This window comes from Serratia sp. HRI, from assembly GCF_010119335.3.
GTDB classification, from domain to species: Bacteria; Pseudomonadota; Gammaproteobacteria; order Enterobacterales; family Enterobacteriaceae; genus Serratia; species Serratia nevei.
On record NZ_CP083690.1, the window covers coordinates 399405 to 454815 of the forward strand.

At 59.5% G+C, this 55411-nt stretch carries 58 protein-coding genes and 2 pseudogenes (1 of these 60 running past the window's edge); 30 read left to right on the top strand and 30 right to left on the bottom strand.

Annotated features, from left to right (window positions below):
* Window positions 1-46 precede the first annotated feature (46 nt).
* The 3 genes from yddG to GF111_RS01995 form a co-directional block, all read right to left on the bottom strand.
* Window positions 47-940, bottom strand: coding sequence for an aromatic amino acid DMT transporter YddG (gene yddG / locus GF111_RS01985; protein WP_038877724.1), 894 nt, complete (start codon window positions 938-940; stop codon window positions 47-49).
* Between the two features lie 91 nt (window positions 941-1031).
* The gene (locus tag GF111_RS01990; RefSeq protein WP_025302554.1) at window positions 1032-2402 is read right to left on the bottom strand and encodes an APC family permease; all 1371 of its coding nucleotides are present in this window, start codon (window positions 2400-2402) and stop codon (window positions 1032-1034) included.
* A gap of 308 nt (window positions 2403-2710) precedes the next feature.
* The gene (locus GF111_RS01995) at window positions 2711-4129 is read right to left on the bottom strand and encodes a glutamine synthetase family protein (RefSeq protein ID WP_038882148.1); all 1419 of its coding nucleotides are present in this window, start codon (window positions 4127-4129) and stop codon (window positions 2711-2713) included.
* 219 nt (window positions 4130-4348) lie between these two features.
* On the opposite strand from GF111_RS01995, the gene puuD reads away from it, so the two are divergent.
* Genes puuD through GF111_RS02015 form a run of 4 tightly spaced genes read left to right on the top strand, consistent with a single transcriptional unit; the run spans window position 4349 to window position 8468 of the window.
* Window positions 4349-5110 (top strand): gamma-glutamyl-gamma-aminobutyrate hydrolase, encoded by a 762-nt coding sequence (puuD, locus tag GF111_RS02000; RefSeq protein WP_038877729.1) that lies wholly within the window; start codon window positions 4349-4351, stop codon window positions 5108-5110.
* Window positions 5107-5664: an HTH-type transcriptional regulator PuuR gene (gene puuR, locus GF111_RS02005; RefSeq protein WP_038877732.1), complete on the top strand. Its 558-nt coding sequence runs from the start codon at window positions 5107-5109 to the stop codon at window positions 5662-5664. Before puuD ends, puuR begins: the two co-directional genes overlap by 4 nt.
* 15 nt (window positions 5665-5679) lie before the next feature.
* Window positions 5680-7176, top strand: coding sequence for an aldehyde dehydrogenase PuuC (gene puuC / locus GF111_RS02010; protein WP_038877735.1), 1497 nt, complete (start codon window positions 5680-5682; stop codon window positions 7174-7176).
* A gap of 11 nt (window positions 7177-7187) precedes the next feature.
* A complete protein-coding gene (locus tag GF111_RS02015) occupies window positions 7188-8468 on the top strand; it encodes an FAD-binding oxidoreductase (RefSeq protein ID WP_025302550.1) in 1281 nt (426 codons plus the stop codon).
* 43 nt (window positions 8469-8511) lie between these two features.
* Here the strand turns inward: GF111_RS02015 and GF111_RS02020 are convergent, their stop codons facing one another.
* Window positions 8512-9267: an SDR family NAD(P)-dependent oxidoreductase gene (locus GF111_RS02020; protein WP_025302549.1), complete on the bottom strand. Its 756-nt coding sequence runs from the start codon at window positions 9265-9267 to the stop codon at window positions 8512-8514.
* Window positions 9268-9582: 315 nt separating this feature from the next.
* Window positions 9583-10011: a universal stress protein gene (locus GF111_RS02025; RefSeq protein WP_055312288.1), complete on the bottom strand. Its 429-nt coding sequence runs from the start codon at window positions 10009-10011 to the stop codon at window positions 9583-9585.
* A 253-nt stretch (window positions 10012-10264) separates the two neighbouring features.
* Here GF111_RS02025 and GF111_RS02030 point away from each other — a divergent pair, with 253 nt between their 5' ends.
* The gene (locus tag GF111_RS02030; protein ID WP_038877740.1) at window positions 10265-10942 is read left to right on the top strand and encodes an isochorismatase family protein; all 678 of its coding nucleotides are present in this window, start codon (window positions 10265-10267) and stop codon (window positions 10940-10942) included.
* 213 nt (window positions 10943-11155) lie between these two features.
* Here the strand turns inward: GF111_RS02030 and GF111_RS02035 are convergent.
* Window positions 11156-11234, bottom strand: a pseudogene (locus tag GF111_RS02035).
* A gap of 114 nt (window positions 11235-11348) precedes the next feature.
* Window positions 11349-11561: an RNA chaperone/antiterminator CspA gene (gene cspA, locus GF111_RS02040; protein WP_033638238.1), complete on the bottom strand. Its 213-nt coding sequence runs from the start codon at window positions 11559-11561 to the stop codon at window positions 11349-11351.
* 374 nt (window positions 11562-11935) lie between these two features.
* Here cspA and GF111_RS02045 point away from each other — a divergent pair, with 374 nt between their 5' ends.
* On the top strand, window positions 11936-12553 hold the full coding sequence (locus GF111_RS02045) for a LysE family translocator (protein WP_038877742.1): 618 nt from the start codon (window positions 11936-11938) through the stop codon (window positions 12551-12553).
* Here the strand turns inward: GF111_RS02045 and GF111_RS02050 are convergent.
* From GF111_RS02050 to GF111_RS02060, 3 genes are all read right to left on the bottom strand, one after another.
* On the bottom strand, window positions 12543-13187 hold the full coding sequence (locus tag GF111_RS02050; protein ID WP_038877745.1) for a Qnr family pentapeptide repeat protein: 645 nt from the start codon (window positions 13185-13187) through the stop codon (window positions 12543-12545). The two genes, GF111_RS02045 and GF111_RS02050, sit on opposite strands and share 11 nt — an antisense overlap.
* Before the next feature lie 44 nt (window positions 13188-13231).
* Window positions 13232-14137 carry a gluconolaconase gene (locus GF111_RS02055; protein ID WP_255606609.1) on the bottom strand — a complete coding sequence of 302 codons (906 nt, stop codon included), beginning with the start codon at window positions 14135-14137 and terminating at the stop codon, window positions 13232-13234.
* Window positions 14138-14384: 247 nt separating this feature from the next.
* A complete protein-coding gene (locus tag GF111_RS02060; RefSeq protein WP_004941260.1) occupies window positions 14385-14594 on the bottom strand; it encodes a hypothetical protein in 210 nt (69 codons plus the stop codon).
* A gap of 141 nt (window positions 14595-14735) precedes the next feature.
* Here GF111_RS02060 and GF111_RS02065 point away from each other — a divergent pair, with 141 nt between their 5' ends.
* On the top strand, window positions 14736-15086 hold the full coding sequence (locus GF111_RS02065; RefSeq protein WP_038877747.1) for a GFA family protein: 351 nt from the start codon (window positions 14736-14738) through the stop codon (window positions 15084-15086).
* A 12-nt stretch (window positions 15087-15098) separates the two neighbouring features.
* On the opposite strand, the gene GF111_RS02070 is transcribed toward GF111_RS02065, so the two are convergent.
* The gene (locus GF111_RS02070; RefSeq protein ID WP_038877749.1) at window positions 15099-15515 is read right to left on the bottom strand and encodes a DUF2000 domain-containing protein; all 417 of its coding nucleotides are present in this window, start codon (window positions 15513-15515) and stop codon (window positions 15099-15101) included.
* Window positions 15516-15613: 98 nt separating this feature from the next.
* Window positions 15614-16072: a hypothetical protein gene (locus GF111_RS02075; RefSeq protein WP_038877751.1), complete on the bottom strand. Its 459-nt coding sequence runs from the start codon at window positions 16070-16072 to the stop codon at window positions 15614-15616.
* Between the two features lie 235 nt (window positions 16073-16307).
* On the opposite strand from GF111_RS02075, the gene GF111_RS02080 reads away from it, so the two are divergent.
* Window positions 16308-17519 carry a CynX/NimT family MFS transporter gene (locus GF111_RS02080; RefSeq protein WP_038877754.1) on the top strand — a complete coding sequence of 404 codons (1212 nt, stop codon included), beginning with the start codon at window positions 16308-16310 and terminating at the stop codon, window positions 17517-17519.
* A 64-nt stretch (window positions 17520-17583) separates the two neighbouring features.
* On the opposite strand, the gene GF111_RS02085 is transcribed toward GF111_RS02080, so the two are convergent.
* On the bottom strand, window positions 17584-17721 hold the full coding sequence (locus GF111_RS02085; RefSeq protein WP_164491941.1) for a hypothetical protein: 138 nt from the start codon (window positions 17719-17721) through the stop codon (window positions 17584-17586).
* Window positions 17722-18015: 294 nt separating this feature from the next.
* Here GF111_RS02085 and GF111_RS02090 point away from each other — a divergent pair, with 294 nt between their 5' ends.
* On the top strand, window positions 18016-19131 hold the full coding sequence (locus GF111_RS02090) for an AI-2E family transporter (RefSeq protein ID WP_038877756.1): 1116 nt from the start codon (window positions 18016-18018) through the stop codon (window positions 19129-19131).
* 93 nt (window positions 19132-19224) lie between these two features.
* Window positions 19225-19437, top strand: a complete 213-nt coding sequence (locus GF111_RS02095; RefSeq protein WP_038877757.1) for a hypothetical protein — start codon at window positions 19225-19227, stop codon at window positions 19435-19437.
* Here the strand turns inward: GF111_RS02095 and GF111_RS02100 are convergent.
* A pseudogene (locus tag GF111_RS02100) lies at window positions 19434-19852 on the bottom strand (N-acetyltransferase family protein). The gene GF111_RS02095 and the pseudogene GF111_RS02100 sit on opposite strands and share 4 nt — an antisense overlap.
* Before the next feature lie 146 nt (window positions 19853-19998).
* Here GF111_RS02100 and GF111_RS02105 point away from each other — a divergent pair.
* Window positions 19999-20289, top strand: a complete 291-nt coding sequence (locus tag GF111_RS02105; RefSeq protein WP_038877762.1) for a hypothetical protein — start codon at window positions 19999-20001, stop codon at window positions 20287-20289.
* A 29-nt stretch (window positions 20290-20318) separates the two neighbouring features.
* Here the strand turns inward: GF111_RS02105 and GF111_RS02110 are convergent, their stop codons facing one another.
* Both GF111_RS02110 and tolA read right to left on the bottom strand, forming a co-directional pair.
* Entirely contained in the window at window positions 20319-21221 is a 903-nt protein-coding gene (locus GF111_RS02110; RefSeq protein ID WP_038877763.1) for an HNH endonuclease, read from the bottom strand.
* Between the two features lie 132 nt (window positions 21222-21353).
* A complete protein-coding gene (gene tolA / locus GF111_RS02115; protein ID WP_223294949.1) occupies window positions 21354-21920 on the bottom strand; it encodes a cell envelope integrity protein TolA in 567 nt (188 codons plus the stop codon).
* A 236-nt stretch (window positions 21921-22156) separates the two neighbouring features.
* Between tolA and GF111_RS02120 the strand changes: the two genes are divergently transcribed.
* The 3 genes from GF111_RS02120 (at window position 22157) to uspF (ending at window position 23302) form a co-directional block, all read left to right on the top strand.
* Window positions 22157-22390: a YgdI/YgdR family lipoprotein gene (locus GF111_RS02120; protein ID WP_038877765.1), complete on the top strand. Its 234-nt coding sequence runs from the start codon at window positions 22157-22159 to the stop codon at window positions 22388-22390.
* 12 nt (window positions 22391-22402) lie between these two features.
* Window positions 22403-22630 (top strand): YgdI/YgdR family lipoprotein, encoded by a 228-nt coding sequence (locus GF111_RS02125; RefSeq protein ID WP_047727713.1) that lies wholly within the window; start codon window positions 22403-22405, stop codon window positions 22628-22630.
* 216 nt (window positions 22631-22846) lie between these two features.
* Window positions 22847-23302 (top strand): universal stress protein UspF, encoded by a 456-nt coding sequence (uspF, locus tag GF111_RS02130; protein WP_038877769.1) that lies wholly within the window; start codon window positions 22847-22849, stop codon window positions 23300-23302.
* Window positions 23303-23385: 83 nt separating this feature from the next.
* Here uspF and icd read toward each other — a convergent pair whose 3' ends face one another.
* Entirely contained in the window at window positions 23386-24639 is a 1254-nt protein-coding gene (gene icd, locus GF111_RS02135; RefSeq protein ID WP_015377612.1) for an NADP-dependent isocitrate dehydrogenase, read from the bottom strand.
* Window positions 24640-24770: 131 nt separating this feature from the next.
* Here icd and rluE point away from each other — a divergent pair, with 131 nt between their 5' ends.
* The 4 genes from rluE (at window position 24771) to mnmA (ending at window position 27421) form a co-directional block, all read left to right on the top strand.
* The gene (gene rluE / locus GF111_RS02140) at window positions 24771-25397 is read left to right on the top strand and encodes a 23S rRNA pseudouridine(2457) synthase RluE (RefSeq protein WP_047727714.1); all 627 of its coding nucleotides are present in this window, start codon (window positions 24771-24773) and stop codon (window positions 25395-25397) included.
* Window positions 25398-25419: 22 nt separating this feature from the next.
* A complete protein-coding gene (locus tag GF111_RS02145; protein WP_038877774.1) occupies window positions 25420-25758 on the top strand; it encodes a lysozyme inhibitor LprI family protein in 339 nt (112 codons plus the stop codon).
* Window positions 25759-25767: 9 nt separating this feature from the next.
* A complete protein-coding gene (locus tag GF111_RS02150; protein WP_025302526.1) occupies window positions 25768-26214 on the top strand; it encodes an NUDIX hydrolase in 447 nt (148 codons plus the stop codon).
* A gap of 106 nt (window positions 26215-26320) precedes the next feature.
* Window positions 26321-27421 carry a tRNA 2-thiouridine(34) synthase MnmA gene (gene mnmA / locus GF111_RS02155; protein WP_060435405.1) on the top strand — a complete coding sequence of 367 codons (1101 nt, stop codon included), beginning with the start codon at window positions 26321-26323 and terminating at the stop codon, window positions 27419-27421.
* A gap of 48 nt (window positions 27422-27469) precedes the next feature.
* On the opposite strand, the gene kup is transcribed toward mnmA, so the two are convergent.
* A complete protein-coding gene (gene kup / locus GF111_RS02160; RefSeq protein WP_047727716.1) occupies window positions 27470-29338 on the bottom strand; it encodes a low affinity potassium transporter Kup in 1869 nt (622 codons plus the stop codon).
* Window positions 29339-29669: 331 nt separating this feature from the next.
* Here kup and hflD point away from each other — a divergent pair, with 331 nt between their 5' ends.
* Both hflD and purB read left to right on the top strand, forming a co-directional pair.
* Window positions 29670-30296, top strand: coding sequence for a high frequency lysogenization protein HflD (gene hflD, locus GF111_RS02165; protein ID WP_038877781.1), 627 nt, complete (start codon window positions 29670-29672; stop codon window positions 30294-30296).
* A 22-nt stretch (window positions 30297-30318) separates the two neighbouring features.
* On the top strand, window positions 30319-31689 hold the full coding sequence (gene purB, locus GF111_RS02170) for an adenylosuccinate lyase (protein WP_033638215.1): 1371 nt from the start codon (window positions 30319-30321) through the stop codon (window positions 31687-31689).
* Window positions 31690-31737: 48 nt separating this feature from the next.
* On the opposite strand, the gene GF111_RS02175 is transcribed toward purB, so the two are convergent.
* From GF111_RS02175 to GF111_RS02185, 3 genes are all read right to left on the bottom strand, one after another.
* The gene (locus GF111_RS02175; protein WP_049273793.1) at window positions 31738-32442 is read right to left on the bottom strand and encodes a GNAT family N-acetyltransferase; all 705 of its coding nucleotides are present in this window, start codon (window positions 32440-32442) and stop codon (window positions 31738-31740) included.
* Window positions 32443-32457: 15 nt separating this feature from the next.
* Window positions 32458-32910: a GNAT family N-acetyltransferase gene (locus GF111_RS02180; protein WP_147190727.1), complete on the bottom strand. Its 453-nt coding sequence runs from the start codon at window positions 32908-32910 to the stop codon at window positions 32458-32460.
* A 115-nt stretch (window positions 32911-33025) separates the two neighbouring features.
* Window positions 33026-34540, bottom strand: a complete 1515-nt coding sequence (locus GF111_RS02185; protein WP_147190729.1) for a PLP-dependent aminotransferase family protein — start codon at window positions 34538-34540, stop codon at window positions 33026-33028.
* A 132-nt stretch (window positions 34541-34672) separates the two neighbouring features.
* On the opposite strand from GF111_RS02185, the gene GF111_RS02190 reads away from it, so the two are divergent.
* Entirely contained in the window at window positions 34673-35437 is a 765-nt protein-coding gene (locus GF111_RS02190) for a GntR family transcriptional regulator (protein ID WP_047727719.1), read from the top strand.
* Between the two features lie 21 nt (window positions 35438-35458).
* Here GF111_RS02190 and GF111_RS02195 read toward each other — a convergent pair whose 3' ends face one another.
* Entirely contained in the window at window positions 35459-36478 is a 1020-nt protein-coding gene (locus GF111_RS02195; RefSeq protein ID WP_147190731.1) for an ADP-ribosylglycohydrolase family protein, read from the bottom strand.
* A gap of 377 nt (window positions 36479-36855) precedes the next feature.
* Here GF111_RS02195 and phoP point away from each other — a divergent pair, with 377 nt between their 5' ends.
* The 3 genes from phoP (at window position 36856) to GF111_RS02210 (ending at window position 40196) form a co-directional block, all read left to right on the top strand.
* Window positions 36856-37527, top strand: a complete 672-nt coding sequence (gene phoP, locus GF111_RS02200; RefSeq protein WP_025302513.1) for a two-component system response regulator PhoP — start codon at window positions 36856-36858, stop codon at window positions 37525-37527.
* A 5-nt stretch (window positions 37528-37532) separates the two neighbouring features.
* Window positions 37533-38990, top strand: a complete 1458-nt coding sequence (gene phoQ / locus GF111_RS02205) for a two-component system sensor histidine kinase PhoQ (protein ID WP_060446746.1) — start codon at window positions 37533-37535, stop codon at window positions 38988-38990.
* Window positions 38991-39074: 84 nt separating this feature from the next.
* Window positions 39075-40196: a cupin domain-containing protein gene (locus GF111_RS02210; RefSeq protein WP_055312281.1), complete on the top strand. Its 1122-nt coding sequence runs from the start codon at window positions 39075-39077 to the stop codon at window positions 40194-40196.
* A 40-nt stretch (window positions 40197-40236) separates the two neighbouring features.
* On the opposite strand, the gene GF111_RS02215 is transcribed toward GF111_RS02210, so the two are convergent.
* The 5 genes from GF111_RS02215 to pepT form a co-directional block, all read right to left on the bottom strand.
* Window positions 40237-41325, bottom strand: coding sequence for a malate/lactate/ureidoglycolate dehydrogenase (locus GF111_RS02215; protein WP_224217843.1), 1089 nt, complete (start codon window positions 41323-41325; stop codon window positions 40237-40239).
* Between the two features lie 261 nt (window positions 41326-41586).
* Window positions 41587-41859 (bottom strand): hypothetical protein, encoded by a 273-nt coding sequence (locus tag GF111_RS02220; protein ID WP_015377598.1) that lies wholly within the window; start codon window positions 41857-41859, stop codon window positions 41587-41589.
* Window positions 41856-43487, bottom strand: coding sequence for an S-type pyocin domain-containing protein (locus GF111_RS02225; RefSeq protein ID WP_223294947.1), 1632 nt, complete (start codon window positions 43485-43487; stop codon window positions 41856-41858). The genes GF111_RS02220 and GF111_RS02225 overlap by 4 nt, the downstream gene beginning before the upstream one ends.
* A gap of 407 nt (window positions 43488-43894) precedes the next feature.
* The gene (locus GF111_RS02230) at window positions 43895-45034 is read right to left on the bottom strand and encodes a tail fiber domain-containing protein (RefSeq protein WP_038877840.1); all 1140 of its coding nucleotides are present in this window, start codon (window positions 45032-45034) and stop codon (window positions 43895-43897) included.
* Window positions 45035-45360: 326 nt separating this feature from the next.
* Window positions 45361-46590, bottom strand: a complete 1230-nt coding sequence (pepT, locus tag GF111_RS02235) for a peptidase T (RefSeq protein WP_004941154.1) — start codon at window positions 46588-46590, stop codon at window positions 45361-45363.
* A gap of 57 nt (window positions 46591-46647) precedes the next feature.
* Between pepT and GF111_RS02240 the strand changes: the two genes are divergently transcribed.
* The 6 genes from GF111_RS02240 to GF111_RS02265 all read left to right on the top strand — a co-directional run bounded on the left by GF111_RS02240 (window position 46648) and on the right by GF111_RS02265 (window position 52342).
* A complete protein-coding gene (locus GF111_RS02240) occupies window positions 46648-46920 on the top strand; it encodes a hypothetical protein (protein ID WP_055312280.1) in 273 nt (90 codons plus the stop codon).
* Window positions 46921-46945: 25 nt separating this feature from the next.
* A complete protein-coding gene (potA, locus tag GF111_RS02245) occupies window positions 46946-48061 on the top strand; it encodes a spermidine/putrescine ABC transporter ATP-binding protein PotA (protein ID WP_110612503.1) in 1116 nt (371 codons plus the stop codon).
* Entirely contained in the window at window positions 48045-48905 is an 861-nt protein-coding gene (gene potB, locus GF111_RS02250; RefSeq protein WP_038877805.1) for a spermidine/putrescine ABC transporter permease PotB, read from the top strand. Before potA ends, potB begins: the two co-directional genes overlap by 17 nt.
* On the top strand, window positions 48902-49684 hold the full coding sequence (gene potC, locus GF111_RS02255; RefSeq protein ID WP_047727722.1) for a spermidine/putrescine ABC transporter permease PotC: 783 nt from the start codon (window positions 48902-48904) through the stop codon (window positions 49682-49684). The genes potB and potC overlap by 4 nt, the downstream gene beginning before the upstream one ends.
* A gap of 228 nt (window positions 49685-49912) precedes the next feature.
* Window positions 49913-50956 carry a spermidine/putrescine ABC transporter substrate-binding protein PotD gene (gene potD, locus GF111_RS02260; RefSeq protein ID WP_038877809.1) on the top strand — a complete coding sequence of 348 codons (1044 nt, stop codon included), beginning with the start codon at window positions 49913-49915 and terminating at the stop codon, window positions 50954-50956.
* Window positions 50957-51163: 207 nt separating this feature from the next.
* Window positions 51164-52342 (top strand): glycosyltransferase, encoded by a 1179-nt coding sequence (locus GF111_RS02265; protein WP_148940335.1) that lies wholly within the window; start codon window positions 51164-51166, stop codon window positions 52340-52342.
* Window positions 52343-52447: 105 nt separating this feature from the next.
* Here the strand turns inward: GF111_RS02265 and cobB are convergent, their stop codons facing one another.
* The 3 genes in view from cobB to lolE are tightly spaced (at most 53 nt apart) and all read right to left on the bottom strand, a layout consistent with a single transcriptional unit that may run on beyond the window.
* On the bottom strand, window positions 52448-53284 hold the full coding sequence (gene cobB / locus GF111_RS02270) for a Sir2 family NAD+-dependent deacetylase (RefSeq protein WP_015377583.1): 837 nt from the start codon (window positions 53282-53284) through the stop codon (window positions 52448-52450).
* 11 nt (window positions 53285-53295) lie between these two features.
* The gene (nagK, locus tag GF111_RS02275; RefSeq protein WP_038877813.1) at window positions 53296-54216 is read right to left on the bottom strand and encodes an N-acetylglucosamine kinase; all 921 of its coding nucleotides are present in this window, start codon (window positions 54214-54216) and stop codon (window positions 53296-53298) included.
* Between the two features lie 53 nt (window positions 54217-54269).
* A protein-coding gene (lolE, locus tag GF111_RS02280) for a lipoprotein-releasing ABC transporter permease subunit LolE (RefSeq protein WP_147191299.1) crosses the window boundary here: on the bottom strand, window positions 54270-55411 show its 3' portion. 106 nt of this gene lie beyond the right edge of the window; only the last 1142 of its 1248 coding nucleotides appear in the window; the start codon falls outside the window, past its right edge; its stop codon occupies window positions 54270-54272.

Genomic DNA, 55411 nt, shown 5'->3' on the forward strand with positions numbered 1-55411 from the left:
TAGTTAAATTCTAGTTCAACATTGCGCCGACGGCGGATAATTTCCGTTAATTTCCGCGAGTTGCCCGCCAGCAGATCAACGAGCCGAGGGTAACCATCGCCACGCCCTGCCAAAAATTGGCGGTCAGCGAGGTGTGCAATACCAGCGCGGCGAACACCGCCGACAGCACCGGGGTAAAATAAGAGACGGTGGCCAGCAGCGTCATGTTGCCGTGCAGAATGCCGACGTTCCAGGCGGCATACCCCGCTCCCATCGCCACCCCGGCGCACAGCAGCGTCACGGTCACGCCGAGGCTGAACTGCATGCCGCTTTCCGCGCTGAAGGCATACTTCAGCCACAGCGCGAGCGCGGTCAGCACGATAAACAGCACCACGCCGTTGCTGCCCTGGGCGATCTTCTTGGTCAGGTTGCAGTACAGCGCCCAGATCACCGCACCGCTGAACGCCAGCCCGTAGCTGAGCGGATTGCTGCGCACGTTGGCCAGCATTTGCGCCGGCGACCAGCCGCCCTCGCCGCTCATGATCCAGCCGATGCCGAACAGCGACAGCAGCAGCCCCGGCAGCAGCCACCATTTGGCCTTTTGCCCGTTGAGCGCCAACGCCATCAGCACGGTGAAACAGGGCCACAGGTAGTTGATCATGCCCACTTCTATCGCCTGCAGGCGGGTATTGGCGTAGCCGAGCGACAGCGACAGGCAGATCTCGTAGCTGACGAACAGCAGGCTGCCGACGATGAGATAAGGCCGCGGAAAGCTGCGCCATTTCGGCACGCCGAGCGCCACCAGCAAGAACGCCGCGCTGACGCTGTAGATCATCGCCGCGCCGCCGACAGGCCCCAGCCCTTCGCTGACGCTTCTGATCAGGCCGACGACGCTGCTCCACAGCACAATGGCCAATAAACCGAACAGCGTGGCGCGGGTACGCGAGGGCAAAGCGGGCATAAGGTAGGTCCAATAGGTTATTTTTTATCAGGTTTTTCACTCTACTGCTGCACGCGCCAAAAAGAAAGGCGGGAAACTCCCGCCTGTGAATTTATTGCTGCGGTTGCCGCTCCAGCTGCGGCGGCGGTTGGCGAAAACGCCGGGTCAGCCAGGCTAAATAGCCGAAGCCCAGCGTCGCCCAGATCAATCCCATGGTCAGCGAGCTCTTCTCCAGGTTCAGCCACAGCACGCCCACCGTCAGCGCCCCCACCAGCGGCAGGAACAGGAAGTTGAAACGATCCTTCCAGCTTTTGTTGCGCCCTTCGCGAATGAAGAAGTGGCTGATCACCGACAGGTTAACGAAGGTAAAGGCCACCAGCGCGCCAAAGTTGATCAGCGCCGTGGCAGTCACCAGATCGAATGACAACGCAGATAGCGCCACCAGCCCGACCATCAGCACGTTGAGCGCCGGCGTGCGCCATTTAGGGTGGATGTAACCGAAGAATTTCTCCGGGAACACGTTATCGCGCCCCATCACGTACAGCAGGCGCGACACGCTGGCGTGCGACGCCAGGCCGGAGGCCAGCGTGTTGATGAAGGTCACGCACAGGAAGATCGACTGGAACAGCTTGCCGCCTACGTACAGCGCGATCTCCGGCAGCGCGGCATCGGGCTGGTGGAAGCGTTGAATGGACGGGAAAAACAGCTGAATAAAGAACGACACGCTGATAAAGATCACCCCGCCGTACAGCGCGGTCAGGAAGATGGCGCGCGGGATCACCTTGGCGGCGTCGGGCGTCTCTTCGCACAGCGTGGTGACCGCATCGAAGCCGAGGAACGAGAAGCACAGGATAGTGGCGCCGGTAATGATCGGCAGCAGGTGCGCATTCTCGCTGAGGAACGGCCGCAGGCTCCACACCGTGCCCATCCCCTCGCCGTTGTGCAGGCCGCGCACCACCAGGTAGATGAACACCAGAATGATCGCGACCTGCGCCAGTACGAACAGGGTATTGAAGTTGGCCACCAGATTGACGCTTTTCAGGTTGATGGCGGTAATCAAGATAACGAAGCCCACCACCCACACCCAGGGCGGCACTTCCGGGAACAGCGCGGTCAGGTAAATCTTCGCCAGCAGCGTGTTGATCATCGGCAGGAACAGATAATCGAGCAGCGATGACCACCCCACCAGAAAACCGACGTGCGGGTTGATCGCCTTCTGCGCATAGGTGTAGGCGGAGCCGGCGGTAGGAAACTGGCGCACCAGTTTACCGTAGCTGATGGCGGTAAACAGCACGCCGGCCAGCGCCAGCAGATAGGAGGTCGGCACATGGCCGTCGGTGAGGCCGGAGACGATGCCGAAGGTATCGAACACCGTCATCGGCGTCAGATAGGCCAGGCCCATCATCACCACCTGCCACAGCTTGAGGGATTTGCGCAGCTGCGGTTTGCCCGCCGGGCCGCCGTCGATGGCTTTAATCGTCATGGCATTTCCCCTCTTGGTCCTCTGCTGTCAACCGTGCAACGTCATTCAGAGAGGCCGCGGGGAAACTGCTGCTCAGGCGGCGGGAAAAACGGGTTGGGGTCACTGTCGGGCGGCCGGCGACCGGCCCGTAGGTACTGCGGCACAGGCAAACGTCTGCGCAGGGGGATGACTGAGTCATGGTTATTTCCTCGTCGGCGTCCTGTACGCCGTGATAGAAGAAATTCTGTACCGCAGCGCGCAGCCTCACCGGCCACAGGAGAGCCGATGAAATGCGCCGGACGCGCGCGGTCGTCGCAGAGTGAGCGGGATCAGGCGTTTTTCAGCATCCACTCGATTTCGGTTTCGGTGATCAGGCGCTCGAACTGCACCAGCTCATCGGTTTTGCAGGCCAGGTAGACATGGCTGAAGCGTTCGCCCAGCAGTGCATTGAGCACCGGCTGATGTTCGAACTCGTACAGTGCGTCACTCTGGCGAATCGGGAACGGCAGCCCGTCCTGCTCCAGCCCGTTGCCGGTCACCGGCTCAGGCAGCGGCAACGCGCTTTCCAGGCCGTAGACGATGCCGGCCAGAATGGTCGCCATCACCAGATAAGGGTTGGCGTCGGCACCCGCCACGCGGTACTCCACGCGGTGGTTATCGCGATCGCCGCAGGGAATGCGCAGCGCCACGGTGCGGTTGTTATGCCCCCAGGAGGCCTGGGTCGGCACATACATGCCGGGTTGGAAGCGGCGGTAGGCGTTGACGTTCGGCGCCAGCAGCGCCATCGAAGACGGCATCAGGGCGATCATGCCCGCCAGCGCCTGTTTCAGCAGCACCGAGTCTTCGCCATCGTCGTCGGCGAACACGTTGTTGCCCTGCGCGTTCAGCATGCTGATGTGCACGTGCATGCCGCTGCCGGCGTGCTCCTCATACGGCTTGGCCATAAAGGTCGCCTGCATGTTGTGGTTCTCGGCCACCATGCGCACCAGCCGCTTCAGCGCCAGCGCGTGATCGCAGGCCTGCAGCACGTCGTCGGTATGGTGCAGGTTGACTTCGAACTGCCCTGGCGACGCCTCCGCCACCGCGCCGTCCGCCGGAATGCCCTGCAAACGCGCCAGTTCGTCGATCTCGCTCAGCACGTCGGCGAAATGGTTCAGGTTATCGACGGAATACACCTGGCTTTGAGTGTTGCGCTCTTGCGTGCCCGGCGCGCACGGCGGCTGCAGATAGCCCTCCGCGTCGCGTTGACGATCGATGAGATAGAACTCCAACTCTACCGCTACCACGGGGGAAAGCCCGCGCTGACGCAAACGCTGCCACACTCGGTTCAGCACATTGCGCGGTTCAACGTCAAAGGGAGTGCCATCTTCATCCAGCATGGTGAGCAGCACCTGCGCAATATATTGCGGATCCGCCGCCGACGGCGTCAGCGTGCCCGGCACCGGCACGCACACGTGATCCGGCTCGCCCAGCTCCTGCCCCAGCCCGGCCTCTTCGACGACGTTGCCGAGAATATCCATCGCAAATACCGACGCCGGGAAGTAACAGCCCTTCTCCAGCTTGCTCAGGCCGCCGACCGGGATACGCTTGCCGCGGAAGCTGCCGTTCAGATCGGTCAACAGTACGTCGACATGTTGGGTTAACGGATAACGTTCCAGGTACTTCTTCACTTCGCGCTGGAACGCGCTACTTCGTCTCTCTTCACTGTGCTGAACAAAGTTTTCCACTTCTACGATGTTGGTCTGCATGGTTCACCCGCCGTTTGTGTTTTGCTGTCGTCGATGTTTATTGACCGTCTTGTTCAATATAATGCCCACAAATGAAACGTAGATGAAACAAATTTGTTTTGCAAGTGTTACTTTTGGTTTGAATATTGCCCAATCGACTGCTAGATTTATAGAATATTGAACGAAATCGGTGGTAGAGAAGCTTATCGTTCATAATTTCGAACGTACCAAGGGGATAGCATGGACAATATATTTAACAGACCAGTCATCGGCGTCGTCATGTGCAGGTATAGGTTAAACGGGCACCTCACACAGACCTTGCAAGAAAAGTACCTGAATGCCGTTATCACCGCCGGCGGCTTGCCGATCGCCCTGCCGCACGCGCTGGCAGAGCCGGAAATGCTGGCGGAACTGCTGCCGCGCCTCGACGGCATTTTGCTGCCGGGCAGCCCCAGTAATGTGCAGCCGCACCTTTATGGTGAAAACGGCGATGAGCCTGACGCCGATCCTGGCCGAGACGCGTTGAGCCTGGCGCTGATCCGCCAGGCGTTCGACAGGCGCATTCCCCTTTTCGCCATTTGCCGCGGCATGCAGGAGATGGTGGTCGCCACCCAAGGCACCCTGCATCGCCGCCTGTACGAACTGCCCGAGCTGCAGGAACACCGTGAAGATCACGACCTGCCGCTGGAACAGCAATACGCCCCCGCCCACGAAGTCATCGTTCAGGAAGGAGGGCTGCTTTCGCAACTGATACCGGATTGCAACAGATTCTGGGTGAACTCGCTGCACGGCCAGGGTGCCAAAACCCTGGGCGCGAGCGTTCGCATCGAGGCGCACGCCGCCGACGGGCTGGTGGAGGCGATCAGCGTGCGCGATCAGCCTTTCGCGCTCGGCGTGCAGTGGCACCCGGAGTGGAACAGCGACGAGTACGCCCTGTCGCGCCTGTTGTTTGATGGTTTCATCACCGCCTGTCGGAACTATCAAAAGGAAAAACGCCCATGAGCGACGTCAGCTTGGCACCGGGAAAACGTCTGTCGCAGATCCGTCAACAATTAGGGTTGTCGCAGCGCCGGGTCGCCGAACTGTCTGGGTTAACCCACAGCGCCATCAGCACTATCGAGCAGGACAAGGTCAGCCCGGCCATCAGCACGCTGCAAAAGCTGCTGAGGGTATACGGTCTGTCGCTGTCGGCGTTTTTCGCCGAACCGGAAAAACCGACGGAGCCGCAGATCGTGATTGGCAGTGACGATCTGATCGAAATCGGCAGCCAGGGCGTTTCGATGAAGCTTATCCACAACGGCGACCCGAACCGCACGCTGGCGATGATGATCGAGACCTACGAACCGGGCACCACCACCGGCGAGCGCATCAAACACCAAGGGGAAGAGATCGGCACGCTGCTGGAAGGCGAAGTGGTGCTGCAGGTCAACGGCCAGAGCTATCACCTGTTGGCCGGGCAAAGCTACGCCATCAATACCGGCATCCCCCACAGTTTCAGCAACACGTCGGCGCGCATTTGCCGGATTATCAGCGCCCATACGCCGACGACATTCTGATCAACGGAGCCAGGCATGAACTTTCACCATTTGCAGTATTGGCAACAACGGGCGCAGGCCCTGAAGATTGAGCACCAGCTGTTTATCGACGGCCGCTACCAGCCGGCCGCCGCGGGGAAAAGTTTCGCCGTGGAAGATCCCGCCGGGCGCCGTGAGCTGGCGCAGATCGCGCGGGGTGAAGCCGCCGACATCGATCGGGCGGTCAGCGCGGCGCGCGCCGCCTTTGAGCGTGGCGACTGGGCGCAGGCCGCCCCGGCGCAGCGTAAGGCCACGCTGCTGCGCTTCGCCGAGCTGATGGAGCAGCATCACGAAGAGCTGGCGCTGCTGGAAACGCTGGACACCGGCAAACCGATTCGCCACAGCCTGCGCGACGACGTGCCGGGCGCCATTCGCTGCATCCGCTGGTACGCCGAAGCGATCGATAAGGTGTACGGCGAAATCGCCCCCACCGGTCGCGATGCACTGGCGCTGATCGAGCGCGAGCCGATCGGCGTGGTCGGCGCCATCGTGCCCTGGAACTTCCCGCTGCTGCTGGCCTGCTGGAAACTCGGTCCGGCGCTGGCCGCCGGCAACAGCGTGGTGCTCAAACCCTCCGAAAAATCGCCGCTGAGCGCCATCCTGCTCGGCAAACTGGCGCAGCAGGCCGGGCTGCCGGACGGCGTGCTGAACGTGGTGCCCGGCTATGGCCACGATGCCGGCAAGGCGCTGGCGCTGCACCGCGACGTCGATGCCCTCACCTTCACCGGATCCACGCTGGTGGCGAAGCAGCTGATGATTTACGCCGGCGAATCGAACATGAAACGCGTCTGGCTGGAGGCCGGCGGCAAGAGCGCCAATATCGTCTTCGCCGATTGCCCGGATCTGGATCAGGCCGCCCGCAGCGCCGCCGCCGGCATCTTCTATAATCAGGGGCAGGTGTGCATCGCCGGCACTCGCCTGCTGGTCGAAGCGAGCATTGAGCAAGCGTTCCTGCAGGCGCTGCGCAAACACGCGGCGGCCTTCGTTCCCGGCGATCCGCTCGATCCCGCCACGGTGATGGGCACGCTGATCGACAGCGGCCACTGCGAAAAAGTGGCCGGCTATATCGATCGGGGGCTGAGCCAGGGCGCCGCGCTGTTCCTTGACGGGCGCGACCATCCGCAGGGCGACCACGCAGGCTACCTGGGGCCGACCATCCTCACCCAGGTGAACAACGCCATGAGCGTGGCGCGCGATGAAATCTTCGGCCCGGTGCTGGCGGTGACCACCTTCGACGACGAGCAACAGGCGCTGCAGCTGGCCAACGACAGCGACTACGGCCTCGGTGCCGCGGTCTGGACCCGCGATCTGGCCCGTGCGCACCGCATGGCGCGCCAACTGAAGGCCGGCACGGTGTTCGTCAACAACTACAACGACGGCGACATGACCGTCCCCTTCGGCGGCTACAAGCAGAGCGGCAACGGTCGCGACAAATCGCTGCACGCGCTGGACAAGTTCACCGAATTGAAAACCACCTGGATCTCGCTGGAATAAGGGTTTATCTCATGACTGAACACGTAAAAAGCTACTATGCGGCCACGGCCAACGCACATCAGCCCTATCCGCAACTGAATGAATCTATCGAGTGCGACGTCTGCGTGATCGGCGGCGGCTATACCGGCCTCTCCTCCGCGCTGTTTCTGGTGGAAGCCGGCTATAACGTGGTGGTGCTGGAAGCGGCGCGCATCGGTTTCGGCGCCAGCGGCCGCAACGGCGGCCAGTTGGTCAACTCTTACAGCCGCGACATCGATGTGATTGAAGAGCGCTACGGCGCGGAAAGCGCCCGCCTGCTCGGCAGCATGATGTTTGAAGGCGCGGAGATCATCCGCAGCCGCATCAGCCGCTACGCCATCGACTGCGACTACCGCCCCGGCGGCATCTTCGCCGCGCTGAACAACAAGCAGTTCCATGCGCTGATCGAGCAAAAACGCAACTGGGAACGCTACGGCAATACCCAGCTCGAGCTGCTCGATGCGGATCGGGTACGCCAGGAAGTTGCCAGCGATCGCTACGTCGGCGCGCTGCTCGATCACAGCGGCGGCCACATCCATCCGCTCAACCTGGCGCTGGGCGAGGCCGAGGCGATTCGCCTGCAGGGCGGGCGCATCTTCGAACAATCGGCGGTGACGAACATCCGCCACGGTGAACCGGCGCTCATCAGCACCGCCAACGGCCAAGTGAAGGCGCGTTTCGTCATCGTCGCCGGCAACGCCTATCTGGGCGACAAGCTGGAGCCGCGGCTGGCCAAGCGCAGCATGCCGTGCGGCACTCAGGTGGTGACCACCGAGCCGCTGGCGCCGGAGATCGCACAGGCGCTGATCCCGCAGAACTACTGCGTGGAAGACTGTAACTACCTGCTGGATTACTACCGCATCACCGCCGATCATCGCCTGCTGTACGGCGGCGGCGTGGTGTACGGCGCGCGCGATCCGGACGACATCGACAACCTGATACGGCCAAAATTGCTGAAGACCTTCCCGCAGCTGAAAGGGGTGCGTATCGATTATCGCTGGACCGGCAACTTCCTGCTGACGCTGTCGCGCATGCCGCAGTTCGGCCGGCTGGAGAATAACGTGTACTACATGCAGGGCTACAGCGGCCACGGCGTGACCTGCACCCATCTGGCAGGCAAGCTGATCGCCGAGTTGATGCGCGGCGACGCCGAACGCTTCGACGCCTTCGCCAAGCTGCCGCACCTGCCGTTCTTCGGCGGGCGCAATCTGCAGATCCCGTTCACCGCCATCGGCGCCGCCTACTACACGCTGCGCGACCGCATCGGCGTCTAAAACAGCAGGCCCGGTCATCCTGACCGGGCCTGTGCGTTAACGCTTAAACGATCTTCGGCTGGCCGTCCGAGGCGGTCGCCCCGCCATCGACCGGGATGTTGGCGCCATTGATAAAGCTGGCGTCGTCGCTGGCCAGGAACGCCATCACCGCCGCCACTTCTTCCGGCTCCGCCGCGCGGCCCAGCGCGATGCGCTCATTGAACTTGTCGCGGATCTCCTGCGGCCAACCATTGGTCATATTGGTTTTCACCAGGCTCGGGCAGACCGAGTTGATGCGCACGCCGTCACCGCCGTGGTCCAGCGCCATGGCGCGCGTCAGGTTGACCACCGCGCCTTTCGCCGCGCAGTAGTAGGCCGCGCCCCAGTCGCCGCCCAGGCCGGACACCGACGCGGTATTGACGATGCAGCCCTTGGTCTTCAGCAGGTGAGGCAAGGCGAATTTGGAGCAGAACACCACGCCGTCGATATCGACCCCGGCGATGCGGCGCCAGTCGTCGACGCTGGTTTCCAGCACGCTGCCGGCCACGTGTACGCCGGCGTTGTTCAGCAGGACGTCGATGCGGCCCAGTTTTTCCGCCACCTCGTTCATCATTTTTTCAACCGCGACGTGATCGGACACGTCGATATGTACCGCCATCGCCCGGCCCTTCGGCAGCGAAGCGGCAACCTTATCTACCGCCTCTTTGGCCCAGTCGGCCAGCACCACGATGGCGCCCTCGGCGGAGAACCGCCGCGCCGCCGCTTCCCCCATGCCGTTGCCCGCACCGGTGATAACCACGACTTTATTGTCAAAACGCATGAGACCTCCTCCATGTGAACGTATTTATATAAGTCATACAAATCTTATTACCCCGAGGATAAGGCGCCCCTCCCTTGAGAGCCAGTCAAAACGTGCGGTTTATTAACCAAAAGGAGGTATGTCAGTGATTTCAATGCGCTGGATTAACCTTTATCGGATTTTGGCCAACATATTGATGGATAAAATAAAATTACGGTGAGTCACTATTTTTCTGGCGGATTGTCAGCGTGCGAGACTATTGCGGGTGTGCGGTTATGGCCACTCAGAGATAAAAGATGTGAATGAAAAACGGCAGCCGCCCGCAGGCGGCCGCGACTATTTCTTCTCGATGGGGACGACCAGCAGATCGACATTCAGTTCGTTGATCGCCTGGCGTGCCGAAGAAACCAGCCGGCTCCAGACATCGTGATGGTGGCCGAAGATCACCAGGTCGAACCCTTTCTCCTTCGCCACCCGATTCAGTTCCTCCGTCAACGCGCCGCGGCTGACGATCACCTCTTCGACCGGATAGGACGACTGCCCTTTGATCGCATTGAGCATATTCTTCACCCGCTCCGAAAAGGTGCGAACGGTGTAGTTGTAATCGCCCACGCCCAGATCGACGTAATAACCGGCGCGGTGAATATCGATATAGATCAGGGAAAGTTTGGCCTTGAGCGCGGCGGCCAGTCTGGCGCCTTTGCCCAGCAGGAACTCGGCGTCTTCGCTGAGATCCGTGGCGACAACGATATGCCGATAAGCCATGATGGCGGCCCTCCTCGTCAACTCCGTAAACAGGATGGCGCTCCTTGCCGCATGTTTCTCATGCATCTTAAGTTTAGCCCAGCGCGGGGTCGCTCGCCTGCCGCACCGTCGTTCCATCTGTGGAACAATGCATCCCGCCTGCACGGTCTACCGGATTTTTCTCCCCTCCCTACACTGTAGGCAAGTGCTGAGTTTCAGCCTTATCAATCAAAGAAGATACCCACTGACCTTACGACGAGAAAAGGAAAACACCATGAGCACTCCAGCCAACTTCAACGGCCAGCGTCCTGTTATTGATGCCAATGACGCGGTCATGCTCCTGATCGACCACCAGAGCGGCCTGTTCCAAACCGTCGCCGACATGCCGATGACCGAACTGCGCGCCCGCGCCGCCGCCCTGGCCAGCATCGCCACCCTCAGCAAACTGCCGGTGATCACCACCGCCTCGGTGCCGCAGGGCCCAAACGGCCCGCTGATCCCGGAAATTCACCAAAATGCGCCGCACGCGCAATACGTCGCCCGCAAAGGGGAAATCAACGCCTGGGACAACCCGGACTTCGTAGCGGCGGTCAAAGCCACCGGCCGCAAAACCTTGATCATCGCCGGCACCATCACCAGCGTCTGCATGGCCTTCCCGTCCATCAGCGCGGTGGCCGAAGGCTATAAAGTGTTCGCGGTGATCGACGCCTCCGGCACCTACTCGAAAATGGCGCAGGAAATCACCCTGGCGCGCGTGGTACAGGCCGGCGTGGTGCCGATCGACACCGCCGGCGTGGCCTCCGAGCTGCAGGGCAGCTGGAACCGCGCCGACGCTCAGCAGTGGGCCGAGGTCTACACCAAAATCTTCCCGGCCTATCAGCTGCTGATCGAGAGCTACCTCAAGGCGCAGGACGTGGTGAAAAACAACGAACGGCTGGACTCGCAGCGTTAAGATCGCGGGCACAAAAAACCCCGGCCAAGGCCGGGGCTATTAATCGCGGGCCGGTGACTTTCCCGGCTGTCATGTTATGGCGTAAGCGTCCATCCAACACTCCAACATTACGCAGCCTAAGCGCGACTTTTTCACAACAGAAAAATAGACTGAAACGCGACGTTATTAATTCTGCGACAATCTGTTTTTCTGTTGCCAATAATAATTAATTATTGGAACGTCATCGAGGAATCGAACCCCAGTCCGCCAACGAATAATTTCGCTGCCGCTCTTCCTGCTGAGCTAATGACGTATTGGTAAAAACTCCGGGTGAACCCGGAGTTTATTCAGGCTGAGGACGTTATTTCTTAACTGCTCCGGCTTAAACCCTCATCGCTGTCGTAAGAAATCGTACCTCGGCCGAAAATTATAACGCGACCACGTTGCCGGCAGAAGGGCCCTTCATGCCATTCTCGATGGTGAACTCAACCTGTTGGCCTTCGTCCAGCGTTTTGAAATCGTTGCTCTGGATAGCAGAGAAATGTACGAACACGTCTTTGCTGCCGTCTGCCGGGGTGATAAAGCCGAAGCCTTTACCTGCATCGAACCATTTTACCAAACCTGTCATTTTAGTAGACATAGAGATATTTCCTTTATATTTTTGCGACGCCATATGGCGATAGAGGTCTGTTTTTATTGGAAACTTATGGGGCACTAGAGAAGAAAATTCGCGGGAAAAGAGGTATCTGAGGGATATCGCTAATACTGAGAACTGCTTTACTAAAACTGCTTTCATAAGGTCTGTACTACAAACCGATGACGCTATTTACACACGGCTGAGTTATTTAAGCAAGATATATTTTAAATTATATTCATCTGCCTCATAAATTTATTACCGCAAAGCACCGCCTGCATCTGCCGCTAACGGCCTATGAAAAAATTTTTTCGCACTGCTGGATCATACCGGCGATTCATTATAGAACTAGGTTCCCCCTTCTTACAGGCCGTTAACCGATGATCGATATGCAAGCCGTGCTCGCCGTTTTCACCGTCTATATCGTCGGCGTGGTGATCCCCGGCCCCAATTTTGTCGCCGTCGCCCACAAAGCCGTTTCCGCGCGCCGCAGCGAGGCTTTCGCTCTGGTGGCGGGCATTGTCTTGGTCAACCTGTTCTGGGCGAGCAGCGCCCTGCTCGGCGTCGGTATAATTTTCGCCTTGTTCCCCTGGTTGGCGCTAGCGGTAAAAGTGGCCGGCGCCGGCTATTTACTGTGGTTCGGCTATCGGCTTATCGCCCAAGCGGCGCCTTCTTCCGGCCCCTCCACGGTGACCGGAAAAAGCGGTTTTCGCGTCGCCTTTCTGCAGGGCATCGCCACCAACATCGCCAACCCCAAATCTATCGCCTTTTACGCCGCGGTGTTTTCGTCGGCGGCGCCTGCCCATGTCTCCATGCCCACCTTCGCCGCCATGCTGCTGGAGGTCGCGGTAGTCGCTAGCCTGTGGTATGGCCTGGTGGCGCTGGTGCTATCGCACGCGCCGATCGCCAGCGCCTACCGACGCAGTAAAGCCTGGATCGATCGCGCCTGCGGCGTGCTGATCATCAGCCTGGGCATCAGGCAGCTCTTCAGCCGATGATTGCGATCCCCAACCGCTCCAGCAGTTGAGCGGCCTGGTGACTGTCCATTTTAACGCCCTGCAGATCGGTGGTGCGCAAATCCAACTCGCCCAGTTCCGCGTTGCTCAGATCGCACTGGGTGACATCGGCGGCGCGCCAGTCAAAACCGGAGAATTCGCCGCCGGACAGATCGGAGCCGCTGAAGCTGGCGCCGAGCACCTGCGCACCGTGCCAACGGTTTTCCCACAGCTCGCATTTCTCCAACACCACTTTGGCAAAATTGGCGTAGCTCAGGTTGCTCTTGGTGATATAGGCGCTGCAAAACCAGGTGCGGCTGGTGATCATATTCATAAAGCTGGCGCCGCGAAAATCTGCTCCCTGCGCGCGACATTCGCGGATCTCCACCCCCAATGCGTCAACGTGGCGGAAATCGGCCATCGATAAATCGCAGCTTCTAAAACTCGCGTCTTTCAGGATCGCGCGGCTGAAGTTACCGCCCTGTCGGCTCTCGCGATCGTAAAATTGACAGCCGATGAATTCGGTGCCGGTCAGATCGGCACCCGAAAAATCACACAGCATAAAGCTGCCGTTTTCAATTTTTTCGCCGGTAAAGCGGTTACGGTCAATCTTTTCACCCTTCAACATCAGACTCATCGCAGCGCACCTGTTTATTTATACAGTCAGTGCGGCATTTAATCCTATTCCGGCCGGGTTGGCAACCGTCGCCGATCGGCGGGCCTCCGCTCTAACGCCACCCTGACGATGCTGAACGTCCTGGTTCTCTCGGCCTGAGCGACGTCGGCAAACAAATGGGGGTAACGGGAGTTGACGACCCACACCTGGCCATCGCGCAGCGCGGCGCCGGTCGGCCCATCCAATTCCGGCGGCGTGTCGACCGCCGTGATATGCGCGCTGGCCCAGCCGTCGTTCGAGGAGAGCAGCATTACGTCGCCGGACATGCTCCCCTTTGCCCCCGGAAAAGACTGTACGATCACCAATTCATGGGCATTTTTGAGCCGCAGCCCGTCCGGCCCTTTCAGCCGCTGCGGCAGTCTGATTTCACTTATCTCAGGCGCGTTATCCAACGTCACCTTCCACAACAGCCCTCGGGTGTAGTCCGCCGCAATCAGATAGCCATCCGGGTGAGACACGATGCCGTTGAGATAAGGCTGCGTGCCCTGCGCAGCGGCGGGAGCGTCGGCCGGCATCAAACGCGCTGAGCGCATCAGAATCGATACCTGGCGCGTTGCCCGGTCGATCTTGTAAATCTGCGGCTGGAAGCTGTCGGTCACGTAGATATTGCCCTGCGCGTCGAGCGCCAGATCGTTGGCCAGCGTCGGCCCACGGCTTAACGATGAGAGATCGTACGTCTGCTGCAGCTCGCCGGTATCGAGATTGAACTCCAGCACCTGCGCCACGCGATTGCGCGTACCGGGCGTAGAGCTGAGGGAGACCCCCACGTCTTCGTTGCACACCAGCACCCGATTACGCTCGGCGTCCACCAGCATGCCGGAGGTGGTGATAAGCCCCTTACCGGTGGAAAACCGCCGATAGCGGCCATTGGGATAAACCAGGCCAAGCTGCCCGCCGCGCAGGGTCGACACCAAAAACGCGCCGGCGCGCGCATTCCAGGCGACGCCCTCAGGGTAAGCGCCGGCGGCGCTGTAATAAGAAAGAAAAGAGGCTGAAGCGGAACATGAGCATGACCCTGATAAGGACTCGGATCGCTAGAGTAGGATCGCGTCGTTCACGGCACCAGCCGGGAGAAAGGCAATGCGCCACTAAAAAAATCGCAGTAATCGGCGCAAAAGAAAACCGCCCGGTGCGGGCGGTTGAGGTGACGGCGAACCATTACTTCAGGGCTTCCTGAATGGCGTCGGCCATCGGGCCGATGTGCTTCTCCGCCGCCTTCAGCTGGAAATCCACGCCATTGCCATCGTTGGTGTCTGACAGCGTAGCCTTGATAAGCTCCAGCGCCGCCTGCACCGCCACCAGCCGCTTGTGCTGTTCGTCCGTGACCGGTTCGGCGCCCATGTTTGCCGGATAGTAATGCTCTAACATCGCGATCTCCTTTTGATGACGTTAAACCTTAACCTACCAGAAAACCGCGCATTTATTAAGGAAACCGCGCACGGCGCGGCCGAATGGCGATAAATTGCACTATACTGGGCAAACCCGCCCTCCTGCCACAGGATCACCGCCATGTCATTCCAGGGAAGCTGCCACTGCGGCGCCGTCACCTTCTCCGTGGACGCCGAACTGCCCACCGAGGCCCTCAGCTGCAACTGTTCGATCTGCCGCCGCAAAGGGCTGCTGCTGTCGTTCTTCCCCATCAGCGCCTTCACGCTCAACAGCGGCCAGGACCAGCTCAGCACCTACACCTTCAATCACCACAAGATCCGCCATCAGTTCTGCCGAGTCTGCGGTGCCCAGCCCTTCGCCTACGGCACTGCGCCGGACGGCGCCGCGATGTGCGCCGTCAACCTGCGCTGCGTGCCTGACATTGCGCTGGATGCGTTGCAGATCCACAGTTACGACGGCGCCAGCGTCTGAGATCCCGCGTTTTCAGCGGTAGACGGAGAATTTCTTGGTCAGCGGCTTAAGCTGTTCGGCGTCGCCGTAGAGCGCCACCGCCACGAAATCCAGCTGTTCGTAAGGGGTGTTGGCGGTGTCGGCGATCTGCTGCTCGGCGGAGTGCGACAGCATGGTGGTGGTGAAGAAGTTGGACAACACGCCCTCTTCCTTGCACTTCAGAATCAGGTTGCTGAGCTGGCTGCTGTTCTTGGCCTGCAGGATCACGATCGGATAGTGGCTCATATTGGCGCTGACGCCGTCGAGGTTGCTCGGATAGTGGTGAAACTCGCGCTGCTCGATCAGATCGGTGATGCCCGCCGTCAGATGGCAGGAAGCGTTAAACAGCGTGGCCGGTTCGTGGTTGCGGTTAAGGATGATATAAAATTTTTTCTCGTTGTCGCTGTACATACTCTTCTCCTTGAATAGACAACCCTTTTTACCCAAGCCAAGGGCGGTTTTCAAGGCGAGATAAGGGCCGCGTCCGGCCCCGTGATAACGTTTCAGACTCAGATCCCGCCTTCGCCCGGGCCCTGCGGCTGCGCCACCTGATGCAGCACGGTGATGTTCTGCAGGACAGTACCGCCGTCGATCGGTTTCATCTGGCCGTCGCGATCTTTATAGTGCGTCGGTTTGGCGCCGTGGAAGAACAGCCCGGCGTTGACCTGCACGCCCAGATAGCCGGCGCTTGGCGGCAGGCGCTGCACGTCGGTCCAGGGGTTGGAAACCGGCACGAACTGGAATCCCTCGCCCGTCTTCGCATACAGCGGACGCAGCAGCGTGACAAAAGCCATCATCGGCGACAGCGCGTCTTTAAAGATCTGCACCGGCCGATCGATCGTCATCAGGAAACCCTGCGGCTGCTCCTCAACCGTGTCGAGGCTCAGGCTGCTGCTGATATCATCACCCCGGCCGCCGTAGCTCCACTCCATCACCGGCGCTCCGTTTTCATTCATCATCTCTGACATACACTGCTCCTTATAAATAAAATTGATCGGGCACGCTCGCTGCGTGCCGGAACAGTAAACCGCTGAACGGGCACCCGCGTCCAAGCAGGGCGGCACGCTGGCGAACCAAACAACAAAGGCGCGCAATCCATAAAGCTCGAAATGAATAATTTCTCCGCGTGATAGCGCAGCATTTGAACGACCTCAGCCGTTGCAAGAGCTCATAGTGATGGCGTTACCGCCACTGGAGAGTGTTATGACCGCGATTAAACCGGACGCCATCGACCGCGTTCTTCCCGCCGCCACACCCTGGTTAGCCGTCGTCAACGTGCTGTTCGCCGGCATCGCCGCGGCGCTGCACGTGGGCAAGGCCACCATTGCCTTGCCGGCGCTGCAGGCCGAGTTTGGCCGTTCGCTTGAGGCGCTGAGCTGGGTGATTTCGGCCTTTCCCTTCGTCGGGGTGTTCGGCGGCATCGCTGCCGGGCTGCTGGTGCGCCGCTGGGGCGATCGGCGCCTGCTGGCGCTCGGGCTGCTGATCGTCAGCGCCGCCAGCTTTACCGGCGCCACGCTACACGACTTCGGCGGGTTGATCGTCAGCCGCTTTGTCGAAGGCCTCGGCTTCGTGATCGTGGTGGTCTCCTCACCAGCAGTGCTGAACCGCCTCGTCGCCCCGGCGCAGCGCAGCCTGGTGTTCGGCATCTGGAGCACCTTCATGCCGGCGGGCATCGCCGTTTCGCTGTTTTTCGGCCCCCATCTCGCCGACTGGCAACAAAGTTGGCAGGCCGGTGCGGCGTTGACGCTGTTGGCCGCCCTGATGCTGCCGCTGACCACCTCCCGCCGTGCCGCCGAGGCGCACGTTCCGCCGTTACAGCTGCGGCAAGCGCTGGGTGCGATGCTGCGGGCGCGTCGGCCGCTGTTGCTGGCGCTGATGTTCACCACTTACAACCTGCAGTTTTTCTCGGTGATGACCTTCTTGCCGATCTTCCTGATGCAACGCATCGGCCTGTCGCTGGCGGCCGCCGGCGGCATCAGCGCGGCGGCGGTGGCGGCGAACATCATCGGTAACCTCGCCGCCGGGCTCTTGCTGTCGCGTGGTCTGCGGGCCGGTAGCCTGCTCGCGGCCACCAGCCTGATCATAGGCATCTTCGGCATCGGCATTTTCCTGCCGATGACGCCCAACGGCCTGCTGATCCCCTTGTGTTTCCTGTTCTGCGCCATCGCCGGCATGCTGCCCGCCACCATTCTGGCCGCCACGCCGGCGGCGACGCCGGAACCGACGCTGCTGCCGCTGAGCCTGGGGCTGGTGATGCAGGGGAACTATCTCGGCCAGGTGATCGGCCCGGTCGCGCTGAGCGCCATCGTGGCCGCGGCCGGTTGGGCGGCCCCGGCGTGGCTGGTGCTGGCGGCTGCGGTGTCAGGGGCGCTGTTGGCGCTGGCTTTTCTCAGCCGGCGGCATAATGCGGGGTGATAAGCAGAAAGGTCGTTCTGTTTGTTATAAGCGGTGCTGAATTTTCCCTGGTGCAGATGCCTGCCTATCGCGAAGGGTAAGGCCAGTGATGATCAAGGCCCGATAATGACAAGGCGCCGGTGGCCGCGAAATACACCAGCAGGCCGGCAAAGGCGATCAGTAGCGTTTTCTCGATGACGCCGAGTCGTTTGCGTTCAGTCATTTGCATACTCCTTCGTGATATCGGGCGAACGGCCGCCCTCATCAACACCAGGAAAGCCTGGCGCAGGCGGCAAGCGCGGCTCACAAAATGAAACACAATCGATAAATTTTATTAATTATTTAGCCCTCTTTCTTTTCTCATGCCGCCGCCTGTTCACCGTGTGGCACCCGCCTTGCCCTTAATAACCCTATGGAATACGCCACTAAAAATCCCCTACCGGTTAAGCAAAGGTGATGATAGTGTTGTTTTCATTCAGTTCATCTATGCTGAAAATTCATCTTTTGAGGGACGACTATGATGTCTAAAGGCATTTCCAAAGGATTCTTTATCCTGATCCTGTTTATCGTCACCGCCGCCTTTCTCGACGTGCTGGGGCCTTACTACTCCTCGGTGCTGTGGGCGATTATTCTGGCGGTGATTTTCCATCCGGTGAAAAAGAAGCTGAAGCAGTACGTCGGCGAACGCAACGGCGTGGTGTCGCTGCTGACGTTGGCGCTGATCTGCCTGATCGTGTTCACGCCATTGGCGATCATCGCCTCGTCGCTGGCGATGGAATTCAACGTGATCTACACCAAGCTGCAGACCAACAACAGCCAATTGCCGACCATGCTGGCGGACTTTATGCGCCACCTGCCCGGCTGGGCGCAGCGCTTCCTGGCGGAGCATAACCTCAACAGCGCCGCCGAGATCCAAAAGCAGCTTTCCGAGGTGGCGCTCAAGGGTGGGCAATACCTGGCGGGCAGCGTGTTCCTGATCGGCAAGGGCACCTTCAACTTCGTCGTCGGTTTCGGCGTAATGCTCTACCTGCTGTTCTTCCTGCTGAAAGACGGCCCCTATCTGGTAAACCTGGCGCTCGAAGCGCTGCCGCTCTCCCAGCACGTGAAGCACCACCTGTTCGTGAAGTTCGCCGCCGTCTCCCGCGCCACCGTCAAGGGCACGGTGGTGGTCGCCGTAGTGCAAGGCGCGCTCGGCGGGCTGGCGTTTTACTTTACCGGCATCGACGGCAGCCTGCTGTGGGGCGCGCTGATGGCGTTCCTGTCGATCATTCCGGCCGTGGGCTCCGCCATCATCTGGGTGCCGGCGGTGATCTACTTCTTCGCCACCGGCATGCTGTGGAAAGCCATTTTCCTGGTGGTGTTCTTCGTGGTGGTGATCGGCCTGGTGGACAACATCCTGCGCCCGCTGCTGGTGGGCAAAGACACCAAAATGCCGGACTACCTGATCCTGATCTCCACCCTGGGCGGCATGGAGATCTACGGCATCAACGGCTTCGTCATCGGCCCCTTGATCGCCGCGCTGTTCATCGCCTGCTGGAACATCCTGTCCGGCCGCGACAGCGAGGAAAACATCGAAGAGATCGACGAAGAATTCATCGAAGAAGGCAAAAACCATCCCGACGCGGCGGAGTAACCCTCCCGCAGCGAATCACGCCGGGGCCCAGTTGGGCCCCTTTTTTTGTCTGTGGTATCCTTGCCGCGCTTACAAGGAAGAACGGGTTTCGCTATGCTTATTTTTTACGCCACGCTGGCTATCGCCTTCACTCTGCTGTGCCTGATGGCCTTTTTCTATTGCGCTTATCAGCTGTCGAAGCACGGCGACGTCAAATTTTTGGCCTCGCTTTCCGTGCTGCTCTTCGCGCTGCTGGCCTTCTATGCCGCTTATGGCTACGTCAGCACCTGGCTGCAACAGCAGGCGGTCGATGTCCGGCTTTATTAGCGCGCCGGGATAAAAAATACCTGCTCCGGATCGCCGTCATCGAGATTGTCAATCTGGCCGCTGGCAACAAACCCGGCGTTCAACAGCAGCCGCTGCATCGGCAGGTTGGAGCGATTGGTGGAGGTGAACAGCTTCGGGTGCCGACAGTGGGACTTCAACGCCGTAATCAGCACCAGCCCGACGCCCCGGCGACGATAGCGCTCGCCAACCATCAGCAGCTCGATAAAGCCGCAGCCGAAGAAGTGATAGTGCAGCACGCCGTAACCCATCACCACGCCCCGTTGTTCAGCAAGATAACGATACCCTGCCCGCAACAGGTGCGGATCTGCGCCGCGCGCCGCGGATCGTATTCGGCGACGCTGTCGAGGGCGATCAGGGCTGCGGCATCGGTTTCAGTGGCAAGACGAACAGGCATGTATACCCCCTTATGTTTATGGGTAGCGGCGATACCGCATCAACGAAACGGCAACCGCGGCGGGATAGTTTTTACATCCCGGTCGAATTTTGTAATCCTATTATAGAGTTACCAAAACACACGCCAAGGAAGGAAAGCATTTCCCGATGAGAATACCGCAAATCTCCGCCGCCCTGCTGTTTACCCTGCTGCTGGCCGGCTGCCAGTTCCACAAAACCGTGTTCCCGCCGCCGTATATCGGCACCCCGCAAGAGATCGGCACCTACGAAGTGAAAGGGCTGACGTTCGTCACCACCGTCACCTTCAGCGGCCTGTTCGCCGAAGATCTGGTGCGCGAATACGCACAGAAACATCACTACCGCTATTACGTGGTAACGATGCGCAGCAACGGTTTTAAAGATCGAGCAGAGCGCGTGAGCGCGATGATGTATCGGTAGGAGCGCCGGCCCTGATTTGCAAACCTGCATCAGGGCTCTACTTCAAAACCCCATCTCGCTCGATGCCGCCGCAGGTAAGCTCTGTTCTTTTCAGACAACCCGCTAATGTTGGCGTCCAACGGGATCCTTAGCTCGCCTAACAAACCGCTCATCGTCCGTGAATACAACAAACGTCCGTCATCGGCAAAACTGATCATGCCGCGATCGAACAGCTTGTCCAGATTGGGGATTAACGGCAGACCATTGTGCGGATCCACTTTTTCTTCTGAGGTCGCAATCGACCAGGCAACGATGTGAGAGGCAATGAGAATGGACGGCTCCGCAATCCCCGTGACGGCGCACCGGTTTCCCCACCGCTTTAACATTTTATCGCGATAGGGGCCATGCCCAATCCGCGCCTGAATCACCGTTGCTTGCTCACCACCGATCTCTTTGGTGATTTCGACGGTATCCGCATGGAAATGGATCGAGAGATTTTCCGAGATAAAACAGGCGATCAACGCGGCTGCCGGTGCGGGGATCTCGCACATATAGTTTTCGGTGCATCCGCCTGTCTTATTAAAAACGCGCGGAAGGCAAGTCGGGTTGTGCATGCGTATGAACGCCTGATTAAAAAGGGAAACATCAATGGGTAGTTCAAGGCACGTCAGTTTCAAATCGACTTTGGTACCCGCAATATGCCGCGGTCCCGCAGCCCGATACTCCGGTCGCGGTGCAGAGTAAGCATCGCGTACCGCTGTCGCCACGCCGATTATCCTCCTACCCTTGTGGCAAAAAATCAGGTCACCCTCTTTGACTTTTTTGACCGTTTCCCACCCGGCAGGTTTAAACATGTTCCCCGTTTTATTTATTCCATATTGCGGCGCCCACAGGAATTCACCCTTCAAAACTTCCGCGACGCTGCCACCGATGTTGACCCAGAAAAAACGCATTGCCACTCTTTTATAATCAGGAGTTTTAAGGGTTATCGTCACCATTCATCAATGGCTTTAGTGATTTTCACCCATTAACGCAGGGTGCAGGCAATAAAAAATCCCGGCCTTGACCGGGATAGCGTTGCTTATTCACTGAGGGCGAAATTCCAACGTGATAATTTGGAACGCATTTTGGACCTCTGGCGTTGGCGGCTTAGGCAGACGCGCATCGGCAACCGCCTGCATGGCGGCACGGCAAAGATCCGGATCGCCTCCTTCAGTTCGAACACCGACTGGCATGCCGTCCGGCGCCAGCGTGATACGCAATGTACAGCGTTGGCCTGAGTAAGTGGCGGCGTCTTTTAAATGGCGTTGAATCTCAGCTTGCACCTGAGTCATGTAATGTAATTTTTCTTTTCCCGGCGCAGGCGTCTTTGGGTCACCAAGGTTGGCGAAAAGATCATCGACCTCTTTATTCGCCGGATCGTTTTGGCTGGGGGCAGTGTGCTTGGCACACCCCGTTAACGTCAGCGCGGTCATCGCCGCCAATAGTATGGCGATGCCGGTTTTGTAGCCTGAATGCGTTATTATCATATCCCTGTCCTTATGGATGATTATCAGCCGAATCAACGTTGTATTCGAAAAGATCCCCGGCGCATACTTATACAGAATTAACGCCAAACCACCAGAGACATTGTTAGTATCAAGCATCGGCATGCGGAGTATCTTGGGCCGATGATGACATGAAGCCATAGCACCCTCACCGGGCAGTACGTCTGCGAACCCTGACCTATCGATAACTTTGTTATCCGAACGATCAATCACCCCATCAATAAATTAAGAAATTCTTAATTTTTATCGCATTAAAAGCGTTTCAACGCTAGCAATCTGGAGATTCTGCCTATACTTACTTTCCTGCTATTAAATTCATTTAAGTAACCAGGATGGTAAGTATGAAAAGTAAACGACTCTTTGCCGCGCTTCTTACTGCGACTACGGTGATGTTCATAGCGGGCTGCGCTTCCAATCAGGCGATCAAAACAACGGATGGCAAGACCATTGTCACCGACGGCAAGCCTCAGGTCGATAAAGATACCGGGTTAGTCTCCTATCGAAATGCAGAAACGGGCAAAACGGAACAAATCAATCGAGACCAAATTGCAAACATGAGTGAGTTGGATAACTAAAAGGAGCTACAAATGAAAAAAACGCTTGTTCTTCCCGCGATCGCCCTGATTGCCATCGCCGCACTGTCAGGCTGCACACGCACCAGCTACGCCATCCATACCCACGACGGGCGAACGCTCATCAGTGACGGCAAGCCGAAAGAAACCGCTGCCGGGTTGATCGGTTATACCGACGCCAATGGCGTTAAACAGCAAATCAACAAGACGGAAGTCAAAGAGGTTTCAGAGATCCCGCATTAAGATTTCGATAACCTTAGCCAGCTAAAACCAAGGGAGCCAATGGCTCCCTTTCTACTCAAAAAACCGGCGCGCTTGCGTGAATTTAACGATAACACCGATAAACACCTGACATTTAGCGCCAACGTTCTCAGGTTTGCCATAGGGATCTCTCCTTTCCCTGCATCAAGCAGCTATAATCCAAAAAGTGGAGTTTTTTGATAACGATAAGGAGGGAGTATGTATAAAACAATCTTGGTTCCCGTGGATATTACCGAGCCGGAATTAACACAGCAGGTCATCCCGCATGTCAACGCGCTCGCCAGGCTCGAAGACTCCCACGTCCATTTCCTGGCGGTGATCCCGTCGCGCGCCACCTACGCGGCCTTCGGCTTTGCCGCCACCGCGGCGGTAGAAACCAAAGATGAAACCATTGCGCTAGCGACCGAGGGGCTGGCAAAAGCGGCAAAACAATTCAGCGTGCCTGAAGATAGAGTGACCACGCACGTTGCCGTCGGCGATCCTAAAGATCAGATCCTGGAACTTGCTGATGCGCTTAACGCGGAGATTATTGTGATGGGTTCCAACCGCCCTTCTGCGATCACTTACCTCCTCGGCTCCAATGCCACCGCCGTTGTCCGCCACGCCAATTGCCCGGTGCTGGTCGTGCGTGAATCGGCTAACGCCGCTCGCTGAGCCTGTCCGATACCTCACTCATATTTGAACAATAAAAAACGGGAGCCCTAAGGCTCCCGCTCTCATTCAAACGCCAAACACGCTTACATGTGTTTAACGATAGCGTCGCCAAACTCTGAGCATTTCAGCAGTTTAGCGCCTTCCATCAGGCGTTCGAAGTCATAGGTCACGGTCTTGGCGGCGATGGCGCCTTCCATGCCTTTAACGATCAGGTCAGCCGCTTCGAACCAGCCCATGTGGCGCAGCATCATTTCTGCGGACAGAATGATGGAGCCTGGGTTCACTTTGTCCTGGCCGGCGTACTTCGGCGCGGTGCCGTGAGTCGCTTCGAACAGCGCGCAGTCGGAGCCGATGTTGGCGCCCGGTGCGATACCGATGCCGCCAACCTGGGCCGCCAGGGCGTCGGAGATGTAGTCGCCGTTCAGGTTCATACAGGCGATCACGTCGTATTCCGCCGGGCGCAGCAGGATCTGCTGCAGGAAGGCGTCGGCGATCACGTCTTTAACCACGATCTCTTTGCCGGTGTTCGGGTTCTTGATCTTCAGCCATGGGCCGCCGTCGATCAGCTCGCCGCCGAACTCTTCGCGCGCCAGCTCATAGCCCCAATCCTTGAAGGCACCTTCGGTGAACTTCATGATGTTGCCTTTGTGAACCAGGGTCACAGAGTCACGGTCGTTGGTGATGGCGTATTCGATCGCCGCACGCACCAGACGCTTGGTCCCTTCTTCGGAGCATGGCTTCACGCCGATACCGCACTGCTCTGGGAAGCGGATTTTCTTCACGCCCATTTCGTCGCGCAGGAACTTGATCACTTTGTCCGCTTCGGCGGAGCCGGCTTTCCACTCGATGCCGGCGTAGATGTCTTCGGCGTTTTCGCGGAAGATCACCATGTCGGTCAGCTCAGGCTGTTTCACCGGGCTTGGGGTACCCTGGTAGTAACGCACCGGGCGCAGACACACGTACAGATCCAGCTGCTGGCGCAGGGCCACGTTCAGAGAACGGATGCCGCCGCCGACCGGGGTGGTCAGGGGGCCTTTGATGGCGACGCGGTAGTCGCGGATCAGGTCCAGAGTTTCGTCCGGCAGCCACACGTCTTTACCGTAAACGTGGGTAGATTTTTCGCCGGTGTAGATTTCCATCCAGGAGATTTTACGTTCGCCGTGGTAAGCCTTTTTAACGGCCGCATCAACCACGTGGATCATGGCAGGAGTCACGTCAACGCCGATGCCGTCGCCTTCGATGAACGGGATGATCGGGTTATGAGGAACAACCAGTTTACCCTGGGCGTCAACCGTGATTTTTTTACCTTCTGCCGGAACAACTACTTTGCTTTCCATCAACCTCTCCTTCAAGCGCAATTTTGTTAATGCTTTGTAAGATGCGTGTAGATACTACTTGAATATTCGGTCCGCGCCAATCCGAAACGGATTCGGTTATAATGCGCTTATCATCCGTAATCTCAACTGTTATGAAAAAATTCTCTGTTAGAAATCACAACGTTAAACGATTCAGCAAGCCGAATGCCGCCAAACCCGCCGCGCCGAAAGGGCCGCGCCGAATTGTGTTATTCAACAAGCCCTTCGACGTGTTGCCGCAGTTCACCGACGAAGCCGGCCGCGCCACGCTGAAAGAGTACATCCCCTTCCCCGACGTTTACGCCGCCGGGCGCCTGGATCGCGACAGCGAAGGGCTGCTGGTGCTGACCAACGACGGCCAGCTGCAGGCGCAGCTCACCCAGCCGGGGAAGCGCACCGGCAAAATCTATTATGTGCAGGTCGAGGGCGCGCCGCAGGAGAGCGATCTGGCGCCATTGCGCAGCGGCGTCACGCTGAAAGACGGCCCCACGCTGCCCGCCGGGGTGGAGTTGGTGGCCGAGCCGCAGTGGCTGTGGCCGCGCAACCCACCGATCCGCGAACGTAAATCCATCCCCACTTGCTGGCTGAAAATCACCCTGTATGAAGGGCGAAACCGCCAGGTGCGTCGTATGACGGCGCATATCGGGTTCCCTACCCTGCGCCTGATTCGCTACAGTATGGGTAATCTTTCGCTGGGTTCACTGCAGCCTGGTGAATGGAAAAGCATCGATTCTCTGTAGACCGATAACCGATGGAGGCGCCATGAAATACACGCCGATCGCGCTACTGCTCGCCGCTCTGGCGGCCCCGTTCGCCGCCCAGGCCGCCAGCTTCGACTGCGCCAAGGCGGCAAACCGCGATGAGCAAGCCATCTGCGCCAACCGCACGCTGAACGATCTGGATGTGCAAATGGCCACCAAGTACCAATTCCTGCGCGGCCTGTTCGCCATGGGCGCGCGTGGCGCGATGCAGGACAGCCAGCAGGCCTGGCTGGCAAAACGCCAGCGGTGCGGCGGCGATACCGCCTGCCTGCTGCAAAGCTACCGCACCCGCATCGCCGAACTGGACGACATCTACCAGCGCATCGACAAACCGCTGTAAGGAGAGCGCATGTTCAAACCGCACGTCACCGTGGCCTGCGTAGTGCACGCCGCCGGCAAATTTTTGGTGGTCGAAGAGACCATCAACGGCAAAGCGCTGTGGAACCAGCCGGCCGGCCACCTCGAGGCCGACGAGACGCTGGTACAGGCTGCCGAACGCGAGCTGTGGGAAGAGACAGGCATCCGCGCCACGCCTCAGGCGTTCCTGCGCCTGCACCAGTGGATCGCGCCGGATCGCACGCCGTTCCTGCGTTTTTGCTTCGTTATCGAGCTGGAACAGCCGCTGCCGACCGAGCCGCACGACAGCGACATCGATCGCTGCCTGTGGCTGAGCGCCGACGAGATTTTGCAGGCGCCCAACCTGCGTTCCGCACTGGTGGCGGAGAGCATTCGCAGCTACCAGCAGCCGGAGCGCTACCCGCTGTCACTGGTCGGCAGCTTCGCCTGGCCGTTTTAAGGGCGCCGGGCAGCACAAGATGAACAGTGCGCCGGCGCGGCCAACGTGGTAAAATCCTGCGCTTGTTTTTATCAGCACGGTTCGTGTTCAAGTTCGTGAGATCCCCATGTCAGACAACAGCCAGAAAAAAGTAATCGTCGGTATGTCCGGCGGCGTCGACTCTTCCGTTACCGCCTATCTGTTACAGCAACAGGGCTATCAGGTCGCTGGGCTGTTCATGAAGAACTGGGAAGAAGACGACGACGAAGAGTACTGCTCCGCCGCGACCGATCTGGCCGACGCGCAAGCGGTCTGCGACAAGCTGGGCATCGAACTGCACACGGTGAACTTTGCGGCGGAATACTGGGACAACGTGTTTGAGCTGTTCCTGGAAGAGTACAAGGCCGGCCGCACGCCGAACCCGGACATCCTGTGCAATAAAGAGATCAAATTCAAAGCCTTCCTGGAGTTTGCCGCCGAAGATCTGGGGGCCGATTTTATCGCCACCGGCCACTACGTGCGCCGCCAGGACGTGGACGGCAAGAGCCGCCTGCTGCGCGGCGTCGACGGTAACAAAGATCAGAGCTACTTCCTCTACACCCTGAGCCACGAGCAGGTGGCGCAGAGCCTGTTCCCGGTCGGCGAGCTGGAGAAGCCGGAGGTGCGCCGCATCGCCGAGCAGCTGGAGCTGGTCACCGCCAAGAAGAAAGACTCCACCGGCATCTGCTTTATCGGCGAGCGCAAGTTCCGTGACTTCCTCGGCCGCTACCTGCCGGCGCAGCCGGGCCCGATCGTCAGCGTTGACGGCCAGACCGTCGGCGAACACCAGGGCCTGATGTATCACACCCTGGGCCAGCGCAAAGGGCTGGGCATCGGCGGCCTGAAAGACAGCAGCGAAGATCCGTGGTACGTGGTGGATAAAGACGTGGCCAACAACGTACTGGTGGTCGCACAGGGGCACGATCATCCGCGCCTGATGTCCGTCGGCCTTATCGCACAGCAGCTGCACTGGGTGGATCGCCTGCCGCTGAGCGGCACGTTCCGCTGCACGGTGAAGACCCGCTATCGCCAGCAGGATATCCCTTGCACCGTGACCCCGCTCGACGACGAACGCATCGAAGTGCGTTTCGACGAACCGGTCTCCGCCGTCACCCCCGGCCAGTCGGCGGTGTTCTACCAGGGCGAAATCTGCCTCGGCGGCGGCATCATCGAACAGCGCCTGGCGTAACTGCCCGGCAAAAGAAAAACGCTGCGTTTACCGCAGCGTTTTTTTTATTCAGAATTCCACCTGCGCCCCCAGCTCGATCACCCGGTTCGGCGGGATTTCGAACAGGTCCGGCGCCCGTAGCGCGTTGCGCTGCAACAGCTGGAACACCTTGCCGCGAATGCGCAAATACCAGGGCCGTTTGCCCAGCACCAGCGTATCGCGCGACATGAAGAACGAGGTCTCGTTCATGGTGAAGCTCATCCCTTCCAGGCCGCAGCGGTAAAGGATGTCCGTCACGTTGGGCGTTTCGCGCCAGCCGTAGCTCGCCACCACCCGCCAAAAGCTCGCCGACAGCTGTTCGATCGCCACCCGCTGCACGTTGTGCACGTACGGCATGTCGGTGGTGACGATGGTCAGCAGCACCACGCGCTCATGCAGCACCTTGTTGTGCTTCAGGTTGTGCAACAGCACCAGTGGTACCGCGTGCGGCGTGCGTTCCATAAACACGGCGGTGCCCGGCACCCGCTTCGGCGGCGCCTTCTCCAGCGACTCGATCAGCGCGGTCAGCCCTTCCTGGTTGTCGCGCAGCCGGCGGATCAGGCGCGAACGCTCGGTCTTCCAGGTCAGCATGATCAGCAGAATGGTCAGCCCGAGCGCCACCGGTAGCCAGCCGCCGGTCGCCAGCTTGATCAGGTTGGCGCCGAACAGCGGCACGTCGATGCACAGCATGACAACCAACATCAGTCCGCCCAGCGCACGCGGCCAGCCCCAGTTTTTCACCGCCACGATGCTCAGCAAAATCGACGACAGCAGCATGGTGCCGGTCACCACGATGCCGTAAGCCGAGGCCAGGTTGCCGGAGTGTTTGAAGCTGATGATCACGATCAGCACCGCCGCGAACAGCAGCCAGTTTACCACCGGAATGTAAATCTGCCCGGACTCCTGATCGGAGGTATAAATGATGCGCATCGGCGGCAGGTAGCCCAGCCGCACCGCCTGGCGCGTCAGCGAGAACACGCCGGAGATCACCGCCTGCGAGGCGATGACCGTCGCCAGCGTGGCGATCACCAGCAGCGGGATCAGCGCCCAGGTCGGCGCCAGCAGGAAGAACGGGTTGTTGATCGCCGCCGGATTAGCCAGCAGCAGCGCCCCCTGGCCGAAGTAGTTCAACACCAGCGACGGCGCCACCAGGGTAAACCACGCCAGGCGGATCGGCTTTTTACCGAAGTGGCCCATATCGGCGTACAGCGCTTCGGCGCCGGTCACCGACAGCACCACCATGCCCAGCGCAAAGAACGATACCGTCTTGTACTCGAGGAAGAAATTCACCGCCCAGTAAGGGTTCAACGCCCGCAGCACACCGGGGTGATGCAAAATGCCACCGATGCCCAGCAGCGCCAATGTCAGGAACCAGATCACCATCGCCGGCGCGAACAGCTTGCCGACGCTGCCGGTGCCGTGTTTTTGGATCGCAAACAGCGCGGTCAGCACCAGCAGCGAGAGCGGCACGATAAAGCGGTCCAGCTCGGGGGCGATAATCTGCAGCCCCTCGATGGCCGAGAGCACCGAAATGGCCGGGGTGATCACCCCATCACCATAAAAAAAGCTGCCGCCCACCAGCCCGATCAGCACCGCCGCCGGCACCCAGCGCGCATCCAGCTTGCGGATCGCCAGCGACATCAGCGTCAGGATCCCCCCCTCGCCGTCGTTGTCGGCGCGCATCACGAAACAAATGTATTTAATTGACACCACCAGCGTCAGCAGCCAGAAGATCAGCGACAGAAAGCCGTAGATCGAGGCCGGCGTCATGGTGATGCCCTCCTCTGCCGTCAGGCATTCGCGCAGAGTGTACAGCGGGCTGGTGCCGATATCGCCGTACACCACGCCGATGGCCGCCAGCGTCACCGCCGGCAGCGGCTGCTTGTTTTTTACGTGCATATAAAGGTCTTTATTTGAGGGCTCACGTTGGCAGTATAGATGCAGCCGCCGCACTTTATTTGCCGCCGCAACAATATGTTCGCGTCGCTACGCCGGAGATTTTCGGCTCCTATTTGCACAGTTCTGCGCCGCACGGCGCCTCCGCCTCGTTACGGGCGTATTAGACGCTGGGTTTACCCTCGATTTTGTGGCATGATCCGCGGCATTCGTTGTCATCGTTGTTACAGCCACGCCCGATCGTTCCCGTTCGCGGCCGCCGCCGTTATCCTGGCGATACACACAACCTTATGCAGTAAGCCATGTACCGTTCACAGCGTTTACAGGAGTAATCGTGGCGAAGAATTATTATGACATCACGCTGGCCATGGCGGGTATCAGCCAGGCGGCGCGTTTGGTTCAGCAGTTGGCCCATGAAGGGCAATGCAACCGCGAAGCCTTTCAAACCTCGCTGAAAAGCCTGCTGCAGATGGACCCGCCCTCCACGCTGGCGGTGTTCGGCGGTGAAGAACGCAATTTGATGGTCGGCCTCGAAACCCTGATGGGCGTGCTTAACGCCAACAACAAAGGGCCGGGTGCGGAACTGACCCGCTACACCATCAGCCTGATGGTGCTGGAGCGCAAGCTTAACGCCAACAAACCGGCGATGAACACGCTCGGCGAACGCCTCGGCCAGCTCGAGCGCCAGCTGGCGCACTTCGATCTTGAGTCGGACACCATCATCAGCGCGCTGGCCGGCATTTACGTCGACGTGGTCAGCCCGCTCGGGCCGCGCATCCAGGTGACCGGCTCGCCGGCAATCTTGCAGAACCCGCAGGTGCAGGCTAAGGTTCGCGCCACGCTGCTGGCCGGCATTCGCGCCGCCGTGCTGTGGCAACAGGTCGGCGGCAGCCGCCTGCAGTTAATGTTTTCCCGTAATCGTCTGTTCAAACAGGCGCAAAATATCGTTGCTCATTGTTAATCGATCCCAGGAGTTGCTACCGATGGAATTATCCTCACTGACCGCCGTTTCCCCCGTTGATGGACGCTACGGTGATAAAGTCAGCGCACTGCGCCCCATTTTCAGCGAATACGGTCTGCTGAAATTCCGCGTACAGGTTGAAGTACGTTGGCTGCAAAAACTGGCGGCCTGCGCAGAAATCAAGGAAGTTCCCGCTTTTGACGCCGACGCAAACGCTTTCCTCGACAAAATCGTCGCGGAATTCAATGAAGAAGACGCTCAGCGCATCAAAACCATCGAGCGCACCACCAACCACGACGTGAAAGCGGTCGAGTATTTCCTGAAGGAAAAAGTGGCGGCGGTGCCTGCGCTGCACGCGGTGTCCGAGTTCATCCACTTCGCCTGCACCTCCGAAGACATCAACAACCTGTCGCACGCGCTGATGCTGCAAAGCGCCCGTCAGGACGTGGTGTTGCCATACTGGCGCAAAATCATCGACGCGCTGAAAGGGCTGGCGCTGGAATACCGCGATATTCCGCTGCTGTCGCGCACCCACGGCCAGCCGGCGACCCCGTCGACCGTCGGCAAAGAGTTCGCCAACGTGGCTTACCGCATGGAGCGCCAATACCGCCAGCTGGAGCGCGTGGAGATCATGGGTAAAATCAACGGCGCGGTCGGCAACTATAACGCCCACATCGTCGCTTACCCGGAAGTGGACTGGCACCAGTTCAGCGAGGCGTTCGTGACCTCGCTCGGCATCACCTGGAACCCGTACACCACCCAGATCGAGCCGCATGACTACATCGCCGAGCTGTTCGACTGCGTAGCGCGTTTCAACACCATCCTGATCGACTTCGACCGCGACATCTGGGGCTACATCGCCCTGAACCACTTCAAGCAGAAGACCATCGCCGGCGAAATCGGCTCTTCCACCATGCCGCACAAGGTCAACCCGATCGACTTCGAAAACTCCGAAGGCAACCTGGGCCTGGCCAACGCCGTGCTGGGCCACCTGGCGGGTAAACTGCCGGTGTCCCGCTGGCAGCGCGACCTGACCGACTCCACCGTGCTGCGTAACCTGGGCGTGGGCCTGGGCTACGCGCTGATCGCCTATCAGGCCACCCTGAAAGGCATCAGCAAGCTGGAGGTGAACCAAGCGCACCTGCTGGACGAACTGGATCACAACTGGGAAGTGCTGGCCGAGCCGATCCAGACCGTGATGCGCCGCTACGGTATCGAGAAGCCATACGAGAAGCTGAAAGAGCTGACCCGCGGCAAACGCGTGGACGCCGCCGGCATGCAGGCGTTCATCGATGGCCTGGCGCTGCCGGAAGAAGAGAAAACCCGTCTGAAGGCGATGACCCCGGCCAACTACATCGGCCGCGCCACTACCATGGTCGACGAGCTGAAGTAAGCGCTTTAGCCCGATAAAAAGGCGGCCCCTGGGCCGCCTTTTTGCTTATCATTCGCCGCGCAACACCTGCAGCCTGGCTATCTGCCGCCCCTGCGCATCGAAGTTGTCCGCGCTCAGCCAGCGCGCCAGCGCCTGACGCACCGCCGGCCAACGGTCGGCGGTGATGGCGAACCAGTCGGTATCCCGGCTGCGCCCCTTGACGATCACCGCGAAGCGGAAGTTGCCCTCGTAGCGAAAACCGAAGCGCAGCGCGGCTTGGCGCGACGGCGCGTTATGGCTGTCGCACTTCCACTCGCAGCGGCGGTAGCCCAGCGTGTCGAAGGCGTAGCGCAGCAGCAGTGCGATGGCTTCGGTGGCGCTGGAGCGCTGTTTCATCAACGGCGACCAGCTGACGTGGCCGATCTCCAGCACGCCGTTGGCCTCGTCGATGCGCATCAGCGCCACCGTGCCCACCGGCGCGTCGCTGGCGGCGTCGAACACCGTCAGATTGACCAGCGCCGGGTTGGCCTGCAGCGTCTCCAGATGTTGCAGCATCGCCGCCGGCGTATCGGGCCGTTCGATAGACAGATAGGTCCAGTCGCGGCCGTCCGGCGCCAGTTGAAACGCCTCGAACAGCGCGGCGTAATCCCGCTGCGGCTCGAGCGGCGCCAGCGAGCAGAAACGCCCGCCGAGCGTCGCGCCGCCCGGGCGGCGAGCCGGCTGCCAATCCGGCATCGGTTCGCCAACCGGCTGACCATAACGATTCATTGCCATACACGCCTCCTGCAGTTAACGGGTATAAACGATAAACGAGCTTCTTCTGCCGATTTTGTCGTACAGCGAGCGCGCCGGCGCGTTGTACTCCTGGGTCATCCAATAGACCCGATCGCTGCCGCGTGCCTCCGCCAGCCGATACGCCTGTTCGAACAGCTTTTCCGACACCTTGCGGCCGCGCGCCTGCGGCGACACATAGAGATCTTCGATATAACAATAGCCGACCGCGCTCCAGGTGGACGGATGAAACACCAGGTTCATCAGCCCCAGCAGCCGGCCCTCGGCATCCTCCGCCACCAGCCCGTACACCTGTTCATCCTGCCCCAGGCGTTCGAAGGTGCGATCGGTCACCTGCGGCGCCACGTCGGCGCGGTAAAAATCGAGATAGCCCTGCCACAGCGCCAGCCATTGCGCTTTGTCGTCGCCATTGATTCTGCGGATAGTCACTTCAGGGTTGGATAGGTTCATAGCGCCTCACGGAGTAAGATATTATTTCCATTAGGGAAATAATCGGATAGCGGCAGAATACACCGCGCGGCGGCGGTCTAATACGGACCAATCAAAAACGCAGAGCAGACCAATTTTAACCGTCGCTTGCCACCGGCAGCGCGCTGAACACCTGGGCCAGCGTGGTGATAAAGCGCACGATCTCATCCGGCGTATAGGCCGAGAAGCCGAGCACCAACGCCCCACGCTGCGGCGTGCCGGTGTAGAAGTCCGCCAGGCCGTACAGCCGAATCCCTCGCTCAGCGGCCGCCACCACCAGCCGCCGCTCCGTCGCCGCATCCGCCAACGGACAAACCAGCTGCAGCCCGCCCTGCGGCAGCGCCGGACGCGTCCAGGCCGCCAGGTGACGATGCACCGCGTCGTACAGCGCGTCCAGCCGCGCCTTGTACAGCGTGCGCATATTGCGCAGATGCTCGGCGTAGCTCCCCTCGTGCAGGAAGTGGAACAGCGTCATCTGCGCCAGCGCCGACGTGTAGCCGTCCTGAAACTGCCTGGCGGCGACCAATGGCCGCACCAGCTGCGGCGGCGCGATCATGAAACCGATGCGCAGCCCCGGAAACAGCGTCTTGCTGAAGGTGCCGAGGTACAGCGTGCGCCCGCCGCCGTCCAACCCCTGCAGCGCCGCCTTGGTTTGCCGGTCGTAGTTGAACTCGGCGTCGTAATCGTCTTCGATGATCCAGGCTCGCTGCCGCTGCGCCCACTGCAACAGTGCCAGCCGCCGATCGAGGCTCAGCGAATACCCCAGCGGGTAGTGATGGGACGGCGTGATATACACGCCCCGTCCGCCGCCCGAGGCCTGCATTAGCTGCCCGACATCCAGCCCCTGCTCGTCGATGCCGATCGGCCGCGCCTGCAGCCCCGCCGACTGCACCAGCTTTTTCGCCCCCTGGTAACCCGGCTCTTCGACGAACACCGCATCGCCGGGATCGAACAGCACCTGGGTACACAGCGCCAGCGCCTGCTGAGAGCTGGTCACTACGATCACCTGCTCCGCCGTCGCCTTGACGCCCCGCTCCCGCTGCAAGTAGTGCGCGATCTCCGCGCGCAGCTCCGGCAACCCTTGCGGATCGGCATACCCCAACAGCCGCTCGCCATGCTGCCGCAGCACCTGCTTCTCCCGCTGCAGCCACTGGTCGATGGGAAACGCCCGCAGATCCGCCAGCGAAGGCGTCAGCGAAGCCTGGCGGCTGGTGTGCGGCGTATGGCGGACCGCCAGCAGCGCCCGGCCGCGGTCGCTCAGCTCGCGCTCCGCCAGCCGCGCCTCTTGCCCCGTCGCCGTCGCCAGCAGTTCGCGGCCGAGCAACGTGTCGCAGCGATAGCGCACAAAGCTGCCGCGCCCCACCGTTCGGCTGATGAACCCTTCCGCCTCCAGCCGAGCGTAGGTCTGTTCCACCGTGTCGCGCGCCACCGCCAGCCGGGCCGCCAACACACGGCTTGGCGGCAGCTTCGTCCGCCAGGGCAGTTCTCCGGCGGCAATCAGCTGCAACAGGGCCTGATGCAGCGCCGAACGCCGGGTCAGGCCTTGCCGGCGCTGCTGCGCAAAGGCGGACAGGATCGCCGTGTCGTCCGCGTGTCGTGGGGTGTCGCTCATGGGGGTATTTCTCCTGGCTCTGGGGCCGACGCACTACTCTACCTCATTTCGCTCCGGCGGCGGCAGTTGCGCTGCCCGGCGAAATCCCCTTAAATAAGCCATCGCATTGCGGCTACAGGACTTCCGTCGGCTATGAGCAAGGAGACCAACCAGCGTCTGCTGGACAAACTGCAGCAGGATCTGGCCAGCGCGGGCGCGATGCCGCTGTATTTGCGCTTCAACGCCTCGGTGCGCCAGGCCATCGAACAAGGGTTGCTGAATTCGGGGGATTTTTTGCCGAGCGAACGCCTGTTCACCGAACGGCTCGGCATCTCGCGCATCACGGTGCGCAAAGCGCTGGCCTGCCTCGAACAGGATGGCATCATCGGCCGTTCGCGCGGTTACGGCACCTTTATCCAACCGCAACGGCCCGAGCCGAAGCTGTTCTATTCATTGGCGGACGTCAAAGGATTCTCGCGCGAGGTGATACAGCAGGGGCGCCGGCCGGACACCCAGTGGATCAGCCGCGAGCGGATGCCCGCCGGCGCTGAACTGGCTGAAAAGCTCCAGCTGGCGGCCGGTACGCCGATCTACCAACTCAAACGCATTCACTTGATCGATCGGCGGCCAATGTCGGTGGCGGTGTCCTACGTGGTGGTGACGGCAATTGCCAACGTCGACGAGATCGGCATTTCGCTGTACGACTACTTCCGGCGCAATAAGGTTGAGATGGGATCGCTGCGCAGCCAGGTCAGCGCGGCGATGGCCGACGACGATATCCGTCAGGCGCTGCGGCTCTCGGAGCCGATGCCGCTGCTGATCGTGCGCCAGACGCTGTTCGACCACCATAAAAAGCCGATCGAATACAGCGAAAGCTTCTGCCGCAGCGACATGTACGAGTTTACCAGCGAAAGCTGATCCGTTGCGTCACGCGGTCGCTTACGCCTCGCCCTGTCGGCGGCGGCGAAAACGCGCGAACGCCTGAACGTAAGCCTCGATATCCAGCGGATTCACCCGTTTTAACTCCGCCAGCAATCCGGGTTCGATCGCTTCTGCGCCGTGCAGCGCGCCGCAAATCGCGGTGGCCATCGCGCCGATGGTGTCGGTGTCACCGCCCAGGTTGGCGCACAGCACGGCGCACCGGGTCGGATCGGTTTGCGCCAGCTGCACCATCGCCAGCGCCGCGGGCACCGACTCGATGGTGCTCACCCCGGCGCCGATCAGCTGATACACCCGTTCGGAGGCCTGCTCGGTGTCAGCGGCTTCATCCACCACCTGAAACGCCAGTTCGATGCGCGCCGCCAGCGAAGGGCTGAACGTCGTTTCCTGCCGGCGCTGGGCATACTCCGCCACCTCCGGCAACGCCAGGCGAATCGAGGCCCATTGTGCCCCCTCCACCGCCCGCGCGACGGCCCAGGCGATCGCCACTGCACCGGCGACGGCGATGTCGGATTTGTGCGTCGGGCTGGAGGCCAGCCACACCTGCCGGTAGAAATCCTCCAGCGGCGCGGAAGGCAGCACGCAGCCCAAAGGCGAAATGCGCATCGCCGCACCGTTGGTGATGCCGTTGTTTTCCAACTCGGCGATCGGCGTGCCCGCTTTCTGCTCGCTCAGCGCCAGTTTGGAACTGGGGCCGAGAATGTTCTTGTTGAAGGCGTCAAAACCGTCCACCCAGCGGATCACGTTGCGGGCAATCAGTTCCGGCACCACCTCGCCTTCCGCTTCCAGCAGCGCATCGGCCAACGCCAATGCCATCGCTGTATCGTCGGTATATTGCCCGGCCTTGAAGTAGCAGGCGGCGGTGTTCTCCTGCGGCCCATCGAGAAAGCCGTCTATCCAGCCGAAGTAGCGCTTAACCCGCTCGCGCGGCCACAGCTCGGAAGGCATGCCGAGCGCGTCGCCCAGCATCTGTCCGTAAAGTGCGCCCGCTATGCGTTCTGCCTGGGTTAACTGCTTCATCCGTCGCTCCTGAAAAGTGTGCCGATACATCAACAATACCTTATTAGTACCTTTAAAACTTTTCAAGCGATCCGGTTCACCCTTCCGCCTGCCGGCAATGCCCACCGCGTTTAAGGTGCGTTTAACGTTGCCCCGCCGCTGTTTATCCGACGTTTATCAGAGCTTGCCAATAATGTCAGCGAACAAATTGATAACGCTTATTTTAATACATTGCTTCGGCTCTCTTGCGGGCCGAGCGGGTTATACCTACCATAACCTCAGCATTTTTTGCCAAAATGGTTCAGGTGGCCGCGTTATCCCCTGACACGCCGCAGAGCGTGTTCCCTTTTATCGCGTGGGTGACAGGACGTTCACCCGCACAGTCACAGGAGTTCGCCATGCGAGTACTGGTTGTTGAAGATAATGGTTTGCTGCGCCACCACCTCTCCGTTCAGATGCGCGAGATGGGCCATCAGGTCGACGCGGCCGAAGACGCCAAGGAAGCCGATTACTTCCTGCAGGAACACGCGCCGGATATCGCCATCGTCGATCTCGGCCTGCCGGGTGAAGACGGCCTGAGCCTGATCCGCCGCTGGCGCGCGCACCAGACCAAGCTGCCGATCCTGGTGCTGACCGCCCGCGAAAGCTGGCAGGACAAAGTGGCGGTGCTGGAAGCCGGCGCCGACGACTATGTAACCAAACCGTTCCACCTGGAAGAAGTGATCGCCCGCATGCAGGCGCTGATGCGCCGCAACAGCGGCCTGGCTTCGCAGGTGATCGTGCTGCCGCCGTTCCAGATCGATCTGTCGCGCCGCGAACTGAGCGTTAACGATCGGCAAATCAAGCTGACCGCTTTTGAATACACCATCATCGAGACCCTGATCCGCAACGCCGGCAAGGTGGTGAGCAAGGATTCGTTGATGCTGCAACTCTACCCGGACGCCGAACTGCGTGAAAGCCATACCATCGACGTGCTGATGGGCCGCTTGCGTAAAAAGGTGCAGGCGGAATACCCACATGAAGTGATCACCACGGTACGTGGCCAGGGCTATCGTTTTGACGCGAAGTGAACATGATGTTCAACAAGGATAAAAAACCGTTTTCGCTGCGCGCCCGCTTCCTGATGGCGACCGCCGGGGTGATCCTGGCGCTGTCGCTCTCTTACGGTTTGGTGGCGGTCGTCGGCTACATCGTCAGCTTCGACAAGACCGCCTTCCGCCTGCTGCGCGGCGAGAGCAACCTGTTCTTCAGCCTGGCGCAGTGGAAAGACAACAAGCTCACCATCGCCATTCCCCCCGATATCGATCTCAACTTCCCGACGCTGGTGTTTATCTACGACGATAAAGGCAACCTGCTGTGGAGCCAGCGCAACGTGCCAGAGCTGGAGAAGCTGATCAACAAGGAATGGCTGGAAGAGGCCGGCTTTTACGAAATTGATACCGATACCCGCATCAGTAGCGAAGTGCTGGGGGACAACCCCAAAGCGCAGGATCAGCTGAAGAATTATGACGATACCGATCAGAACGCGCTGGCTCACTCGGTGGCGGTCAACACCTATGCCGCCACGCCTCGCCTGCCGGCGCTGACCATCGTGGTGGTCGACAGCATTCCGCAGGAGCTGCAGCGCTCCGACGTGGTGTGGGAGTGGTTCAGCTACGTGCTGTTGGCCAACCTGCTGCTGGTGGTGCCGCTGCTGTGGCTGGCGGCCTACTGGAGCCTGCGGCCGATCAAGGCGCTGGTCAATCAGGTGGGCGAGCTGGAGAACGGCGAGCGCGATCAGCTGGATGAGAACCCGCCCAGCGAGCTGCGCGGGCTGGTGCGCAATCTGAACATTCTGGTGCGCAACGAGCGCCAGCGCTACACCAAGTATCGCACCACCCTGTCGGATCTGACCCACAGCCTGAAAACGCCGCTGGCGGTGTTGCAAAGTACCCTGCGTTCGCTGCGCAGCGGCAAACAGACCACCATCGAAGAAGCCGAGCCGATCATGCTGGATCAGATCGGGCGCATCTCACAGCAGATCGGTTACTACCTGCACCGGGCCAGCATCAACTCCGGCCAGACGGTGTTGACGCGCGAGATCCATTCGGTACCTGCGCTGCTCGACAGCCTGGTGGTGGCGCTGAACAAGGTTTATCAGCGCAAAGGGGTGGCGATCACGCTGGACATCTCGCCGGAGGTGACCTTCATGGGCGAGAAGAACGACTTTATGGAAGTGATGGGCAACGTGTTGGAAAACGCCTGCAAATACTGTCTGGAGTTCGTTGAGATCACCTCACTGCACTCCGAGAAAAACCTCACCATCGTCATCGACGACGACGGCCCGGGGATCCCGGAAAGCAAGCGCCAGCTGATCTTCCAGCGCGGCCAGCGGGTGGATACCCTGCGCCCCGGCCAGGGCCTGGGTTTGTCGGTGGCGGCGGAGATCATCGAGCAGTACGACGGCGAAATCGTCATCAGCGACAGCCCGCTCGGCGGCGCGCGCATGCAGGTCACCTTCGCCCGCCAGCACGACACCCACCACAACGAGTAAATTATGCCTCTGCGGCCCCGATCCACGGGGCCAAACTTCCGTTATAATCGCACTCAGGCTCACTCCTCTCTCCTGGAATAGAACATGGATTATCAATTAGACCTGAACTGGAACGATTTTTTGCAGCGTTATTGGCAAAAGCGCCCGGTGATTCTCAAGCGCGGCTTCAAAAACTTTATCGATCCGATCTCCCCGGATGAGCTGGCCGGACTGGCGATGGAAAACGAAGTGGACAGCCGCCTGGTCAGCCACCAGGACGGCCGTTGGCAGGTTGCGCACGGCCCCTTCGAGAGCTTCGACCACCTGAGCGAGAATAACTGGTCGCTGCTGGTGCAGGCGGTGGATCACTGGCATGAGCCTTCCGCGGCGCTGATGCGCCCGTTCCGCCAGCTGCCGGACTGGCGGATGGATGACCTGATGATCTCCTTCTCGGTGCCGGGCGGCGGCGTCGGCCCGCATCTCGATCAGTACGACGTGTTCATCATTCAGGGCACCGGCCGCCGCCGCTGGCGCGTCGGGGAAAAAACGCCGCTGAAACAGCACTGCCCGCATCCGGATCTGCTGCAGGTGGAACCGTTCGACGCCATCATCGACGAAGAGATGGAGCCGGGCGATATTCTCTACATTCCGCCGGGCTTCCCACACGAAGGCTACGCGCTGGAAAACGCGCTCAACTATTCAGTGGGCTTCCGCGCGCCGAACGGCCGCGAGCTGGTGAGCGGCTTCGCCGACTACGTGCTGGCGCGCGAACTGGGCAGCAAGCGCTACGGCGATCCGGACGTTAAACTGCGCGAACACCCGGCGGAGATCCTGCCGCAGGAAGTGGACGCCTTACGGCAGATGATGCTGGATCTGGTGCAACAGCCGGAACACTTCCAGCACTGGTTCGGCGAGTTCATCTCCCAGTCGCGCCACGAGCTGGATCTGGCGCCGCCGGAACCGCCGTATCAGGCCGGGGAAATCTACGAGCTGCTGCAACAGGGTGAAGCGCTGCAGCGCCTGGGCGGGTTGCGCGTGCTGCGCGTCGGCGATCGCTGCTTCGTCAACGGCGAGCTGATCGACACCGACCAACTGCAGGCCGCAGACGCCCTATGCCAAAACTTCAGCGTCGACGCCGCCCTGCTCGGCGACGCGGTGGACGACCCGTCGTTCCTGGCGCTGCTGACCGCGCTGGTCAACAGCGGGTATTGGTACTTTAACGACTGATTGCCGTCACGCGAACAAGCCACCCTGCCGGGTGGCTTTTTTATGCCTGGCGCGCCTGCGCGCGATAATCCGCCAGTTCCCCCGCCGCCATGCCAACCTGCTCCGCCGCCGCGCCAATCTGCCGCCACGTAGTGGCATCGATCGGGATGCCCTGCTCCAGCCGCGCTGCGCGGTTAGCCTCTTCCCACTCTCCCGGAACGGCGATCGGCTGTTCGCCGCTCGGCGGCGACGCCTTGACCCAGCCGATAAAGGCTTCGGCCTCGGCCTGCATTTGCGGGGCGTCGAAGGCCTGAGGATCGAGGATCAGGGTCGTCATGCAGTTGAAGATGGCGTCGCTGTCGGTTTTCAGCGTGGCAGCGTGGGTAGTGCGGCCGCCGGAGAGCGCGCCGCCGAGGATCTCGCACATCGCCGCCAGCGCATAGCCTTTGTGCAAGCCGAACGGCAGCAGCGAACCGAACGGCGCTTCGTGCATCACCTTCGGTTCGGTGGTGGGTTGCCCGTGTTCGTCGATCAGATAGCCCGGCGCCACCGACAGCCCTTTGTTATAGGCCACCCGGGTCTTGCCGAAGGCGATGCCGCTGGTGGCAAAATCCAACAGCAGCGGCGTGCGGTCCGGCCGCGGGAAAATGGCGCAGAACGGGTTGGTGCCGAAGCGACGATCGCTGCCGCCGAACGGCGCGACCATCGGATCGCCCACCACGTTGACGAAATGAATCGAGATAAAGCCGGCGCGGGCGCACTGTTCCGCCCAGTGGCCGATGCGGCCGATATGGTGCGCGTTATGCAGCGCCACCGCCGCCAGGCCCAGCTTGCCGGCGCGTTCAATGCCCAGCGCCATCGCTTCGCTGGCCACCACCTGACCGAAGCCGCGCGCACCGTCGAGCGTCAGCACTGCGCCGGCGTTGCGCACCACCTCGGCATGCTGATTGAGCTGCAATTGCCCCTGCGCCAGCGACGCCATGTAGCTGGGGATCATGCCGACGCCGTGCGAGTCGTGCCCGGCCAGATTGGCCTGCACCAGATGATCGGCCACCAGCTCGGCTTCACGCGCCGTGCTGCCGGCCTGGCGCCAAATCGCCTGAACGAACTGCGCCAAATGCGGGCTGGCGATACGGTATTCGGTGCTCATCATGCGGTCCTTATGCGTGGGGAATAGGCTTCCACACTATGAGCAACGCCCTGTTACGGCAAGCGATTATGCCGATCGCAAGCGTCCCGTTTTAACTACAGTATCCGCACGTTAGCTCAGGCGACAAAAAAGCGAGGGCCGCTACTTTAGCCACCCGGCATAAGGCTCGCGTTATGGCACCCCCACCAGCCAAAAAAGAAACCCCCAACAAAATTTCGTTTGCCGGGGGTTAAAGAAGCACGAATCAGACCATAACCACGGCTATTCGATACCGTATTTTTTCTCAGTTACGAATTTCGGCTCTTTCCAATTGGGGCCTTTTTTAACAAGCATTTTGTCACCCCATTCAATAACGCCATTCTGACGTAACTGTTCGAACACCCGCCTGAATTCACCATTCCCAATTACTGTAAAATTATGGCGACTAAAGAATCGATCCATTTGGGGATAACCAAACCCATCCTCATTTCTCACCAAAAAGGCAATGACGTCAGAAATTTTTTCTTCTTTTGCCAAGCGTTCTAAATCAATCATTTTAGCATCCTCAACTCTTGTTGTTCAGCAGCGTCTAAAGCCTCCTGCGTATAGAGCAAAGCCTCGCTGTTGCCTAATTGATAATCTTCCAACGTCGCAGTATGCGTATTATTCCACACTTCCCCTTGATTATCTGGCACCGAGCCATCTCTAATACCCAAATTGCGATAACGCTCCAATTCCCTGATCTCATGTGTATAAAATCGCCTGTCAGTATCGGTGGGAGGCAGTTCTCCCTTCAAGATCTTTTCCAGGCGGCCGATCATCACTTTGTTAGCGTCTGACTCTGTAAAACGCCCAGTATGCAGCTTCACCTTATCCACGCCGGCACGGTCGATGCTGGCCCCTTTCCAATCCAGATTCTGAATGGGGCCTCCAGCTTTATTGGTGTTGTATTCACGACCGCTGTATTTGCCCCTGGCGTTGGTTTCACCATAGGGCTTGCTCACCATCACATAGATGGCCTCTACACCAATCTCCGTCGCATCCGGCTGCCACAGGATAAAATCTTGCAGATCCTGCACCACATCCGCCGGGAAGGTGGTGACCACGATGCTGTCCGCCTGCCTGATGCCGGTGCCGGTATGCACTGGCGATTTGGGCCCCGGTGAGCCGTTGCCGGTATGCGCCGGCGCTGCCGGCCCGGTCGGTACCGGGTTGATCAGTATCGTTCTGGCCGGTGCGCCTGCCACCGCCGGCAGCGTGATTTTGTCCAGCCCCGTCAGCTCATCGCGAACGGGTCTGAATACCGGCACGCTCGGCGATACGTCGCCGACGCCCGTCCTGACGAAGTTGACGCTCTGTCTCCCGTCATCGTCGGTAGTGATAAATCCGCGCACCGGCAAATCGACCGAGGTCATGCCGGGCTGGATGGTCGCCCTGCCCGCCGCCGCCAGGCTCGCCTGGAGGGCAAACAGATTAGCATCCCGCCCGGGCACCTGGGCACTCCCGGCACCGGCCTCTGTCGGGTAGAAGCCGAGGGCAAAAGCCCCCAGCACCGATCCGGCGGCGACTGCGGTGCCGGCGCGTATACTGCCAACTTCATAAGCCGCCCGCCACGACGCGCTCGCTGCCCAGCCGGCCAGTTCGCTCGTGGTCGTCATCACACCTTGCCCGACCATCGACGCCTGCAGCATCGCGGGCGCGCGGTTAAGCACCATGGCGCCTGCGGCAGCCAGCGCCGCATTGGCCGCTTTTAGCTTTTCCGGGGAGTAGGCCGGTGCATCCAGAATCCCCGCTTTGGCGAACAACGCTTTTCTTGCGGCTTCCGCCTTGCGGGCCTCTTCAGCCTTGCGGGCTTCTTCTGCTTTGCGTGCCTCTTCAGCCTTTCGGGCTTCTTCGGCTCTGCGGGCCTCTTCTGCTTTTCGAGCCTCTTCCGCTTTACGAGCTTCTTCGGCTTTGCGGGCTTCGTTAGCCAGTCGTTGGCGTTCCGCATCTTGATTTTTCTTCAGCGCATTGTCCAAGTCAGCCGTAACCTGGGAAACAGCCTGAGCCTGCGTTTTTTTAACATCGTTGTCCTTGGTATAATAAGATGTATGTCCATTACGTCCGCCACCTGATTCACGGGCTTCCGTCACCTTATCCGGCATTGCATCATGCGCTTTTTGCCAAGCTTTAGCTGCTTGCATCCGAGCTTCTGGTTGCTTATCCAGTGGAAGGTTATCAATGGCAGTTCGCATGGACTTATATGCCGGTGTGGATGTAGCCGCCACAGTGCCTCGTGGTAAACCATTTTGAATTGCTTCCGAAATAGCAGCATCAATCAATGCTGTACTAATGGGCCCCGCTTCAGCCCATCCGCCGCGAGCCCCCCCAGAACCACCCGATGATGAGTCGCGGCCACCGTTTCCCTTTGAACCCCCGCCTGGCTCTGGTGTCGAGCCACGTTCAGAACTCCAGCCAGTCCCATCCCCTTTTCCGCCGCCATAGTTAAATCCGCCCATATCTTTCTCCTTGTTCGAGGCAGGCGGAGCAAATATTGCATTATTTAGCCGCAATAATTACTCCGTTGAAAATCCCGTCACTTGGCCGTGACTCAAGCATTTTGAGACGTTGAAATCATGCCTTCCAACACCGCCACCCGCGATTCCAACCCTTCTCGGGCCGCTCGCTCTTCCTTAAGCGCCTCAACCAGCAACGCCACCACGCCGTTGATATTGATGCCCCGCGCATCCTTCAGCACGCTGCCATCGTTGAGCTTCAATTCGGTTTGGGTCACCGACTGCGGCAATACGCTCTCCACTTCCTGAGCGATCACCCCGGCCTCCGGCACGCCCTGTTTTAGGTAGGTGTAGCCGCCAATATTGGCCAACTTGTCCAATGCGCCGTCAATTGTTGTGATATCGGTTTTCATGCGGACATCTGAGCTGCTGTTCCAGGCGCCATTGGTGTAGGCATGGCCATCATTGCGGAATTCATACCAACCATCAGCGCCGCCATTGGCCACGTGCAACGCGAGCATGTGGTGTTTGCCGATGCGCTCGTAGTGGTACAAATCGGCTGACAGGTCGCCTGCACCCTGTATATGCATCCCGTTGGTAATGCGGTCTGCATTATTGTTTACATTCTGGTTACCGGCCGCCCAAATCCATCCATTAGCATTACGCTTAATCAGTTGTCCTACTGATAATTCGGCATTCGGCCTGACCTGGAGCTCGTTCCAGTTTCCCTGCCAATCGCGGTAAGAGAGCAGGCCATAATCCTCTTTGCCGGCGACCACGCGTGACCCCATCAACATGGCCGTAGTGACGTTACCGCTGGTGAAATTGGTATGTACGGCGGCCGCATCATAGACTTGCCCATTAATAAGTGGTGCTGGACCGGTGGTCGCGGTGGAGATGCCGGCATTATGCGATACCATCGCACCACCGGAAATATCAACGCCGTTGCCGAGTGCAACCCTGCCGGAAGCCAGGCTGAAAGCGAAAGGACGCGAGGTGTTCCATTGTCCGTTTTGAGCTTGCCCAGCCTGAGTTGTCAGTAAGTAGAAAGCCTCGCCGTCGTTACGCAGCATCACACCGGTATTGCCATTTGCCAGCCGAAAACCGTTGGCCGATTTGGAGACGATTTCACCGTCGCTGACCACGCGCTGGCGCAGCGTAGACAGTGATTTCAGTTCGGCGATATCGTCGTTAACGCCGTTAAGCACCTGCGCATTTTTCTTTTCTTCTGCCATGATTGTTACCCTCTTACGTCCTGTTTGATGGCGGTTAACAGCGCTCATTCCCCCAGCATTCCCTGGCCACTGGGCTCACCGCACCGAAGCTGTAAAACCGGTTAAGTACACAGCAAAACTGTATGCATAACCAGTAATTTATCTCAAAAGATAATGGGATTCCCTCATCGCAGGTTGTGTGGTGAACGAAACAACCATGAGACTGGGAGCCATAAAGAGAGCAGAAGAAGAAAGCAGAAGAAGAGAGCGGCGGGCACGCTGAGCCCGCCGGGCGTATCAGAAAAGGGAATGCGGGCCGGCGCAAGCCGGCCGGGGAACGAAGGTGTTTACCGCGCCCGCTCGGCGGCCAGCGCCGCGATGCGCATGATCACCGCCACCGCTTGCTCCATGCCTTCCAGCGTCACGAATTCGTGCTTGCCGTGGTAGTTGTAGCCGCCGGTGAACAGGTTCGGACACGGCAGGCCGCGGAACGACAGCTGCGCGCCGTCGGTGCCGCCGCGGATCGGCTTCATCACCGGTTCGATGTCGCAGTCGCGCATCGCCTGCTGCGCCAGCGCGATCACATGCGGGTGCTCCGCCACCTGTTCGCGCATGTTGTAGTAGCTGTCTTCGATGCTCACTTCGATATAGCAATCGCGCGGCAAGCCTTTGCCGACCTCGCGGGCGATGTCCACCATCTTGCGCTTGCGCGCTTCAAACCCCTCGCGCTCGAAGTCGCGCAGGATATAGTGCATTTCGGCGCGCTCTACGCTGCCCTTGATGCTGCTGAGGTGATAAAAGCCCTGGTAGCCTTCGGTGGTCTCCGGCGCTTCGTCCGCCGGCAGCGCCTGATGAATGCGGGTGGCCAGCGACAACGCGTTGACCATCACGCCCTTGGCGCTGCCGGGGTGCACGCTGTTGCCGAGGATTTTGATCGTCACCGAGGCGGCGTTGAAGTTCTCGCACTCCAGCTCGCCGACGCCACCGCCGTCCACGGTGTAAGCCCATTCGGCATTGAAGGCCGCCACGTCGAACAGCTGTGCCCCCTTGCCCACCTCCTCGTCCGGGGTGAAGGCCACGCGGATGTCACCGTGCGGGATTTTGCGCGCGCGCAGGCGCACCATGGCGGTGAGGATCTCGGCGATGCCGGCCTTGTCGTCGGCGCCCAGCAGCGTTTTGCCGTCGGTGGTGATCAGGGTCTGCCCCAGCATCTGGTGCAGGATCGGGAACATCACCGGCGACAGCACTTCATCGCCGATGCCCAGCGCGATGTCGCCGCCGCGATAGTTCTCGACGATCTGCGGATTGACGTGTTTGCCGCTGAAATCCGGCGAGGTATCCAGATGGGCGATAAAACCGACCGCCGGCACCGGCCAGGCGACGTTGCCCGGCCAGGTGCCCATCACGCAGCCGTGTTCGCTGAGCGACACCCGCTCGAAGCCGAGCGCGATCATTTCCTGCTGCAACGCACGCGCCAGCTTCAACTGCCCGTCGGTGCTCGGCACATGCTTTACGTTCGCTTTGGACTGGGTGTCGAAAGAGACGTAGTTGAAAAAGCGGTCAAGTAATTTGTCCATGGTAGCGGCCCCTCAGAATATCGCGTTTCATTATGCGGAACCGATCAGGATCAAATATTGCGTCAGGTCATTTTTAACCAGAATTCGCCAATATCATTAATTTTTGTGATGATTTATGAGGGAAATAACACTGTCATCACAGGGTCATTTGTCGCTATCATGATGAAAAACGCGGCATCTGGGCCGGATCGGCTTTCAATTCCGGCATTCAGCGTCTATCATGCGCGCTCGAAAAATTTCCATTGGCGCAACTGGTTTGAGCTTCATTTGATCAGCGGGCATTCCGCAAGCTCCGGCAGTCTTTTCCAGTTGCGGTTCTATCTGCATTAGCCCACGGGATAGAGTAATACGATAAATGACTGAGACATCCTCTCTGACTCCCCTTGTTGAACTGCATGCCCTGAGCAAAGCGTTCGATGGCAAAACCATCATTGCCGATCTCGAACTGGCGATTAACCACGGCGAATTCCTCACCATTCTCGGCCCCTCCGGCTGTGGCAAAACCACGGTGCTGCGCCTGATCGCCGGTCTTGAAGACGCCGATCGGGGCCGCATCGTGCTCGACGGCCAGGACATCACCGCCATTCCGGCCGAACATCGCCACGTCAACACCGTGTTTCAGAGCTATGCCCTGTTTCCGCACATGTCGGTGTTCGACAACGTCGCCTTTGGCCTGCGCATGCAAAAGGTGCCGGCGGCGGAACTGACGCCGCGCGTCGAAGAGGCGCTGCGCATGGTGCAGCTGGATGCGTTCGCCAAGCGGCGGCCGGGCCAGCTCTCCGGCGGCCAACAGCAGCGCGTGGCCATCGCCCGCGCAGTGGTCAACAAGCCGAAGGTGTTGCTGCTGGACGAATCGCTGTCGGCGCTGGACTACAAGCTGCGCAAACAGATGCAGAACGAGCTGAAGGCGCTGCAGCGCAAGCTGGGCATCACCTTCGTGTTCGTCACCCACGATCAGGAAGAAGCACTGACCATGTCGGATCGCATCGTAGTGATGCGTGAAGGCCGCATCGAGCAGGACGGCACGCCACGTGAAATCTACGAAGAGCCGAAGAACCTGTTCGTCGCCAGCTTTATCGGCGAGATCAACATCTTCGACGCGGTGGTCTTGCAGCGCCTCGATCCGCAGCGGGTGCGCGCCAACGTCGAAGGCCGCGAGTGCGACATCTATGCCGATCTGCCGGTAGAGCCGGGCCAAAAGCTGAAGGTGCTGCTGCGCCCGGAGGATCTGCGGGTAGAAGAAGTGAACGACAGCGCGCAGCACGACGGGCTGATCGGCTACGTGCGCGAGCGCAACTACAAAGGCATGACGCTGGAGTCGGTGGTTGAGCTGGAGAGCGGTAAAACGGTGATGGTCAGCGAGTTCTTCAATGAAGACGATCCGGACGTCGACCACTCGCTCAACCAGAAGATGGCGGTGACCTGGGTTGAAAGCTGGGAGGTGGTGCTGACCGATGAAGAAATCGCGTAAAGTCTTCCAGAATGTGGTGATCGTCGGCGTCGTCGCCTGGCTGCTGCTGTTCGTGTTCATGCCCAACCTGATGATCATCGCCACCAGCTTCCTGACCCGCGATGACGCCAACCTGGTGCAGATGGTGTTCACGCTGGACAACTACCGGCGCTTGTTCGATCCGTTGTACGCCCAGGTGCTGCTGCACTCGCTGAACATGGCGCTGGTCGCCACCCTGTGCTGCCTGGTGATTGGCTATCCGTTCGCCTTTATTCTGGCGCGGTTGCCGCAGAAGGTGCGGCCGCTGCTGCTGTTTCTGCTGATCGTGCCCTTCTGGACCAACTCGCTGATCCGCATCTACGGCCTAAAGCTGTTTCTCAGCACCCGCGGCTATCTCAACGACGCGCTGCTGTGGGTCGGCGTCATCGACAAGCCGCTGCGCATCATGTACACCTCGGAAGCGGTGATCCTCGGCCTGGTGTATATCCTGCTGCCGTTTATGGTGATGCCGCTCTACTCCAGCATCGAAAAGCTCGATAAGTCCTGCCTGGAGGCGGCGCGCGATCTCGGCGCCAGCAAGCTGCAGACCTTTATCCGCATCATCGTGCCGCTGACCATGCCGGGCATTATCGCCGGCTGCCTGCTGGTGGTGCTGCCGGCGATGGGGCTGTTCTTCGTCGCCGATCTGATGGGCGGCGCCAAGAATCTGCTGATCGGCAACGTGATTAAAAGCCAGTTCCTCAATATCCGCGACTGGCCGTTCGGCGCGGCTACCAGCATCTGCCTGACGCTGGTGATGGGGCTGTTGCTGCTGGTCTATTACCGGGCCGCCCGCCTGCTGAACAAGAAGGAGGATCTGGCATGATCGGACGTCTGCTGCGCGGCGGCTTTATGACGCTGGTATACGCCTACCTGTATATCCCGATCGTCATCCTGATCGTCAACTCCTTCAACGCCTCGCGCTTCGGCATCAGTTGGCAAGGAGCCACCACCAAGTGGTACAGCACGCTGCTGAATAACGACAGCCTGCTGCAGGCCGCCGGCCACTCGCTGACCATGGCGGTGCTCTCCGCCACCTTCGCCACGCTGATCGGCTCGCTGACCGCGGTGGCGCTGTACCGCTACCGCTTCCGCGGCAAGCCGTTCGTCGGCGGCATGCTGTTCGTGGTGATGATGTCGCCGGATATCGTGATGGCTATCTCGTTGCTGGTGCTGTTCATGCTGCTCGGCATTTCGCTCGGCTTCTGGTCGCTGCTGTTCTCGCACATCACCTTTTGCCTGCCGTTCGTGGTGGTGACCGTTTACGCGCGCCTGAAAGGGTTCGACGTGAAGATGCTGGAGGCCGCGCGCGATCTCGGCGCAAGCGAGTTCACCATTCTGCGCAAGATCATCCTGCCGCTGGCGATGCCGGCGGTGGCGGCCGGCTGGCTGCTGAGCTTCACCCTGTCGATGGACGACGTGGTCGTCTCCTCCTTCGTCACCGGGCCGAGCTACGAAATCTTGCCGCTGAAGATCTATTCGATGGTGAAAGTCGGCGTCTCGCCGGAGGTCAACGCGCTGGCCACCATTTTGCTGCTGCTGTCGCTGGTGCTGGTGATCGCCAGCCAGTGGGTGATGCGCGATCGCTCGCCCAAGGCCGAGTAATCCTTACCGCCGGGCGCTGCGGCGCCCGCCTCTTTCATTCGCCGCAGTGATATGACTGCGGCCGTTTTTGATCGGCCAGGCTCGGTTAACCCGCTGATTTGCCGCTGGGATAACCGCCTTTACCCACCCCGCCCCGGCCCCTATAATGGCCCCTTTCTGGGGTATGGCGCGGCCGCCAAACGGTTTGCCCATACGGGTTCGGCTCATTACTGCTGAAGGATACGCTGCATGAAAAAGTGGTCACATCTGCTCGCAGCCGGGATGATGGCGCTGAGTTTCTGCTCTGCAAACGCCTCTGACGGCAAAACGCTGTATTTCTATAACTGGACTGAATACGTCCCGCCGGGGCTGCTGGAGCAGTTCACCAAGGAAACCGGTATCAAGGTGATCTATTCCACCTATGAATCCAACGAAAGCATGTACGCCAAGCTGAAGACCTATAAAGACGGCGCGTACGATCTGGTGGTGCCTTCCACCTACTTCATCGCCAAGATGAGCAAGGAAGGCATGCTGCAAAAAATCGACAAGAGCAAGCTCAGCCACTTCAAGGATCTTGATCCTACCCTGCTGAACAAGCCGTTCGATCCTAACAACGACTATTCCATCCCCTATATCTGGGGCGCCACCGCCATCGGCGTTAACAGTGATGCGCAGGAGCCCTCTACCGTCACGTCCTGGGCCGATCTGTGGCAGCCGCAGTACAAAGGCCGCCTGCTGCTGACCGACGACGCGCGCGAAGTGTTCCAGATGGCGCTGCTCAAGCTGGGCTATTCCGGCAACACCACCGATCCGAAAGAGATCGAAGCCGCCTACCACGAACTGCAGAAATTGATGCCGAACGTGCTGGCCTTCAACTCCGACAACCCGGGCAACCCGTTTATGGAAGGGGAAGTCAACGTCGGTATGGTGTGGAACGGTTCGGCCTTCGTGGCGCGCCAGGCCGGCACGCCGCTGGAGATCGTCTGGCCGAAGGAAGGCGGGATCTTCTGGATGGACAGCCTGGCCATTCCGGCCAATGCGCGCAACGTCGAGGGGGCGCTGAAGCTGATAGACTTCCTGCTGCGGCCGGAAATCGCGGTGCAGGTGGCGGAAACCATCGGTTATCCGACGCCGAACCTGGCGGCGAAGAAGCTGCTGTCGCCGGAGATCGCCAACGACAAATCACTCTACCCGGATAAGGCGGTGATTGAGCACGGCGAGTGGCAAAACGACGTCGGCGACGCCAGCACGCTGTACGAAAGCTACTTCCAAAAGCTGAAAGCCGGGCGCTGATCGTTAGAGAAACGCTATTATCTTCGTTATCCGCCATCACAAGTCGGATAACGAAGTTGCAGTAGCTTATTGATGTATTTAATAAAGCATTACTCCCTGTAATTATGCACGAATGTTTACGCATTGAATAATCCTTGTAATTACACATGGATAGCGGTATATTGCCTAAATTATTGCATTTTATTTTTAATTATTATGAGGTGGTGAATGCGCATCGGAATTGCGAGCAATGGATACCCTGAAAAGCGTTGCATTACTGAAAACAAAAGTCATGACTTCATCAACTTTGATAAAAGCAATACTTTTAAATACATTAACTTTCTGAACAGCAAACTACTAAATAAAGCACCATCATTTATTTTTAGACCGCTCATAGTTAACCCCTCAAATAATATTGATGCATTTCATTTCTTCAACCACACCGGATTACTAAAAAGCAAGTGGGTTTCAACCTTTAAGACTATTATCCCGAGAATACCGGAAGTAATGGATATCCATAGAAAACCGGATGGGGAGAATAATTATGAGAAAAACGAAAAGATTGGAGCCTTGCTATCAGCCATCGCCGAAAGCAATTGCCTCAGTATTTTAGCATTATCACAATCTGCTTATAATATTCAGGTGGCTATGCTTGATGAATACCCCGCTCTTGCCGATTCAATCAAAAGCAAGATGCGTATCGTTCATCCGCCGCAGCAACTGTTAGTGGCTGCGGTAACTGACAAACCGGTCGATTCAGACAGGGTAAAGCTCATCTTTGTCGGTCGGGACTTTTACCGTAAAGGCGGTGCAGAAATCGTTCTTGCCGTTAGCGAACTGGTTGAGAGCGGGATTATTTCAGCAGACGACATTGATGTCACTTTGATCGGCGATCTGGGCAAAAGAGATAATTATGTTCATGGAGAATTCAAAGATGATATGCAATTCTATGAACGCATTGAATCCATTGTGAAAGATCTATCATGCATTTCCCATTTTGCATCGCTTCCTAACGGGCAAGTAATGGAAAAATTCATTAGTAGCCACATTGGTTTGCTGCCAACATGGGGTGACACTTATGGTTATTCCGTATTGGAAATGCAAGCTTGCGGATGTCCAGTGATAACAACCAGCGTTCGTGCACTGACAGAAATAAACCCCTCCGAATCAGGTTGGATGATCGATGTTCCATGTAATAAATTTAAAGAAATTGTCATCAGTAGTTATGATGACAAAGAAGAAATTCGTAATATCATTATAGCTGGCATCAAGAAAAATATAGCTAATGCCGTTGCTGACAAAAAAACAATAAGCGATAAAGCACAAGCATCCATCGAAAGAATAAAAAATGCGCATGCTCCCGATGCCTATTTCAAACTGATTGATACTATTTACGGAAGTAAATAGGAAAAATCCATTATTAACGCATTACGCTCTAAATGCGTTAATATCCATGAAAAGCTCAGGTGTAATTAAGTTTGCACCTGAGCTTTTTCATCCCCAAACGCACCACTAAGGCCTGTCGGCCCGCGCCACCTTGCCCACCAGGAACTTGTGCACAAAACGCGGCACCACTTCGCTGGCAAGACCGTAGTGTTTCTCGTCGAACTGGCTCTCCACTTGGCTCGGTTCCAGGTTCAGTTCCATGGCGTAGGCGCCGCCCAGCCGCGCCTCATGCACGAAGCCGGCCGCCGGATAGACGTGGCCGGAGGTGCCGATGGCGACGAAGAAATCGGCCTTGCTCAGCGCCTGGTAAATGTCGTCCATACCCAGCGGCATCTCGCCGAACCACACCACGTGTGGCCGCAGCGGCGCCGGGAACTGGCAGCAGTGGCAACGGTCGTCAACGCTGAGATCGCCGGGCCATTCGAACACCTGGCCCGACTGGGTGCAGCGCACCTTCAGCAATTCGCCGTGCATGTGCAGCACCCGCTTGCTGCCGGCGCGCTCATGCAGGTTATCGATGTTTTGCGTGACCAGCAGGAAGTTGTCCCCCAGCCACTCTTCCAGGTCCGCCAGCGCACGGTGCGCGGCGTTCGGGGCGATCTCTTCCGTCTGCAGCTGGCGGCGACGTTCGTTGTAAAACGCCTGCACCAGCGCCGGATCGCGCTGAAAACCTTCCGGCGTGGCGACGTCCTCCACCCGGTGCTCTTCCCACAGCCCATCCGCGGCGCGGAAGGTGCGAATGCCCGACTCGGCCGAAATGCCGGCCCCGGTCAACACCACCACAAACGGCTTTTTCAGCTCGGCCGCCGCCATGGTGTCACGGTGAAAAATGCGTGAACGAAAGCGCTGATGCAGCACATGCTTACTCTTGCGAAACTGACACAGCCGATGGCGAGTGTGCATTAACTCTCTCCTTACTTTTCCCTGTTGACCAAATTGAGGAACGCTGCGCCGCGCACGCCGCCGGCGTCGCCATAGCGCGCCTTCTCGATGCGCGGCAGCCGGGCCACCCGCAGCAGGTGCGCCGGCAGCCGCTGCGGCAACGCCTGGTAAATGGCGTCGAAGTTCGATAGCCCGCCGCCGATCACCACCAGGTGCGGATCCAGCACCGTCAGCAGGTTGCCCAGGCAGATCGCCAGCACGTCCATAAAGCGGTCGACGTGAGCCACCGCCTGCGGCTCACCTGCCTGATAATGCGCAATGATCTCGGTGGCAGGCAAGTGCCGGCCATAGAAATGGGCGTACATCCATTCGAAACCGCGGCCCGATATGTAATTTTCAATGCAACCCTGGTGGCCGCACCCGCAGGCAACGCGAGGCACATCACGCCCCAAGACCTCGAGCGCATCCACCGGCAGGCGCAAATGGCCGAACTCGCCGGCGATATAGTTGCGCCCAGGCACCGTCTTGCCGTCGACGATCAGCCCACCGCCTACGCCGGTGCCGAGGATGATGCCCAACACCGTCGGGTAGCGGCGAAACTCGTCGTCCCAGGCCTCCGACAGCGCAAAGCAGTTGGCGTCGTTATCGACCCGCACCTCGCGCCCGATCAGCGCCGCCAGATCGTGCGGCAGCGGTCGCCCCATCGCCGCCGGCACGTTGGCGGTAAACAGCGTGCCGTCATCGTCGTTGGGCAGGCCCGGGATGCCGATGCCGACGCTGCCGCGCCGGCCGCAAAACGCATCCGCCTCAAGGGTCAGATCGCACAGCGTGGCCAGCAGCTGCCGGTAATCTTCACGCGGCGTCGGCACCCGCTTTTGCCAAATGCGTTGCAGGTTGTCGTCGAACACCCCCAGCTCAATCTTGGTGCCGCCCATATCGAAACCGTAGTACATAACCCATCCCCAGGCTAAAAAAACGGGGCGGCATCGCTGCCTCCCCGTGGGTTTTATTGTCCGCTCAGCACCCGCGCCGGATCGATGCGGCTGGCTCGCCTGGCCGGATACCAACTGGCCAACAGGCTCAGCACGATGGCGGTTGCCAGCACGATCAGTACGTCCAGCCAGTGCAGCTCGGAAGGCAGGAAGTCGATGAAGTAGATATCGCCCGACAGGAAGGAGTGGCCGACCAGTTTCTCGATGCCCCGGATGATGTTGGTCAGCTGCAGCGAGGCGATCACCCCAATCACTACACCGCTCAGGCTGCCCAGCAGCCCGGCCAGCAGCCCGTACCAGATGAAGATGGCGCGGATAAAGCCGTCTTTGGCGCCCAGGGTACGCAGCACCGCGATGTCGGCGCTTTTGTCTTTCACCGCCATTACCAGCGTGGACACGATGTTGAAGCAGGCCACGCCGATCACCAGCACCATCGCCAGGTACATAATGGCGCGGATCATCTGGATATCGCGATACATGTAGCCGTACTTGCCGATCCAGCTCTTGATGTAGATATAAGAATTGGTCACTTCGCCGGCGTCGCGCACCAGTTTGTTGGCGGCGAACACGTCGTTCATCTTGAGGGCGATACCCGTGACGCTGTCACCCATGTCGAGATACTGCTGCGCATCGGCCAGCGGCACCAGCGCCAGGCTGTGATCGAGCTGGCCGCTGAGCTGCAAAATGCCGGTCACGTGCAGACGGATGCGCTTCGGCTGCAGCAGCTTCATTTCCGGGTCGCTGTTGGGGATCATCACCGTCACATAGGCGCCCTGCTTGACGCCCAACGCGTCGGCCACGCCCTTGCCGAGGATCACCTGCTGCTCGCCGGGCTTGAAGTTGGCCCAGGCGTCGCCCTGCACATACTGCGGCAGCGCGCTCAGCCGGCTCTCCTGCTGCGGATCAACGCCTTTGACTTCCACCGCGCGCAGCTGCGCGCCGTTCTCCATCAGGCCGGTAAAGTTGATGTACGGCGCGGCGGCCACAATACCCGGCACCTTTTCCACCCGCTGCAGAATCGACGGCCAGCCGCTGAACGGCTGATTGACCGGCTCGAGTTCGCCGTGCGGCACCACCGCCAGAATGCGGTTCTTCAGCTCGCGCTCAAAGCCGTTCATCGCGCTCAGGCCGACGATCAGCACCGCCACCCCCAGCG

Coding starts and splice junctions, on each gene's coding strand:
- yddG (WP_038877724.1), bottom strand. CDS start 940: ATGCCCGCTTTGCCCTCGCGTACCCGCGCCACGCTGTTCGGTTTATTG.
- GF111_RS01990 (WP_025302554.1), bottom strand. CDS start 2,402: ATGACGATTAAAGCCATCGACGGCGGCCCGGCGGGCAAACCGCAGCTG.
- GF111_RS01995 (WP_038882148.1), bottom strand. CDS start 4,129: ATGCAGACCAACATCGTAGAAGTGGAAAACTTTGTTCAGCACAGTGAA.
- puuD (WP_038877729.1), top strand. CDS start 4,349: ATGGACAATATATTTAACAGACCAGTCATCGGCGTCGTCATGTGCAGG.
- puuR (WP_038877732.1), top strand. CDS start 5,107: ATGAGCGACGTCAGCTTGGCACCGGGAAAACGTCTGTCGCAGATCCGT.
- puuC (WP_038877735.1), top strand. CDS start 5,680: ATGAACTTTCACCATTTGCAGTATTGGCAACAACGGGCGCAGGCCCTG.
- GF111_RS02015 (WP_025302550.1), top strand. CDS start 7,188: ATGACTGAACACGTAAAAAGCTACTATGCGGCCACGGCCAACGCACAT.
- GF111_RS02020 (WP_025302549.1), bottom strand. CDS start 9,267: ATGCGTTTTGACAATAAAGTCGTGGTTATCACCGGTGCGGGCAACGGC.
- GF111_RS02025 (WP_055312288.1), bottom strand. CDS start 10,011: ATGGCTTATCGGCATATCGTTGTCGCCACGGATCTCAGCGAAGACGCC.
- GF111_RS02030 (WP_038877740.1), top strand. CDS start 10,265: ATGAGCACTCCAGCCAACTTCAACGGCCAGCGTCCTGTTATTGATGCC.
- cspA (WP_033638238.1), bottom strand. CDS start 11,561: ATGTCTACTAAAATGACAGGTTTGGTAAAATGGTTCGATGCAGGTAAA.
- GF111_RS02045 (WP_038877742.1), top strand. CDS start 11,936: ATGATCGATATGCAAGCCGTGCTCGCCGTTTTCACCGTCTATATCGTC.
- GF111_RS02050 (WP_038877745.1), bottom strand. CDS start 13,187: ATGAGTCTGATGTTGAAGGGTGAAAAGATTGACCGTAACCGCTTTACC.
- GF111_RS02060 (WP_004941260.1), bottom strand. CDS start 14,594: ATGTTAGAGCATTACTATCCGGCAAACATGGGCGCCGAACCGGTCACG.
- GF111_RS02065 (WP_038877747.1), top strand. CDS start 14,736: ATGTCATTCCAGGGAAGCTGCCACTGCGGCGCCGTCACCTTCTCCGTG.
- GF111_RS02070 (WP_038877749.1), bottom strand. CDS start 15,515: ATGTACAGCGACAACGAGAAAAAATTTTATATCATCCTTAACCGCAAC.
- GF111_RS02075 (WP_038877751.1), bottom strand. CDS start 16,072: ATGTCAGAGATGATGAATGAAAACGGAGCGCCGGTGATGGAGTGGAGC.
- GF111_RS02080 (WP_038877754.1), top strand. CDS start 16,308: ATGACCGCGATTAAACCGGACGCCATCGACCGCGTTCTTCCCGCCGCC.
- GF111_RS02085 (WP_164491941.1), bottom strand. CDS start 17,721: ATGACTGAACGCAAACGACTCGGCGTCATCGAGAAAACGCTACTGATC.
- GF111_RS02090 (WP_038877756.1), top strand. CDS start 18,016: ATGATGTCTAAAGGCATTTCCAAAGGATTCTTTATCCTGATCCTGTTT.
- GF111_RS02095 (WP_038877757.1), top strand. CDS start 19,225: ATGCTTATTTTTTACGCCACGCTGGCTATCGCCTTCACTCTGCTGTGC.
- GF111_RS02105 (WP_038877762.1), top strand. CDS start 19,999: ATGAGAATACCGCAAATCTCCGCCGCCCTGCTGTTTACCCTGCTGCTG.
- GF111_RS02110 (WP_038877763.1), bottom strand. CDS start 21,221: ATGCGTTTTTTCTGGGTCAACATCGGTGGCAGCGTCGCGGAAGTTTTG.
- tolA (WP_223294949.1), bottom strand. CDS start 21,920: ATGCCGATGCTTGATACTAACAATGTCTCTGGTGGTTTGGCGTTAATT.
- GF111_RS02120 (WP_038877765.1), top strand. CDS start 22,157: ATGAAAAGTAAACGACTCTTTGCCGCGCTTCTTACTGCGACTACGGTG.
- GF111_RS02125 (WP_047727713.1), top strand. CDS start 22,403: ATGAAAAAAACGCTTGTTCTTCCCGCGATCGCCCTGATTGCCATCGCC.
- uspF (WP_038877769.1), top strand. CDS start 22,847: ATGTATAAAACAATCTTGGTTCCCGTGGATATTACCGAGCCGGAATTA.
- icd (WP_015377612.1), bottom strand. CDS start 24,639: ATGGAAAGCAAAGTAGTTGTTCCGGCAGAAGGTAAAAAAATCACGGTT.
- rluE (WP_047727714.1), top strand. CDS start 24,771: ATGAAAAAATTCTCTGTTAGAAATCACAACGTTAAACGATTCAGCAAG.
- GF111_RS02145 (WP_038877774.1), top strand. CDS start 25,420: ATGAAATACACGCCGATCGCGCTACTGCTCGCCGCTCTGGCGGCCCCG.
- GF111_RS02150 (WP_025302526.1), top strand. CDS start 25,768: ATGTTCAAACCGCACGTCACCGTGGCCTGCGTAGTGCACGCCGCCGGC.
- mnmA (WP_060435405.1), top strand. CDS start 26,321: ATGTCAGACAACAGCCAGAAAAAAGTAATCGTCGGTATGTCCGGCGGC.
- kup (WP_047727716.1), bottom strand. CDS start 29,338: ATGCACGTAAAAAACAAGCAGCCGCTGCCGGCGGTGACGCTGGCGGCC.
- purB (WP_033638215.1), top strand. CDS start 30,319: ATGGAATTATCCTCACTGACCGCCGTTTCCCCCGTTGATGGACGCTAC.
- GF111_RS02175 (WP_049273793.1), bottom strand. CDS start 32,442: ATGGCAATGAATCGTTATGGTCAGCCGGTTGGCGAACCGATGCCGGAT.
- GF111_RS02180 (WP_147190727.1), bottom strand. CDS start 32,910: ATGAACCTATCCAACCCTGAAGTGACTATCCGCAGAATCAATGGCGAC.
- GF111_RS02185 (WP_147190729.1), bottom strand. CDS start 34,540: ATGAGCGACACCCCACGACACGCGGACGACACGGCGATCCTGTCCGCC.
- GF111_RS02190 (WP_047727719.1), top strand. CDS start 34,673: ATGAGCAAGGAGACCAACCAGCGTCTGCTGGACAAACTGCAGCAGGAT.
- GF111_RS02195 (WP_147190731.1), bottom strand. CDS start 36,478: ATGAAGCAGTTAACCCAGGCAGAACGCATAGCGGGCGCACTTTACGGA.
- phoP (WP_025302513.1), top strand. CDS start 36,856: ATGCGAGTACTGGTTGTTGAAGATAATGGTTTGCTGCGCCACCACCTC.
- phoQ (WP_060446746.1), top strand. CDS start 37,533: ATGTTCAACAAGGATAAAAAACCGTTTTCGCTGCGCGCCCGCTTCCTG.
- GF111_RS02210 (WP_055312281.1), top strand. CDS start 39,075: ATGGATTATCAATTAGACCTGAACTGGAACGATTTTTTGCAGCGTTAT.
- GF111_RS02215 (WP_224217843.1), bottom strand. CDS start 41,325: ATGAGCACCGAATACCGTATCGCCAGCCCGCATTTGGCGCAGTTCGTT.
- GF111_RS02220 (WP_015377598.1), bottom strand. CDS start 41,859: ATGATTGATTTAGAACGCTTGGCAAAAGAAGAAAAAATTTCTGACGTC.
- GF111_RS02225 (WP_223294947.1), bottom strand. CDS start 43,487: ATGCAAGCAGCTAAAGCTTGGCAAAAAGCGCATGATGCAATGCCGGAT.
- GF111_RS02230 (WP_038877840.1), bottom strand. CDS start 45,034: ATGGCAGAAGAAAAGAAAAATGCGCAGGTGCTTAACGGCGTTAACGAC.
- pepT (WP_004941154.1), bottom strand. CDS start 46,590: ATGGACAAATTACTTGACCGCTTTTTCAACTACGTCTCTTTCGACACC.
- potA (WP_110612503.1), top strand. CDS start 46,946: ATGACTGAGACATCCTCTCTGACTCCCCTTGTTGAACTGCATGCCCTG.
- potB (WP_038877805.1), top strand. CDS start 48,045: ATGAAGAAATCGCGTAAAGTCTTCCAGAATGTGGTGATCGTCGGCGTC.
- potC (WP_047727722.1), top strand. CDS start 48,902: ATGATCGGACGTCTGCTGCGCGGCGGCTTTATGACGCTGGTATACGCC.
- potD (WP_038877809.1), top strand. CDS start 49,913: ATGAAAAAGTGGTCACATCTGCTCGCAGCCGGGATGATGGCGCTGAGT.
- GF111_RS02265 (WP_148940335.1), top strand. CDS start 51,164: ATGCGCATCGGAATTGCGAGCAATGGATACCCTGAAAAGCGTTGCATT.
- cobB (WP_015377583.1), bottom strand. CDS start 53,284: ATGCACACTCGCCATCGGCTGTGTCAGTTTCGCAAGAGTAAGCATGTG.
- nagK (WP_038877813.1), bottom strand. CDS start 54,216: ATGTACTACGGTTTCGATATGGGCGGCACCAAGATTGAGCTGGGGGTG.